This window comes from Streptomyces sp. NPDC002845, assembly GCF_053591955.1.
In genome coordinates this window covers 1-54,244 of sequence record NZ_JBSFUU010000069.1, presented here as the reverse complement: position 1 = coordinate 54,244, position 54,244 = coordinate 1, and the positions used below count along the sequence as shown (strand labels likewise).

The 54,244-nt window shown below is 69.4% G+C and carries 47 protein-coding genes, 1 pseudogene and 1 riboswitch; of the genes and pseudogenes, 34 read left to right on the top strand and 14 right to left on the bottom strand.

Annotated features, from left to right (window positions below; genetic code table 11):
* The first annotated feature begins 305 nt into the window (after nucleotides 1–305).
* Both ACWD3C_RS36000 and ACWD3C_RS35995 read left to right on the top strand, forming a co-directional pair.
* Entirely contained in the window at nucleotides 306–908 is a 603-nt protein-coding gene (locus ACWD3C_RS36000; RefSeq protein ID WP_451150693.1) for a DUF6461 domain-containing protein, read from the top strand.
* 127 nt (nucleotides 909–1,035) lie between these two features.
* On the top strand, nucleotides 1,036–1,494 hold the full coding sequence (locus ACWD3C_RS35995) for a hypothetical protein (RefSeq protein WP_451150697.1): 459 nt from the start codon (nucleotides 1,036–1,038) through the stop codon (nucleotides 1,492–1,494).
* A 194-nt stretch (nucleotides 1,495–1,688) separates the two neighbouring features.
* Here the strand turns inward: ACWD3C_RS35995 and ACWD3C_RS35990 are convergent, their stop codons facing one another.
* Together ACWD3C_RS35990 and ACWD3C_RS35985 are read right to left on the bottom strand one after the other, a co-directional pair.
* The gene (locus tag ACWD3C_RS35990; RefSeq protein ID WP_451150691.1) at nucleotides 1,689–1,895 is read right to left on the bottom strand and encodes a DUF397 domain-containing protein; all 207 of its coding nucleotides are present in this window, start codon (nucleotides 1,893–1,895) and stop codon (nucleotides 1,689–1,691) included.
* Between the two features lie 4 nt (nucleotides 1,896–1,899).
* Entirely contained in the window at nucleotides 1,900–2,754 is an 855-nt protein-coding gene (locus ACWD3C_RS35985) for a helix-turn-helix domain-containing protein (RefSeq protein ID WP_451150689.1), read from the bottom strand.
* Between the two features lie 236 nt (nucleotides 2,755–2,990).
* Between ACWD3C_RS35985 and ACWD3C_RS35980 the strand changes: the two genes are divergently transcribed.
* The 3 genes and pseudogenes from ACWD3C_RS35980 to ACWD3C_RS35970 all read left to right on the top strand — a co-directional run bounded on the left by ACWD3C_RS35980 (nucleotide 2,991) and on the right by ACWD3C_RS35970 (nucleotide 7,635).
* Nucleotides 2,991–3,425 carry an ATP-binding protein gene (locus tag ACWD3C_RS35980; protein ID WP_451150687.1) on the top strand — a complete coding sequence of 145 codons (435 nt, stop codon included), beginning with the start codon at nucleotides 2,991–2,993 and terminating at the stop codon, nucleotides 3,423–3,425.
* Between the two features lie 86 nt (nucleotides 3,426–3,511).
* Nucleotides 3,512–6,013, top strand: a pseudogene (locus tag ACWD3C_RS35975) (golvesin C-terminal-like domain-containing protein); the annotation flags it as partial.
* Between the two features lie 551 nt (nucleotides 6,014–6,564).
* Complete coding sequence (locus ACWD3C_RS35970) at nucleotides 6,565–7,635, top strand: DUF4190 domain-containing protein (protein WP_451150685.1); 1,071 nt, start codon at nucleotides 6,565–6,567, stop codon at nucleotides 7,633–7,635.
* A 71-nt stretch (nucleotides 7,636–7,706) separates the two neighbouring features.
* Here ACWD3C_RS35970 and ACWD3C_RS35965 read toward each other — a convergent pair whose 3' ends face one another.
* Entirely contained in the window at nucleotides 7,707–9,197 is a 1,491-nt protein-coding gene (locus ACWD3C_RS35965) for an AAA family ATPase (protein WP_451150683.1), read from the bottom strand.
* A 149-nt stretch (nucleotides 9,198–9,346) separates the two neighbouring features.
* Nucleotides 9,347–10,531, bottom strand: coding sequence for a quinolinate synthase NadA (gene nadA / locus ACWD3C_RS35960; protein ID WP_451150681.1), 1,185 nt, complete (start codon nucleotides 10,529–10,531; stop codon nucleotides 9,347–9,349).
* A gap of 314 nt (nucleotides 10,532–10,845) precedes the next feature.
* On the opposite strand from nadA, the gene ACWD3C_RS35955 reads away from it, so the two are divergent.
* Nucleotides 10,846–11,202 carry a HesB/IscA family protein gene (locus ACWD3C_RS35955; protein ID WP_451150679.1) on the top strand — a complete coding sequence of 119 codons (357 nt, stop codon included), beginning with the start codon at nucleotides 10,846–10,848 and terminating at the stop codon, nucleotides 11,200–11,202.
* A 95-nt stretch (nucleotides 11,203–11,297) separates the two neighbouring features.
* Here the strand turns inward: ACWD3C_RS35955 and ACWD3C_RS35950 are convergent, their stop codons facing one another.
* Both ACWD3C_RS35950 and ACWD3C_RS35945 read right to left on the bottom strand, forming a co-directional pair.
* Nucleotides 11,298–13,073 carry a hypothetical protein gene (locus ACWD3C_RS35950; protein ID WP_451150677.1) on the bottom strand — a complete coding sequence of 592 codons (1,776 nt, stop codon included), beginning with the start codon at nucleotides 13,071–13,073 and terminating at the stop codon, nucleotides 11,298–11,300.
* A 192-nt stretch (nucleotides 13,074–13,265) separates the two neighbouring features.
* Nucleotides 13,266–13,484 carry a hypothetical protein gene (locus ACWD3C_RS35945; RefSeq protein WP_451150675.1) on the bottom strand — a complete coding sequence of 73 codons (219 nt, stop codon included), beginning with the start codon at nucleotides 13,482–13,484 and terminating at the stop codon, nucleotides 13,266–13,268.
* A 133-nt stretch (nucleotides 13,485–13,617) separates the two neighbouring features.
* Between ACWD3C_RS35945 and ACWD3C_RS35940 the strand changes: the two genes are divergently transcribed.
* Complete coding sequence (locus ACWD3C_RS35940; RefSeq protein ID WP_451150673.1) at nucleotides 13,618–14,592, top strand: carbohydrate kinase family protein; 975 nt, start codon at nucleotides 13,618–13,620, stop codon at nucleotides 14,590–14,592.
* A gap of 45 nt (nucleotides 14,593–14,637) precedes the next feature.
* On the opposite strand, the gene ACWD3C_RS35935 is transcribed toward ACWD3C_RS35940, so the two are convergent.
* Complete coding sequence (locus tag ACWD3C_RS35935; RefSeq protein WP_451150671.1) at nucleotides 14,638–16,020, bottom strand: aminotransferase class V-fold PLP-dependent enzyme; 1,383 nt, start codon at nucleotides 16,018–16,020, stop codon at nucleotides 14,638–14,640.
* A gap of 318 nt (nucleotides 16,021–16,338) precedes the next feature.
* Here ACWD3C_RS35935 and ctaC point away from each other — a divergent pair, with 318 nt between their 5' ends.
* The 4 genes from ctaC to ACWD3C_RS35915 all read left to right on the top strand — a co-directional run bounded on the left by ctaC (nucleotide 16,339) and on the right by ACWD3C_RS35915 (nucleotide 20,787).
* Entirely contained in the window at nucleotides 16,339–17,304 is a 966-nt protein-coding gene (ctaC, locus tag ACWD3C_RS35930) for an aa3-type cytochrome oxidase subunit II (RefSeq protein WP_451150669.1), read from the top strand.
* Entirely contained in the window at nucleotides 17,301–19,037 is a 1,737-nt protein-coding gene (gene ctaD / locus ACWD3C_RS35925) for an aa3-type cytochrome oxidase subunit I (RefSeq protein ID WP_451150667.1), read from the top strand. The genes ctaC and ctaD overlap by 4 nt, the downstream gene beginning before the upstream one ends.
* The gene (locus tag ACWD3C_RS35920) at nucleotides 19,034–19,432 is read left to right on the top strand and encodes a cytochrome c oxidase subunit 4 (protein WP_451150665.1); all 399 of its coding nucleotides are present in this window, start codon (nucleotides 19,034–19,036) and stop codon (nucleotides 19,430–19,432) included. The genes ctaD and ACWD3C_RS35920 overlap by 4 nt, the downstream gene beginning before the upstream one ends.
* Before the next feature lie 128 nt (nucleotides 19,433–19,560).
* Complete coding sequence (locus tag ACWD3C_RS35915) at nucleotides 19,561–20,787, top strand: Ig-like domain-containing protein (protein WP_451150663.1); 1,227 nt, start codon at nucleotides 19,561–19,563, stop codon at nucleotides 20,785–20,787.
* A gap of 99 nt (nucleotides 20,788–20,886) precedes the next feature.
* Here the strand turns inward: ACWD3C_RS35915 and ACWD3C_RS35910 are convergent, their stop codons facing one another.
* A complete protein-coding gene (locus tag ACWD3C_RS35910) occupies nucleotides 20,887–21,288 on the bottom strand; it encodes a hypothetical protein (protein ID WP_451150661.1) in 402 nt (133 codons plus the stop codon).
* A gap of 166 nt (nucleotides 21,289–21,454) precedes the next feature.
* Here ACWD3C_RS35910 and ctaE point away from each other — a divergent pair, with 166 nt between their 5' ends.
* From ctaE to ACWD3C_RS35880, 6 genes are all read left to right on the top strand, one after another.
* Nucleotides 21,455–22,075, top strand: a complete 621-nt coding sequence (gene ctaE / locus ACWD3C_RS35905) for an aa3-type cytochrome oxidase subunit III (protein WP_451150659.1) — start codon at nucleotides 21,455–21,457, stop codon at nucleotides 22,073–22,075.
* Nucleotides 22,076–22,167: 92 nt separating this feature from the next.
* Nucleotides 22,168–22,974, top strand: coding sequence for a cytochrome bc1 complex diheme cytochrome c subunit (gene qcrC / locus ACWD3C_RS35900; protein ID WP_451150657.1), 807 nt, complete (start codon nucleotides 22,168–22,170; stop codon nucleotides 22,972–22,974).
* On the top strand, nucleotides 22,971–24,029 hold the full coding sequence (qcrA, locus tag ACWD3C_RS35895) for a cytochrome bc1 complex Rieske iron-sulfur subunit (RefSeq protein ID WP_451150655.1): 1,059 nt from the start codon (nucleotides 22,971–22,973) through the stop codon (nucleotides 24,027–24,029). The genes qcrC and qcrA overlap by 4 nt, the downstream gene beginning before the upstream one ends.
* Entirely contained in the window at nucleotides 24,026–25,687 is a 1,662-nt protein-coding gene (gene qcrB / locus ACWD3C_RS35890; RefSeq protein ID WP_451150653.1) for a cytochrome bc1 complex cytochrome b subunit, read from the top strand. The genes qcrA and qcrB overlap by 4 nt, the downstream gene beginning before the upstream one ends.
* A 140-nt stretch (nucleotides 25,688–25,827) precedes the next feature.
* Nucleotides 25,828–26,892, top strand: coding sequence for an anthranilate phosphoribosyltransferase (gene trpD, locus ACWD3C_RS35885; RefSeq protein WP_451150651.1), 1,065 nt, complete (start codon nucleotides 25,828–25,830; stop codon nucleotides 26,890–26,892).
* A 111-nt stretch (nucleotides 26,893–27,003) separates the two neighbouring features.
* A riboswitch (SAM riboswitch) is annotated at nucleotides 27,004–27,120 on the top strand.
* A 198-nt stretch (nucleotides 27,121–27,318) separates the two neighbouring features.
* Entirely contained in the window at nucleotides 27,319–28,686 is a 1,368-nt protein-coding gene (locus tag ACWD3C_RS35880; RefSeq protein WP_451150649.1) for an aminotransferase class V-fold PLP-dependent enzyme, read from the top strand.
* A 174-nt stretch (nucleotides 28,687–28,860) separates the two neighbouring features.
* Here ACWD3C_RS35880 and ACWD3C_RS35875 read toward each other — a convergent pair whose 3' ends face one another.
* Complete coding sequence (locus ACWD3C_RS35875) at nucleotides 28,861–29,142, bottom strand: Lrp/AsnC family transcriptional regulator (protein WP_451150647.1); 282 nt, start codon at nucleotides 29,140–29,142, stop codon at nucleotides 28,861–28,863.
* Nucleotides 29,139–29,876, bottom strand: coding sequence for a rhomboid family intramembrane serine protease (locus ACWD3C_RS35870; RefSeq protein WP_451150645.1), 738 nt, complete (start codon nucleotides 29,874–29,876; stop codon nucleotides 29,139–29,141). The genes ACWD3C_RS35875 and ACWD3C_RS35870 overlap by 4 nt, the downstream gene beginning before the upstream one ends.
* 164 nt (nucleotides 29,877–30,040) lie before the next feature.
* Here ACWD3C_RS35870 and ACWD3C_RS35865 point away from each other — a divergent pair, with 164 nt between their 5' ends.
* From ACWD3C_RS35865 to ACWD3C_RS35845, 5 genes are all read left to right on the top strand, one after another.
* A complete protein-coding gene (locus tag ACWD3C_RS35865; RefSeq protein WP_451150643.1) occupies nucleotides 30,041–30,280 on the top strand; it encodes a hypothetical protein in 240 nt (79 codons plus the stop codon).
* Between the two features lie 63 nt (nucleotides 30,281–30,343).
* Complete coding sequence (locus ACWD3C_RS35860) at nucleotides 30,344–31,693, top strand: NYN domain-containing protein (protein ID WP_451150641.1); 1,350 nt, start codon at nucleotides 30,344–30,346, stop codon at nucleotides 31,691–31,693.
* A 352-nt stretch (nucleotides 31,694–32,045) separates the two neighbouring features.
* Entirely contained in the window at nucleotides 32,046–33,077 is a 1,032-nt protein-coding gene (locus ACWD3C_RS35855) for an NlpC/P60 family protein (RefSeq protein WP_451150639.1), read from the top strand.
* 299 nt (nucleotides 33,078–33,376) lie between these two features.
* Nucleotides 33,377–34,390 (top strand): C40 family peptidase, encoded by a 1,014-nt coding sequence (locus ACWD3C_RS35850; RefSeq protein WP_451150637.1) that lies wholly within the window; start codon nucleotides 33,377–33,379, stop codon nucleotides 34,388–34,390.
* A gap of 52 nt (nucleotides 34,391–34,442) precedes the next feature.
* Entirely contained in the window at nucleotides 34,443–35,672 is a 1,230-nt protein-coding gene (locus ACWD3C_RS35845; protein ID WP_451150635.1) for a hypothetical protein, read from the top strand.
* Nucleotides 35,673–35,956: 284 nt separating this feature from the next.
* On the opposite strand, the gene ACWD3C_RS35840 is transcribed toward ACWD3C_RS35845, so the two are convergent.
* Nucleotides 35,957–37,189, bottom strand: coding sequence for a glycosyltransferase 87 family protein (locus ACWD3C_RS35840; RefSeq protein ID WP_451150633.1), 1,233 nt, complete (start codon nucleotides 37,187–37,189; stop codon nucleotides 35,957–35,959).
* Between the two features lie 163 nt (nucleotides 37,190–37,352).
* Between ACWD3C_RS35840 and ACWD3C_RS35835 the strand changes: the two genes are divergently transcribed.
* Together ACWD3C_RS35835 and ACWD3C_RS35830 are read left to right on the top strand one after the other, a co-directional pair.
* A complete protein-coding gene (locus ACWD3C_RS35835; protein WP_451150631.1) occupies nucleotides 37,353–38,495 on the top strand; it encodes a glycosyltransferase family 4 protein in 1,143 nt (380 codons plus the stop codon).
* A 422-nt stretch (nucleotides 38,496–38,917) separates the two neighbouring features.
* A complete protein-coding gene (locus tag ACWD3C_RS35830) occupies nucleotides 38,918–40,570 on the top strand; it encodes a GMC oxidoreductase (protein WP_451150629.1) in 1,653 nt (550 codons plus the stop codon).
* 16 nt (nucleotides 40,571–40,586) lie between these two features.
* On the opposite strand, the gene ACWD3C_RS35825 is transcribed toward ACWD3C_RS35830, so the two are convergent.
* Nucleotides 40,587–42,383, bottom strand: coding sequence for an AMP-dependent synthetase/ligase (locus ACWD3C_RS35825; RefSeq protein WP_451150627.1), 1,797 nt, complete (start codon nucleotides 42,381–42,383; stop codon nucleotides 40,587–40,589).
* A gap of 295 nt (nucleotides 42,384–42,678) precedes the next feature.
* Between ACWD3C_RS35825 and ACWD3C_RS35820 the strand changes: the two genes are divergently transcribed.
* The 6 genes from ACWD3C_RS35820 to ACWD3C_RS35795 all read left to right on the top strand — a co-directional run bounded on the left by ACWD3C_RS35820 (nucleotide 42,679) and on the right by ACWD3C_RS35795 (nucleotide 47,970).
* Nucleotides 42,679–43,476 (top strand): metallophosphoesterase family protein, encoded by a 798-nt coding sequence (locus ACWD3C_RS35820; RefSeq protein WP_451150625.1) that lies wholly within the window; start codon nucleotides 42,679–42,681, stop codon nucleotides 43,474–43,476.
* A 107-nt stretch (nucleotides 43,477–43,583) separates the two neighbouring features.
* Nucleotides 43,584–44,042 (top strand): SRPBCC family protein, encoded by a 459-nt coding sequence (locus ACWD3C_RS35815; protein ID WP_451150623.1) that lies wholly within the window; start codon nucleotides 43,584–43,586, stop codon nucleotides 44,040–44,042.
* Nucleotides 44,043–44,198: 156 nt separating this feature from the next.
* The gene (locus tag ACWD3C_RS35810) at nucleotides 44,199–45,365 is read left to right on the top strand and encodes an ArsA family ATPase (protein ID WP_451150621.1); all 1,167 of its coding nucleotides are present in this window, start codon (nucleotides 44,199–44,201) and stop codon (nucleotides 45,363–45,365) included.
* A gap of 57 nt (nucleotides 45,366–45,422) precedes the next feature.
* Nucleotides 45,423–45,905, top strand: coding sequence for a DUF5304 domain-containing protein (locus ACWD3C_RS35805; protein ID WP_451150619.1), 483 nt, complete (start codon nucleotides 45,423–45,425; stop codon nucleotides 45,903–45,905).
* Nucleotides 45,906–46,030: 125 nt separating this feature from the next.
* A complete protein-coding gene (locus ACWD3C_RS35800) occupies nucleotides 46,031–46,984 on the top strand; it encodes an ROK family glucokinase (RefSeq protein ID WP_451150617.1) in 954 nt (317 codons plus the stop codon).
* 173 nt (nucleotides 46,985–47,157) lie between these two features.
* On the top strand, nucleotides 47,158–47,970 hold the full coding sequence (locus tag ACWD3C_RS35795) for an endonuclease/exonuclease/phosphatase family protein (protein ID WP_451150615.1): 813 nt from the start codon (nucleotides 47,158–47,160) through the stop codon (nucleotides 47,968–47,970).
* 207 nt (nucleotides 47,971–48,177) lie between these two features.
* On the opposite strand, the gene ACWD3C_RS35790 is transcribed toward ACWD3C_RS35795, so the two are convergent.
* Both ACWD3C_RS35790 and ACWD3C_RS35785 read right to left on the bottom strand, forming a co-directional pair.
* Nucleotides 48,178–48,978, bottom strand: a complete 801-nt coding sequence (locus ACWD3C_RS35790) for a hypothetical protein (protein ID WP_451150613.1) — start codon at nucleotides 48,976–48,978, stop codon at nucleotides 48,178–48,180.
* Nucleotides 48,971–49,783, bottom strand: a complete 813-nt coding sequence (locus ACWD3C_RS35785; protein ID WP_451150611.1) for an alpha/beta hydrolase — start codon at nucleotides 49,781–49,783, stop codon at nucleotides 48,971–48,973. Before ACWD3C_RS35785 ends, ACWD3C_RS35790 begins: the two co-directional genes overlap by 8 nt.
* Before the next feature lie 279 nt (nucleotides 49,784–50,062).
* Here ACWD3C_RS35785 and ACWD3C_RS35780 point away from each other — a divergent pair, with 279 nt between their 5' ends.
* The 4 genes from ACWD3C_RS35780 to ACWD3C_RS35765 all read left to right on the top strand — a co-directional run bounded on the left by ACWD3C_RS35780 (nucleotide 50,063) and on the right by ACWD3C_RS35765 (nucleotide 54,101).
* The gene (locus tag ACWD3C_RS35780; protein ID WP_451150609.1) at nucleotides 50,063–50,821 is read left to right on the top strand and encodes a lysophospholipid acyltransferase family protein; all 759 of its coding nucleotides are present in this window, start codon (nucleotides 50,063–50,065) and stop codon (nucleotides 50,819–50,821) included.
* Between the two features lie 112 nt (nucleotides 50,822–50,933).
* Nucleotides 50,934–52,181 (top strand): MacS family sensor histidine kinase, encoded by a 1,248-nt coding sequence (gene macS, locus ACWD3C_RS35775; RefSeq protein WP_451150607.1) that lies wholly within the window; start codon nucleotides 50,934–50,936, stop codon nucleotides 52,179–52,181.
* Nucleotides 52,182–52,270: 89 nt separating this feature from the next.
* A complete protein-coding gene (locus ACWD3C_RS35770) occupies nucleotides 52,271–52,918 on the top strand; it encodes a response regulator (RefSeq protein ID WP_451150695.1) in 648 nt (215 codons plus the stop codon).
* Nucleotides 52,919–53,072: 154 nt separating this feature from the next.
* Entirely contained in the window at nucleotides 53,073–54,101 is a 1,029-nt protein-coding gene (locus ACWD3C_RS35765) for a 6-phosphofructokinase (protein ID WP_451150605.1), read from the top strand.
* Nucleotides 54,102–54,244 lie beyond the last annotated feature (143 nt).

The window sequence follows — 54,244 nt, the reverse complement described above, 5'->3', positions numbered from 1 at the left end:
GAATCAGCGGCCAGCCGCCGCTTCAACTCCGCGATCTCGGCGTCCTGCTCGACGATCCGCGCTTCAAGTCGCTCAATCGTCGCGGCCTGCGCGGCCACCACCAGCCTCAGCTCCACGACCAGACCGGCCAGCTCGTCGTACGAGGGCGGCGGCTGCTCGGAGGTCACAAGATCAATCTACTCGACCATCGCGACTGCCCCGCACCACATCACCACAGGTCACGGACGGCCGTAAACAGTCACCCTTGAACGGGTCCGTAGAGTCACCTCCTGCGGACCCGTTCTCATATTCATCGCGAGGTTGCAATGACAGGTCAGGGTGGAGATTTCTCCTGGGTCGCGGAACTCGAGGAGGATTACGTCGTCCCCACGATTTGCCTGGTCGAAGGCATCGACCCGGACGAGGTGATCAGGCGTCTGGGCGCGGATCCCGCGACGGCGAGAAGCATGATGGTCCGCGAGACCGTCGATTTGGCGGCGTCCGGCGAGCGCGAATTCGTCGGCGTGGGGCGAACGGCGGGAATTTCCTGCACGGTCGAGAGTATCGGATATGTCACGGCGGTGCCCGGTGTGCTGCGCGACCTGTCCCGGGGCGGTCGCGCTTTCAGTGTGCGTTTCGACGTGAACGGTGCCGACAGCGTCCACTACGCCGTCGACGGCGACCTGGTCGTGTACGCGGAGCCGTACGGGGCGGTCGAGTCCCTGCGTCCCGAGGACCCTCGCTGGGACGTGGCCTGGAGCGAGGGACTGTTCACCGAGGAGGGCCGGTGGGGGCCGAACGTCCTCGCCCTTGCAGAGAGTGTCATGGGAGCGCCGGTTCCCCCTTCTCTCTTCACCGAGCCGCTGGCGACGGTGGAGCTTCCCTCGGCCGCCCGGTACGCGGGAACGTCCCACTGGGACATCCCCTGAGCCGGAACCCCTGACCCACCCGGTCCGTGCGACCCCCGTGCTCCGGTTTCTCCGGACGCGCGGGGGTCGCCGTCGTCGGGGGACTCCTAACGAGTTCGTGCACGGTAGGCGGTGAGGCGTCGAGCTCTTGATCGTCGATTATGGTCGTGTGGCGGGGAACGAGGCTCGTGCAGCGATCATCAACGACCGGAGGATCACCGGCCTGTCAGCCGATGTGATCGCTGAACTCGTAGCCGAACTCAGCCCGTTGTGGCACGAACGGCACCAGGCCAAGCTCGCCTCCAGGCCGCGGAAGCGGGCGATGGGTGCCGGCGCGAAGCACCGGCTGGTCTTCGTCGACCGGCACCTGGACGAAGGGCGACTGGCGCAAGGTCGGCCGGTTCGGCGAGCTTCGCGTCTTCGTCTGCGGCAAGGACGTCCGACACCGACCCGTCCTCGACATCCAGTGAAGACTGGCAACGCCAAGCGCTGGGACGCTCAGTCCGGCATGCACGATATGGGCTTCCGCGACTACAACCCGGGCCTGAACCACTTCACCACCCGGGACATGTATAACGGCGCCCTCGCCGACATGAACCAGGGCTGAATACGGCGGTCACAATTGGTGAGACACCGTCAAGAGTTAGGTCTCAGGCGGCGCGCGGGTAGAGAGTTGGCGGCTCGTGGTTGGCAGGGTCGCCAGGTGGTGTGTCTGGGCTTCGCTGACGATGCACGATCCGTCGGGATGGCTGCGTGGCTCGCTGTGCGACTGGTTGGGCTTCCGGGTCCATGTGAAGGGCGTTACGAATGCTCCAGTTCCACACCCGGCAGCTTCAGTGCCGTGGTGAACGCGTCGAATGCCGTGGCGGGGAAGGTGAGGGTGGCTCGGGTGGGGGTCTTGGAGTCGCGGATGGCTATGTGGGGATGGCGGACCGAGATTTCGACGCAGGCGTCGCCCTGGCCACCGCCCGAGTATGAGGACTTGTGCCAGGTGTCGGGCGTGGTCATGTCCTTAAAGCTCCTTGGTCAGCTTGTGGATGAAGTCACGTGAGCGCTCGGGTTCGAGTGACGCAGCCTCTACCCTACGGAAGAGTGTTCGATAGCGCCTGAGTTGGGCCTCGGCGTCGATGAACACCGGCCCGTTCGGCCCGTCGCGGACCACGGTGTCCAACTGGGGGACAGGGCCGCCCGCGTAGACCATGGCGCTGCCGGCTCCGCCGAAGCCGTTCGTGTCGAAGGGGATGACCCGCACGGTGACGTTGTCGGCCTCGGAGAGCTCCAGGACGCGGTTGAGTTGCGTCCGTGCCTCGGACTGGTCGCCGACCCTGATGCGCAGCGCCGCTTCGTGGATCACGGTCTCGTACGGGATCGGGGCGGTGCCTTCGACGATGGCCTTGCGCTTCATGCGGTGTTCCACCCACCGCTCCACGTCGTCCTCGGGGAACTCCGGGTTGACGTAGGAGAAGAGCGCCCGGGCGTAGTCCTCGGTCTGCAGCAGGCCCGGGATGTGCAGGAATTCCACGTCCCACCGGTAGTGGGCGTGATGCTCCAGCTCGGGCAGATCCAGGAACGGCGTCGGCAGCGTGCCTCGGTACGCCTCCCACCAGCCTCTGGCCCGGTTGGTCGCCATGGTTACCAGGGCGTCGATCAACTTGTCGTCTGAACAGGCGTAATTGGCGGCAAGGCGGCGCAGGCGCTTTTCGCTCACGCCGGAGAGGCCGGACTCGATCTGGTTGATCTGTGTGGAGCTGACCCCGAGCGCTGCCGCTGCCTCGCGGCCCGTGAGGCCTGCCGCGTCACGCAGCTTGCGCAGTTCGATACCAAGGCGCACCTGGCGTGCCGTTGGTTCACGCCTCAATCCGGCCATGCGCTGCTCCTGGGCTCAATGTCCTTGTGGGTGCGGCTCGTTCGATGTCAGATTACGCGATCGACTTGCTTGACCTGTAAATCCAGGTCTACCGTCGGTGATGCGCCGCGCACACTACGGAATCGCCGGGATCCCGGCAGCGCACCGCTCCGTCCTGCCATGACGGCTGCGGCAATGACACCGCCCGGCCTCCCGCAGCAGTTCTCCGAAACCCACCATCGAACCGGAGTTGACGCATGCCCGAAAACGAGAGCACCGAGACCTCCGACTCCTGGGAGTACTCGCTTTACATCCCGAACGACGTCCGCGCCGTCACCGTCAGCCGCCGTACTCTCCGCCTGATCCTCACCCTGCACGGCCTGGTCCACCTGGCCGATGTCGCCGAGCTCCTCGCCGCCGAGCTGGTCTCCAACGCCGTACGGCACACGGACGGGCCCGCCGCGCTGCGTGTCCGGTGGGTGGATGACGTACTGCGGATCGGGGCCTGGGACGCCGATCCCGAACCGCCCGAGTTTCCGGGAGAGTGCGCCGACCTGACACTTGAGGAGGACGGGCGGGGGCTGGGGATCGTGCGGTCCTGTTCTGCTGTATGGGGATGGCAGCCGCTCTCCAGGTTTGGGAATCGGGGGAAGTATGTGTGGTGTGAGCTTCCGGCCGCAGTCGGTCTGTGACTGGTGGCATATGCGTAACCCGTGATGTCTTCGCGTGTCCATCCGCTGGGGCAGGCGGGGGAGCTGGCTCGGTGTTCCCCGCCTGCTCCGGTCAGCAGGGCTACGACCACGCCACCCACGCGGCGGGCACGGGCACGGACGCCTTCACGTGGACGCTCAACATCCCGAAGGACGGCACGTACACCGCGTACGTGAAGTACCCGGAGGTGACGGGTGCGGCCACCACGGCGAAGTACACCCTGACCCACGGCACTGCCACCGAGCCGTCGGTGACCCGGGACCAGACCGCGAACACCGGCACCTGGGTGAGTCTGGGCAGCTACAGCCTCACGCAGGCCGATGGCGCCGAGCTGAAGTTGGAGCAGAACAGTGGCGGCATCGTGGTCGCGGACGCGGTCAAGCTGGTCCGTGACACGACTGGTGAGACCGACAGCGAGAAGAAGACCTTCGCTTACGCCTATGACGTCAACGGCAACCTGACGTCGATCGACGACACCTCGTCCGGCGCGAAGAGCGACGCGTACACGGTCGCCTACACGGGCCTCAACCAGGTCCGGAAGGTCACCGAGGCGCTGGGCGGCCAGGAGCAGAAGGCCACGTCGTACACCTACGACGCCAACGGCCGGCCGGAGACGGTCACCCACCCCGACCAGTTCTCCGAGTACACCTACGACCTGCGTGAACTGGTCAAGACGGTCTCGGTCGGCAAGTCCGCGACGGACGCCGATCCGGAGGTCACGTCGTACACGTACACCGACCGCGGCCAGAAGTTGCAGCAGACGAAGGCCAACGGCAACACCGTCGACTACACCTACCACCTCGACGGCGCGGTCAAGATCCAGAGGGAGAAGAAGGCGAACGGCACCCTGGTCTCCGAACACACGGTGACCTACGACGCCAACGGCAACAAGGCGCAGGACATCAGCAAGAAGATGAACGCCGACTCCCCGTCGACGTACATCGATGTGACGGCGGACTACACCTACGACCCGGTGGACCGGATCACCGAGGTGGCGAAGACGGGCACCAGTCCCGCGACCGAGACCTATGTCCACGACGACAACGCCAATGTCGTCTCGCAGACCGTCAAGGGGGTCTCCTCCACCTTCACCTACGACCGCAACCGGCTGCTCTCGGCAACCGTCGACGGTGCCGCGGCGAGCTACAACTACGATCCCTTCGGCCGCCTGGAAACCGTCACGGGCGGTGGCAAAGTCGTGGAGCGCAACACCTACGACGGCTTCGACCACGTGGTGGAGACGTCCAGGCTGACCGAGAGCGGCGGGCAGTCGGTGACGCAGTACACCTTCGACCCGTTCGACCGGACCACCAGCAAGACCGCGGACGGCACGACCACCGATTACAACTACCTCGGCCTGTCCGGCGAGGTGCTGAGCGAGGAGGTCGCCGGCTCGGTCACCGCGTCCTACCAGTACTCGCCGTGGGGTGAGCGGCTCTCCCAGATCAAGACCTCCGGGGGCGTCGACGAGCTGGGCGTGTACGGCTACAACACCCGCGGCGATGTCGAGTCCGTCACCACGACGGCCGGAGACACCACCGCGACCTACGGCTACACGGCCTACGGCAAGGACGATGCCGGTGAGTTCACCGGCATCGACAAGCCCGACCCGGCCGACCCGGCCAAGGACGCCTACAACCCCTACCGCTTCAACGCGAAGCGCTGGGACGTCTCCTCGGGGACGTACGACATGGGCTTCCGTGACTACAACCCGGCGCTCAACCGCTTCACCACCCGGGACATGTACACGGGAGCGCTCGCCGACATGGGCCTCGTCGCCGACCCGATGACCGGCAACCGGTACGCCTTCACCGCCGGGAACCCGGTCAACCGGATCGAGATCGACGGACACGAGCCGGACTGCATGGGCTACAACAGCTTCACCTGCCCCCGCATGCCCGAAGGAAGCAACGACTGGATGCTGGACTCCGGCTCCGACAGCACCGCCACTCCGGTGTCCGGCTCGGGAGAGTGGGGCAATGCCTCGCAGTACAACAACACGTTGCCGGGCGCCTCGAACTCCGGATCCGAGGCGAGCGCGCCGAAGGAGGTCCCCGCGTGGGAGAACCTCGTTGGCGGTGTCCTCGACTGGGGCACGAACACCTTGGCCGCCGGACTGGTGGGTGGTTATCTGCTCGACAAGACCGGCTACGGGAACACGAAGGGGACCTGTCTGAGCGGTTCCTACGGCGCGGTCGGGACCACAGGCTGTATCTCATGGATGAAAACCGAGAACGGCTATGACATGGCCGGTATCTGGGCTACGTCGGTCAGCAAGGGGTCCTCGCTCAGTGCGGATCGCACGGGGCTCGGTCCGCTTGACGGATTTGGCGGCTCGGCCGATCTCATGTTCAGCAATGCGGATGACTACGGCCAGCTCGAAGAGTTTGCTGAGCAGACCGATGTGAGCGTCGGCGTTAAGCGCATTAGCCTCCATGGGTCCTGGGCCACGGGGAACACCTACACCAATAGCGGCAACAACCTGGTTGGGGTTGCACAGTTGGGTGTTGGCACCAATGCCGTCTTCGAGTTCGCCCAGTCATTCGGTTGGGCCTTCATTTCGCACTAGTAGTTTAGATCAGTAGTATGCGCTGCGGCGGCCTCGCGCTCCGAGGGCGAGGCCGCCGCTCGCACTGCACAGCCTCTGGGAGGTTTCGCGTAAAATGTCCACTTCTTCTGAACTTGCCAGAGCGGCGTTCACTATCCCGATTGCTTCAGCGATCACCGCCATAGGTGTCCTGGCTGTTTCAAATTGGAGAGGACTAGCAATTCGGGAGGTGCACAGGTTCTGTGATCAAAAAGGGTATCCCCACATGCGGAATCCCATGATTCTGGCGAGGGCGGTCGGAGGGTTCTTCCTGTTCATGGGGGTTTCGGTCTTGATTGCCGCGTTTCGGTCGGTTCTTTCCTGATCGCTTGCGCGTCAGCTTCCTGGGCAGCTCCACTGCAAGGGTGTATCGGAATCGACTGCGACGCCATCGCGATTCCCGTTGTTGTCACGCTTGTCCGCCTCGTCGTTTTCGGCACTATTGAGCATTCCTGAAGAAAGGCTGAGATCGCATGTCAGTACCCCCGCCGTATCCATATCAGCCGCCTGGGCCCGGGCAGCCGTGGAGTCCGATGCCGCCGCCGGTTCCTCCGGCGCTGAACCCGTTCGCGGTCACCGCGCTGGTGACATCGCTGCTGTGCCTCGCTCCGCTGGGGCTGATATTCGGGATTGTCGCGCTGGTGCAGATTTCCAAGAAGGGGCAGCGGGGACAGGGTCTTGCGATTGCCGGGATCACTGTTTCCGGTGCGGTTCTTCTTCTTGTGGGTATTGCTGTCGCGGTGGTCGACTTCAGGGTCTGGACGCCGCCTGCCCGGAGTGACAGTGGGGAGGTCGCGAAGCCGGGCTGGACCACGGTCTCCTCGATCGAGGTTGGTGACTGCTTCACCCCGGGTGCGTGGCTGCCGGACGGGGACGTGCCGCCGCTGCTGGGTGATGCAAGCGTGGAAGTGGTCCCGTGCAGCGAGTCGCATCGGGGAGAGGCGTATGCCACCTTCACGCTCTCCGGGCAGGGAGAATTTCCGGGCCGGGACGAGATCACGACGATCGCGTGGTCGCGGTGCGCGAAGCTCTTCCTCGACTACTCGATGGATCCGGTGGCCTTTGGGCCTCTGCAGACCTACTACTTCCATCCGGACGAGCGGGGCTGGGATGCCGGGCGGCGCAGTGTGCTGTGCTGGGTGGCTCGTCCGGGCGAGGCCGAACTCGACTCTTCCGTACGGCAGGACGCATCTAACCTGGACGTCACGCAACTGGCCTTTCTCTCGGCACTGAAGCCGGTGAACACCGCAGGTGTACTCCGCCCGGCGAAAAGTCCCCGGCAGGACCTCGCCTCCGCCACGGCCTGGGCCGGCCGGATGGCCCAGGCGCAGGCCGAGACCGTCCGGCTGCTCAAGGACACCGAGCCGGCCGGGGCGGAGCGGCCGACCGGGCAGCTCGTGGCGGAGCTCGAAGCGGGAGTGCCGTTCTGGCGGCAGGCAGCCGAGGCGTCCGACGCGGACACCTTCTTCGAGCACCTGCGCTCCGTGGACCAGCACAACGGGGACAAGCAGGCTCGTGAGATCCGCGGCCTGCTGGGCCTTCCCCTGCCCCCCTCCGCGCCGGGCCAGGCGCTCCGGGGCACGGCTGCTCCGGCAGACATCTGAAGCGCTGCGCAAGCACGGGACCGACCGGGCACGTCCGCATACAGCGCTTGCCCGTTCCGCCGACCCGGTGGCTACGCCCCGCCGTACAGGCGCCCCAGATCCACGAGGACCACTTCACCGCGTTCGGCCGCCGCTTGCAGGTCAGGCGTGAAGCCCACGCCGCTGTAACAGGCGAGGCGGGTGTGGCTCGTGTCGATGCCTCGTGCCGCGAGGAGCCCGAGGATGTGGCGGAGCCGGTCGAGGTGGCGTACGTCCATGACCTTGTTCCACTTCGCTTCGCCGATCGACAGCAGGATGCCGTGGTCCTGCCCGACGGCTCCGCGTACGACGACGTCGACCTCGTGGGAGGTGCGCGCGGCGGGATCGGCGACGGTTCCCGAAGTGACCTCGATGGGCAGGCCGCCGAAGGTGTCGGGCTCGGCGTGCCAGGCGACCCATTCGCGGCACAGGTGCTCGAAGTGAGGGCCGACGACCTTGCTCAGGAAGGTGTCCCGGGACTCGGACCAGGCCGAGTTCAGATTGCGTTCCTCGACCATGAGGGTCTGGTTGCGGCGTACCACCGCGTGGTGGAACGTGATCAGGGGTTCGGCGATGCGGTACGCGCTGCGGTTGCCGCGGAAGGCGTCCGCTTCCACGGTCAGCAGTCCGCACCGCTTGAGCACCGTCAACGGCTGGGAGATGTCGGTGGCCTTGCGGCCCACCGCGCTCGCGATGCCCCCGCTGGTGTGGTTGCCGGCCGCGACCGCCGCGAGGACGGAGTGGTAGAGGGCGCGGTCGCGTACGTCCGGTTCGGCGGCCAGCAGGAACTCGGCCTCGGAGTGGATCGGGCGCATGGGGTTGAGGACCGTACGGCACACCCAGTCGTCGAAGTCGTCCAGCCCCTCCGGTACGTCGTTGGCCACGAGCTCCTTCCGGTAGGCAGGGGTTCCGCCGACCACGGCGTGGGTGAGGACGGCGAGGCGTGGGTCGTCGATGTTCCAGAACTTTGCCGCGTCCCGGTAGCCCAGGGAGTGCACGACGAGGTTGAGTCGCGCGCGGCCGTACAGAGGTGACGTGCCGGAGAGCAGACCGCCCATGAACGACATCGCGCTGCCGCAGAGGAGGATGCGGGGGTGGCGGCGCAGGTCGTCGCCGAATCCGGCTCCGATGATCCTCTGGAGGCGGGAGGGGAGGGAGGTGTCGCCTCGGACGAGATAGGGGAACTCGTCGATGACGATCGTGACAGGGCGCTGCGTGGCCAGGTCGAAGAGCAGTTCAAGGGCTTCGGTCCAGTCCTGTGGTCTGGGCGGTACGGGAGCGTCGGTGAAACGGGCGATCTCCCTGCCCAGCAGACTGAGTGACTCCGCCCGCGTGGCCTCGACGGCGGCGAAGTAGAAGCCGTTGGTCGCTGCGGTGAGGGCCTTGAGCAGGAAGCTCTTCCCCTGTCTGCGACGTCCGGACACGACTGCGAGGTGCGGCCCCGGATCCTCATCGGAGGCGAACGCGGTCAGTTCGCTCCATTCCAGGTCACGGTCGAAGACGTGGGGTGGCTTCGGGATGTTCCGGTGCGGGCGTCGCGGCATGGGATCCTCGTTTTTGGTGGCGTAGTTCTAAGAAGTACATCCCTAAGAACGAGAATGCGCCTGCGGGGACACGGGCGGACAGTGCGGACCGACGTGGGCAGGGCCGACCAGTGGTCGGCCCCGCCCCGCCCATATGAGCTCGGTGCCGCTTACGGCAGCGCCAGCATCCGCTCCAGCGCCAGCTTGGCGAACGCCTCCGTCTCCTTGTCGACCTCGATGCGGTTGATCAGGTTGCCCTCGGCCAGCGACTCCAGGGCCCAGACCAGGTGAGGGAGGTCGATGCGGTTCATCGTCGAGCAGAAGCAGACCGTGCGGTCGAGGAACACGACCTCCTTGCCCTCGGGCGCGAAACGATTCGCCAGGCGGCGGACCAGGTTCAGCTCCGTACCGATGGCCCACTTGGAGCCCGCCGGAGCCGCCTCCAGGGCCTTGATGATGTACTCCGTGGAGCCCACGTAGTCCGCCGCGGCCACGACCTCGTGCTTGCACTCGGGGTGGACCAGGACGTTCACGCCCGGGACGCGCTCGCGCACGTCGTTGACCGAGTCGAGGCTGAAGCGGCCGTGCACCGAGCAGTGGCCCCGCCACAGGATCATCCTGGCGGCGCGGAGTTCGTCCACCGTCACGCCCCCGCCCGGCTTGTGCGGGTTGTAGACCACGCAGTCGTCGAGCGACATGCCCATGTCCCGGACCGCCGTGTTGCGGCCCAGGTGCTGGTCCGGGAGGAAGAGGACCTTGGAGCCCTGCTGGAAGGCCCACTCAAGGGCCCGCCTGGCATTCGAGGAGGTGCAGATCGTGCCCCCGTGCTTGCCGGTGAACGCCTTGATGTCCGCGGAGGAGTTCATGTACGAGACGGGTACGACCTCCCCGGCGACGCCGGCCTCGGTCAGCACGTCCCAGCACTCGGCGACCTGCTCGGCCGTGGCCATGTCGGCCATGGAGCACCCGGCGGCGAGGTCCGGCAGGACCACCTTCTGGTCGTCGCCGGTCAGGATGTCCGCCGACTCCGCCATGAAGTGCACACCGCAGAACACGATGTACTCCGCCTCCGGCCGCGCCGCCGCGTCCCGGGCCAGCTTGAACGAGTCACCCGTGACGTCCGCGAACTGGATGACCTCGTCGCGCTGGTAGTGGTGGCCGAGCACGAAGACCTTGTCCCCGAGCTTCTCCTTGGCCGCGCGGGCGCGCTCCACCAGGTCCGGGTCGGACGGAGAGGGCAGATCGCCGGGACACTCGACGCCGCGCTCGCTCCTCGGGTCGGCCTCACGGCCGAGCAGTAGCAGGGCGAGGGGCGTCGGCTGTACGTCGAGCTCCTGGGTCTGGGCGGTGGTCACGGCACGCACCCTTTCTGTTCTGCGGCTCGCCGGCCCGGAAAGCCGGACCGGCGGGTCATGCGGGAGACCTTTTCGTCGAATTGACGCTATCTATCATAACCGCTTCACGTCACTTTGACGATGGCCATAGCGTCGATGTGACATGAATCCCGGCCACCCCTACGCACGGCCGTCCACAGGCCAGCGCCCGTCGCACGGCGCGTGTGCGAGCATGAAGGGAGAGCGAAGGAACGCGCTCGGCCCGGAATGAATCCGCGGCCCTGCCGGTTGCACAGGTCGGCAAGCAGTCTCCGTACAACCCGGGAGAGATGTAGATGTCCGTATCGGACGAGACCACCACCGTCACCGACGGCATCATCCTGACCGAAGCCGCCGCGGCCAAGGTCAAGGCCCTGCTCGACCAGGAAGGCCGTGACGACCTCGCGCTGCGCGTGGCCGTCCAGCCCGGTGGCTGCTCCGGCCTGCGGTACCAGCTCTTCTTCGACGAGCGTTCCCTCGACGGCGACGTGGAGAAGGACTTCGGCGGGGTGAAGGTCGTCACCGACCGCATGAGCGCTCCGTACCTGGGCGGCGCCACGATCGACTTCGTGGACACCATCGAGAAGCAGGGCTTCACGATCGACAACCCGAACGCGTCGGGCTCCTGCGCCTGCGGCGACTCCTTCAGCTGATCCCGCGCCACACACCTGGCGGCAGTACGCGTACGAAGGCGGCGTCCCCCTCCGACGGGGACGCCGCCTTCGTATGTACGGCCCGCGTACGGCTGTTACCTCGCACTCGGCAACTGTTCGGCGAGGTCCCCCTCCGGGATCTCCTCGCCGTCCGACCCCACGACCGTCCGGTCACCGAGCGGCTCGTCCAGCTGGACCGTCCTGTGGAGGACCTTGGCGATCAGGATGCAGACCCTGTCCTTCCACGGTGTCTCGGTGACGGTGACCGTCACGGTGTCCTCGCCCTCGGTCACCGACGCCGAGTAGTCGCTGCACACCCCGCCCCAGAAGCTGACGGTCAGCTCGCGCCCCTCGGCCTCGTAGCCCTCGACCTGGACCTCACGCATCGACGGCGCCGCGGGCGGCTCGTCCCCCGGGCCGCTCGGCCGCGGGCTCGGCTGCCGGGTCGGCTCGTCCGTGGGCTCGGGGGAGGCCAGGATCGCCGGGTCGACCGCCGGATGCGTCACCGTGTGGCTGTCGCCCGCCCCCTGCGGCCGTACCTCGAACAGCCAGGACGGCACCAGTGCCTGCTCACCGTCCACGAAGCGCGTGGCGAGCCCAAAGGTGGCGTCCTCGACGGTCATCGCCTCCCGCTTCGGCGTCGACCTGCACGGCATGTCGGGCTCGTCGTCCAGGGGTGCGGGGCTGGCGCACCCGCCGATGCCCTGCCCGAACCCGGCGCCCGACCTGTTCAGCAGGTCGAGCGTCTCCTGCGCGCCGATGACGGGGTACGTGTCCCCCTTCACCGGTGCCTTCAGATTGCCGCTGCCGCCGACGACCTCGCCGGTCCCGCCGACCTGGACGCCGGTCGTCCAGCCGTACGTGGGCAGCCCGCCGACCTGGGGCTCCGCGTTGACCGTCCGCAGCGATCCGGCCACCTGGCTCGCGTCCAGCTTCGCGTCGTCCTGGCCGACCGCCTTCAGCACGGGCGCGGCGATCTCCTTGGCCTCGGCCTCGCTCACCGGATCGGCGTCGGCCGAACCGTTCGACGGCGCGGCCGCGCACACGTCGACCTTCTGGCAGTTGTCCGTCCTGGGGACGTAGCGGCTGAACGTCCAGGTCCCCGGTGCCTTCCGGTTCACCTGGAGGCCTGGCGACGAACCGTCCGCCAAGGCCCCGACCTTCCAGAACTCGCCCTCCAGCACCGGCGTGCCCTCAACCCCGAGCACCTTCGCGAGCCGGGCCACCTCCTCCTTGGTGACCTTGCCCTCCGCCCGGTACACCGGTGCCGAGTCCGGGCCGTCGGGCAGGTCGCCCTCCGCCCGGTAGATCACGCCGTTGGGGTCGGGCTCGCCGGGCGCGATGCCGCTGGTACCCGTACCGCCCTCGGAGTAGCCGTCGAGGCTGAGCGGCGGGGGAGTACTGCCGTCACCGGCCGGGGCGCTGGAGCCGTTGCCACCGCTGGAACCGCCGGTCGCGGTCGCGGCGACGTACGCCCCACCGCTCCCGACGAGCAGCACCGCAGCCGCGACGGAGGCGACCGTCACCGGGAACCGCCGCCGCCGAGGCTTCGCCGCCCCGGCGTTCGCCAGGACCTCGGCGCCTTCAGGGGCCTCGGCGGCCTCGTCGGCACCCTTGCCCTTCGGGGTATCCGAACCCTCGGCCCCCTCAGAGGCACCGGCCGCCGCCACGCCCTCGGCACTCTCCACACTCTCGGCAGCCTCAACAGCCTCGGCACCCTCGCTGGACGCGCCGGAATCGCCACCCTCGCCGGACTCGCCGGATTCGCCGGACTCAACGCTCTCGGCGGCACCGCGCGTCGCCTCGTCGTCGTGGTCCTCGCGGCTGTCGTCGAGGTGGTCGTCGGGGTTGTCGGGTCGCTCGGTGTTCACCGCATCGCTCCTTCGGCTCCACAGCTGTCCCAGGTGACCCGGCCCGGTCGTGATGGGACACGGAGGGTCGTACACCGGGTCCCCTTCAAGGGGGACGGCGATGGGACGCGGCGGGGGAGCGCACGGTTCCCTGTTCAGGCGCCCTCTTGGCCAACGAAGGCGCCGTCCGGCCTCAGCCGCCGGAACCGGACCTCAGTCGCCGTAGTCGGACATCGCGTCCAGCAGCCGCGCCGAGGTCACCGGAACGCTCACGCCATGGATGAGTGACGGGGACACCGGCAGGGAACTGATCTTGTCCGGGGCCGCCCAGTGCGGGACCATCCGGGCGCAGTCACCGCGCAGCTCCGCGAGGCCGCCCTCCAGGTCGACCGGAGCGGAACCATGGACCTCAAGATCTCGGACGTTCGTCATAGCGGAACCGTATGCACCGCAAGTGCCGCGGAAAAAGCCCTACTATCGGGTAGTTTTGCACGCTTCTGGGCTGGGCGGGAACCGGGTAGCGTGAACTGTCAATCCCCTCCCCTCGCAGGAGTGTGTCGCCGTCGTGCGTATTGCAGTCACCGGCTCCATCGCCACCGACCATCTCATGACCTTCCCCGGCCGCTTCGCCGACCAGCTGGTCGCGGATCAGCTGCATACGGTCTCCCTCTCCTTCCTCGTCGACAACCTCGACGTACGCCGGGGCGGTGTCGGCGCGAACATCGCTTTCGGAATGGGACAGCTCGGTACGAAGCCGCTCCTGGTCGGCGCGGCCGGCTCGGACTTCGAGGAGTACCGGGCATGGCTGGACCGGCACGGGGTCGACACGGCCTCGGTGCGCATCTCCGAGACGCTGCACACGGCCCGGTTCGTGTGCACCACGGACTCCGACCACAACCAGATCGGCTCCTTCTACACCGGCGCCATGAGCGAGGCCCGCCTCATCGAGCTGAAGACGGTCGCCGACCGCGTCGGCGGCCTCGACCTCGTCCTCATCGGCGCGGACGACCCGGAGGGGATGCTGCGCCACACCGAGGAGTGCCGCACCCGGGGCATCCCCTTCGCCGCGGACTTCTCCCAGCAGATCGCCCGCATGGACGGCGACGAGATCCGGCTACTGCTGGACGGGGCGGCCTACCTCTTCTCCAACGAGTACGAGAGGGGGCTCATCGAGTCCAAGACCGGCTGGACCGACGCCGAGATCCTCTCCCGGGTCGGCCACCGTGTGACCACCCTGGGCGCGCAGGGCGTACGCATCGAGCAGGCCGGTGAGAAGACGATCGAGGTCGGCTGCCCCGAGGAGGAGCGCAAGGCCGACCCCACGGGTGTCGGCGACGCCTTCCGCGCGGGCTTCCTCTCCGGCCTCGCCTGGGGCGTGCCCCTGGAACGCGCCGCCCAGGTCGGCTGCATGCTCGCCACCTTCGTCATCGAGACCGTCGGCACCCAGGAGTACCAGCTGCACCGCGTCCACTTCATGGAGCGCTTCACCAAGGCGTACGGCGACGACGCGGCCGCCGAGGTCCAGGAACACCTGGCCTGAGCGGTCCCGCCAGTCCCGCCAGTCCTGCTAGTCCTGCCAGTCCTGCTAGGACACCCGGCGGACCACGTAGACGGAGCCGTGGTCCGCCGGCTCCTCGCCCACGTACTCCTGGCCCCGCATCCCGCACCAGGCCGGAATGTCGAGCCGCGCCGCCTCGTCGTCCGCGAGTACCCGCACCGTGCCGCCCACCGGCACGTCCCCGATCACCTTGGCCAGTTCGATGACCGGGATCGGGCACAGCTTGCCGAGCGCGTCGACGACCAGGGTGCCGGAGGCTAGCGGCTCACGCACGGGCTCCACCGGCGCCCCCAGCTTCTCGCGCACCGCCGCGACCGCACCCGGCAGCACATCGAGGAACCGCTCGACGTCCTCCTCCGCCGTACCGGGCGGCAGCGACACCCGCACGTTGCCCTCGCTCAGCACCCCCATCGCCCTCAGCACATGGCTCGGCGTCAGCGTGCTGCTCGTACAGGACGAACCGGACGAGACGGAGAAACCCGAGCGGTCCAGCTCGTGCAGCAGTGTCTCCCCGTCGACATAGAGACACGAGAAGGTGACCACCCCCGGCAGTCGGCGCTCCGCATCCCCGACCACCTCCACGTCGGGCACCATCGCGGGCACCCGCGCCCGGATCCGCTCCGTCAACTCCCGCAGCCGTACCGCCTCTTCCGCCGCCTCGGCCCGTACGGCCCGCAGCGAAGCCGCCGCCGCGACGATCGCCGGGATGTTCTCGAACCCGGCCGCCCGCCCCGACTCCCGCTCGTCCACGGGTCCTTGGGGTGCGAACCGCACCCCCTTCCGTACGACGAGAAGTCCGACACCGGACGGTCCGCCCCATTTATGGGCACTCGCCGTCAACAGCGACCACTCCCCGTCCACCCGCCCCCATCCCAGCGACTGCGCCGCGTCCACCAGCAACGGCACCCCGGCCGTCCGGCACACGTCGGCCGCTTCCGCGACGGGCTGCTCGGTCCCCACCTCGTGGTTGGCCGACTGCAGACAGGCGAGCGCGGTGTCGGGGCGGAGGGCATCCGTGTACGCCCGCCCGGTCACCGCTCCCACGCGGTCCACCGCGACCTGCGTGACCGTCCCGCCGTCGGCCTCGTGCGCGTCAGCCGCATGGAGCACAGAGGAGTGTTCGACAGCTGACACGATCAGGTGACGCCCAACGCGACGCCGCCCCGCCAACGCCCCCGCGACCCCCGAATGCACCGCGCGCGTACCGGAAGAGGTGAACACCAACTCGTCCGCCCGACACCCCACGGCCTCGGCAGCGGCTTCCCGAGCCGCGTCCAGCAGCAACCGGGCCCGCCGCCCCTCCCGATAGAGCCGCGCAGGATCGGCCCACCCCTCATCGAGGGAAGCCTGAAGAGCCTGCCGCGCAACAGGATGAAGAGGAGCACTGGAAGCAGCGTCAAAGTAGGCCACACGGCAACGCTAAAGCCTCCGGCCAGGGGCAGTGGACCTTGAGGGGCGCGGGGCTGTGTCGATATGCGGCTCCGCCGCGTGGGCGCGACAAGCCACAACAAACCCGCCGCCGCCAAACAAGCGAACTCCCGAGCTATTAGGCGCCCGGCGTGACCCACGGAGTGTTGGGCACCCCCTCCCCGCGAACCCTCGGAGAGCGTCGGTTAGGGTTTGGTCCGCATAAACATCAAACCCCTGCCCGACGCAGGGCGGCGACCGACCACCGAGAAGGCAGGCCGCAGCCAATCCGCGCGGGCGAGACTCTCGGGAAGGCGCTACGTGAGTCCCAACGGCTCCGACCGCTCGCCGCGGCGCCCGATGCGGCGGAAGCTGCTGCAGGCAATGACTGCGGGCCTGATCCTGGCGACAGCCACCGGTTGCTCGTACAACTGGGAAGACTTCCCCCGCCTTGGTATGCCCACCCCGACCACGGAAGAGGCTCCGCGGATCCTCTCCCTGTGGCAGGGGTCCTGGGCGGCCGCGCTCGCCGTCGGCGTGCTGGTGTGGGGCCTGATCCTGTGGAGTGCTTTCTTCCACCGGCGCAGCCGCACCAAGGTGGAGGTTCCCCCACAGACCCGGTACAACATGCCCATCGAGGCGCTGTACACGGTCGTTCCCCTCGTCATCGTCTCGGTGCTCTTCTACTTCACCGCTCGTGACGAGTCGGAACTCCTCAGCATGGAGAAGAAGCCCGACGTCACGGTGAACGTGGTCGGCTTCCAGTGGAGCTGGTGCTTCAACTACATCGAGAACGTCGAAGGCGCGACCGGTGACGCGAAGACCGACGAGAACCTGGACGCGATTCCGAGCCGGTTCAAGGATGACTTCCCGGAGAACGCCGGCGGTGTCTACACCTGCGGCACGCCCGGTGAGCGGAACCCGCAGACCGACAACCCCGGTCCGACCCTCTGGCTCCCCGAGGGCAAGACCGTCCGCTTCGTCCTCACCTCGCGTGACGTCATCCACTCCTTCTGGGTGGTGCCGTTCCTGATGAAGCAGGACGTCATCCCGGGCCACACCAACGCCTTCCAGGTGACCCCCAACAAGCAGGGCACCTTCCTGGGCAAGTGCGCCGAACTGTGCGGCGTCGACCACTCCCGGATGCTCTTCAACGTGAAGGTCGTCTCTCCCGAGCGCTACGAGCAGCACCTCGACGAGCTCGCGGAGAAGGGCCAGACCGGGTACGTGCCGGCCGGCATCGAGCAGACGGACGCCGAGAAGAACCGGGAGACGAACCAACTGTGAGCATCCTCAACGAACCTCAGGGTGCCGCGGCAGCGGAAGGCTCATACGAGGACGAGCTGCCGGTACGGCGCAAGCAGCCCGGCAACGTCGTGATCAAGTGGCTCACCACCACCGACCACAAGACGATCGGCACGCTGTATCTGGTCACGTCGTTCGCGTTCTTCGTCATCGGCGGCGCGATGGCGCTGCTGATGCGCGCCGAGCTGGCCCGTCCGGGCACGCAGATCATGTCGAACGAGCAGTTCAACCAGGCGTTCACCATGCATGGCACGATCATGCTGCTGATGTTCGCCACTCCGCTGTTCGCCGGCTTCGCCAACTGGATCATGCCGCTGCAGATCGGCGCTCCCGACGTGGCGTTCCCGCGGCTGAACATGTTCGCCTACTGGCTGTACCTGTTCGGCTCGCTGATCGCGGTGGCCGGCTTCCTCACCCCGCAGGGCGCGGCCGACTTCGGCTGGTTCGCGTACTCGCCGCTGTCGGACGCGGTCCGGTCGCCGGGTGTCGGCGCCGACATGTGGATCATGGGTCTGGCGTTCTCCGGCTTCGGCACCATCCTCGGCTCGGTCAACTTCATCACCACGATCATCTGCATGCGCGCGCCGGGCATGACCATGTTCCGCATGCCGATCTTCACCTGGAACGTGCTGCTGACCGGTGTGCTCGTCCTGATCGCCTTCCCCGTGCTGGCGGCGGCGCTGTTCGCGCTGGAGGCGGACCGGAAGTTCGGCTCCCACATCTTCGACGCCTCCAACGGCGGGGCGTTGCTGTGGCAGCACCTGTTCTGGTTCTTCGGGCATCCCGAGGTGTACATCATCGCGCTGCCGTTCTTCGGCATCATCAGTGAGGTCATCCCGGTCTTCTCCCGCAAGCCGATGTTCGGCTACATGGGCCTGATCGGCGCGACCATCGCGATCGCGGGTCTGTCGGTGACGGTGTGGGCACACCATATGTATGTCACCGGCGGGGTGCTGCTGCCGTTCTTCGCCTTCATGACGTTCTTGATCGCGGTGCCGACGGGTGTGAAGTTCTTCAACTGGATCGGCACGATGTGGAAGGGGTCCCTGTCCTTCGAGACGCCGATGCTGTGGGCGACGGGCTTCCTGATCACGTTCACTTTCGGTGGTCTGACGGGCGTGATCCTGGCGTCGCCGCCGATGGACTTCCACGTCTCCGACAGCTACTTCGTGGTGGCGCACTTCCACTACGTGGTCTTCGGCACGGTCGTGTTCGCGATGTTCTCCGGCTTCCACTTCTGGTGGCCGAAGTTCACGGGCAAGATGCTCGACGAGCGTCTGGGCAAGATGACGTTCTGGACGCTGTTCACCGGCTTCCACGGAACGTTCCTCGTCCAGCACTGGCTCGGTGCCGAGGGCATGCCGCGCCGGTACGCGGACTACCTCGACGCCGACGGCTTCACCGCGCTGAACACGGTCTCGACGATCAGCTCGTTCGTCCTCGGCCTGTCGATCCTGCCGTTCTTCTACAACATCTGGAAGACCGCGAAGTACGGCAAGAAGGTCGAGGTCGACGACCCGTGGGGCTACGGCCGTTCGCTGGAGTGGGCGACGTCCTGCCCGCCGCCGCGCCACAACTTCCTCACCCTGCCGCGGATCCGCAGCGAATCCCCGGCGTTCGACCTGCACCACCCTGAGATCGCCGCGCTCGACGAGCTGGAGTACGCCGGTCCCGGCGCCGGCGCCATCGCGGGCAGCAAGGAGGCCGGCAAGTGAAGATCCAGGGCAAGATGTTCATCTGGCTGAGCGTCTTCGTCCTCGCCATGGCGATCGTCTACGGCGTGTGGTCGAAGGAGCCTGCCGGTACCACGGCGCTCTTCCTGGCGTTCGGCCTGTGCATCATGATCGGCTACTACCTGGCCTTCACGGCCCGGCGGGTCGACGTGGGCGCGCAGGACAACAAGGAGGCCGATGTCGCGGACGACGCCGGCGAGCTGGGCTTCTTCAGCCCGCACAGCTGGCAGCCGCTGTCCCTGGCCATCGGTGGCGCGTTCGCCTTCATGGGCGTCATCTTCGGCTGGTGGCTGCTGTACTTCTCGGCCCCGATCATCCTGATCGGCCTGTGGGGCTGGGTCTTCGAGTACTACCGCGGAGAGAACCAGAACCAGTAACACGCGCCGAGCGCACGGGAGCCCGGACACTCCACCAGGAGGTCCGGGCTCCCTCTTTTGCGCGCTCGCTGTCCCTCACACGGGTCACCCACCGCGCCGCCGCCGACACCGGTTCCTACGTTGAGGCCATGAACAGCTCTTCACGTAACCGCACGGTTCTCACCTGCACCCTGCTGATGGTCGGCGTCACCGCCTGCGGCACCGACGGCCACCCGCTCTCGGCCAGGCCGTACGACGCGGCCGGCCAGATCTCGTTCAACACCCCCACCGGCGACGGCGTGAAGGCCGACCCGGACAAGGCCCTGGACATCACCGCCGAGGACCGCGAGGGGCGCATCACGGACGTCACGGCCGTGGACGCCACAGGACGCCATCTGGCGGGCGAACTCTCCGCCGACGGCAGCCGCTGGCACAGCACCTCACCGCTGGCCGCGGGCGCCCGGTACACGGTGCGGGTCAGCACGGAGAACGAGGACGGCGCCCCCGGCCGCAAGGTGCTCACCTTCGACACCGGGAAGCCCACCGTCAAGAAGCGGCTCGACGTCACCTTCGGCCCCAAGACGGGCAAGTACGGCGTCGGCCAGCCCGTCACCGCCGAACTCAGTACCCCCGTCAAGGACAAGGCGGCCCGAGCGATAGTCGAGCGGGCCCTCAAGGTCGAGTCGACGCCGGCCGTGGAGGGCGCCTGGCACTGGGTGGACGACAAGGAGCTCCACTACCGCCCCGAGGACTACTGGCCCACCCACGCCACCATCCAGGCCCGGAGCAACCTGGAGGGCATCAAGATCAGCGACCGGCTGTGGGGCGGTGAGGTCAAGCCCCTCAAGCTGACCACGGGCGACCAGGTCATCGCCCTCACGGATGCCTCCACGCACCGGATGACCGTCTACAAGAACGGCGAGGCGATCAAGGAGATCCCTGTCACCACCGGCATGCCCGGCTATGAGACCCGCAACGGCGTCAAGGCCGTGCTGGCCAAGGAGGGTACCGTCCGCATGACCAGTGCCAGCATCGGCGCCGCGGACTTCTACGACCTGATGGTCCACCATTCCGTCCGGATCACCCGGAGCGGCGAGTACGTGCACGCGGCACCCTGGTCGGTCGGCTCCCAGGGCTACGCCAACGTCAGCCACGGCTGCGTCGGCATGAGCACCAGCAACGCCGCGTGGTTCTTCGACACCATCCGCGAGGGAGACATAGTCGAGGTCGTCAACTCGAACGGCGACACGATGACCCCCTTCGACAACGGCCTCGGCGACTGGAACGTCAACTGGGAGAAATGGCAGGAGGGCAGCGCGTTGGTCGAGTCAGGGAGTACGGCAGAGAACGCGCGCTTGAGGCCCGAGTCGGTGTGACTCAGGGGCGCGCGGGGCTGTGACCCATGCGGCTCCGCCGCGTGGGCGCGACAGCCACAACCAACCCGCAGCCGCCGTACTACCAGTCCCCCCGACCTCTCAGGCGCTCAAAGCCGCCCGCCCCCGCAGAAGCGAAGCCAAGGCCGAGGCAAACTCCACCGGCTCCACCGGCAGGGTCACCGCCGCCTCCGCCCGGCTCCACGTCGCCAACCACGCATCCTGAGGCCGCGCGATCAGCAGAAGCACCGGCGGACACTCGAAGATCTCGTCCTTGATCTGGCGGCACACCCCCATGCCCCCCATGGGCACGGCCTCACCATCGAGCACACAGACATCGATGCCGCCCTTCTCCAGCTCCTTCACGACGGCATCCGGCGTCGCGCACTCCATGAACTCCACCAGGGGAACGTCAGGAGCCGGCCTGCGGCCGGTGGCCAGCCGCACCTGCTCGCGGGTGGTGGAGTCGTCGCTGTAGACCAGCACCGTGGCGGTCGGCTGCATTGTTCCTCCGTGACTTCGGCGTCGTACGGACGTCAGACGGACAGGGCCCGATGCGCGGATGCTACTCCCTTGAACACCACGTCAACACCGGTACAGACCGGTTCGGAAGGCAGAGACACTCCGAACGGGACCCCCCGGGGTGAGGGCGGGATAAGCGACCGACATAATGTCGGTCGTGGCGACAGCAACGACAGTAGATACCGGGCACGCGCACCCGTCGGTCAACCGGCCGAACCTCACCAGCGTCGGAACCATCATCTGGCTGAGTTCCGAGCTGATGTTCTTCGCGGCCCTCTTCGCGATGTACTTCACCCTGCGATCGGTGACGGGAACCGACTTCTGGACGGAGAAGGCCGACGCGCTGAACTTCCCGTTCGCGGCGGTCAACACCACGATCCTGGTGCTCTCCTCCCTCACCTGCCAGCTCGGCGTCTTCGCCGCCGAGCGCGGGGACGTGAAGAAGCTCCGCATGTGGTTCATCGTGACCTTCATCATGGGTGCGATCTTCATCGGCGGTCAGGTCTTCGAGTACACGGAGCTGGTCAAGCACGAGGGCCTGTCGCTCTCGTCGGACCCGTACGGCTCGGTGTTCTACCTGACCACCGGCTTCCACGGCCTGCACGTGACGGGCGGTCTGATCGCCTTCCTGCTGGTCCTCGGCCGTACGTACGCGGCCCGGAGGTTCACTCACGAGCAGGCGACCGCCGCCATCGTCGTGTCCTACTACTGGCACTTCGTCGATGTCGTCTGGATCGGCCTCTTCGCCACGATCTACATGATCAAGTAATCGGGCCGCCGTCGGTGGTGCGGAAAGCGCCGCGACGAGCCGATCCATCACCAGAAGCATCGACGCAGAAGATCCTGACACCGGGGTAATCCGTGAAAAAGCTCTCCGCACGACGACGCCATCCGCTGGCGGCGGTCGTCGTCCTACTCATCGCGCTGGCGGCCACCGGGGGGCTGTACACCGCCTTCGCGCCCGCGGGCGCGAAGGCCGATGAAACCGCCCAGTCCCTGACCATCGAGGAGGGCAAGAAGCTCTACGCCGTCGGCTGCGCCAGTTGCCACGGCACCGGCGGTCAGGGCACCTCCGACGGGCCGAGCCTGGTGGGTGTGGGCGCCGCGGCCGTCGACTTCCAGGTCGGCACCGGCCGTATGCCCGCCATGCAGCCGGGCGCGCAGGTCCCGAAGAAGAAGGTCATCTACTCGCAGGCGCAGATCGACCAGCTCGCGGCGTACATCGCCTCGCTGGGTGCCGGTCCGTCGGTCCCGACCGAGAACCAGTACGACCCCGAGGGCGCGGACATCGCCAAGGGCGGCGAGCTCTTCCGCAACAACTGCGCGCAGTGCCACAACTTCACCGGTCAGGGCGGTGCGCTGTCCGAGGGCAAGTACGCGCCGGACCTTGAGGGTGTCGACCCGAAGCACATCTACGAGGCCATGCTCACCGGCCCGCAGAACATGCCGTCCTTCCCCGACACCACGATGACGGAAGAGAACAAGAAGGACATCATCGCGTACCTCGAAGCGGTCAACAGCGAGGACACTCCAGAGCCCGGTGGCCTCAGCCTCGGCGGCATCGGCCCGGTCAGTGAGGGCCTGTTCGCCTGGATCTTCGGCCTCGGCGCCCTGATCGCCGTGGCCGTCTGGGTCGCCGCTCGGACCGCAAAGGCCAAGAAGTCATGAGTAGCCAAGACATTCCAGAAGAGAACCTGCCCGCAGAGCAGGGCACCGCGCACGGTGCCGTGGACGTCGCGGACGAGAAGCATCCGTTCGCCGACCCCGGCCTGCCGCCGCACGAGCACCGGGTCCAGGACATCGACGAGCGGGCCGCCAAGCGCTCCGAGCGCACGGTCGCCTTCCTGTTCACGCTGTCGATGCTGGCCACCATCGGCTTCATCGCCTCGTTCGTGACGATCCCGATCGACAAGATCGTCTACATCTGGCCGCTCGGGTACATCAGCGCGCTGAACTTCGCCCTGGGCATGACCCTCGGGGCGGCGCTGTTCTGCATCGGCGCGGGCGCGGTCCACTGGGCCCGCACGCTGATGTCCGACGTGGAGATCGCCGACGAGCGTCACCCGATCGAGGCCGCGCCCGAGGTCAAGGCCAAGGTCCTGGCCGACTTCAAGCAGGGCGCCAAGGAGTCCGCGCTCGGCCGCCGCAAGCTGATCCGCAGCACGATGTTCGGCGCGCTGGCCCTGTTCCCGCTCTCCGGCATCGTCCTGCTGCGCGACCTCGGCCCGCTGCCCGAGACCAAGCTGCGCCACACGCTGTGGGGCAAGGGCAAGCTGCTCGTCAACATGAACACCGACGAGCCGCTGCGCCCCTCCGACGTCGCGGTCGGTTCGCTCACCTTCGCCAAGCCCGAGGGCCTGTCGGAGCACGACCACGAGTTCCAGACCGAGATCGCCAAGGCCGCGCTGATGATCGTCCGGCTCCAGCCCGACGACATCAAGGACCAGCGTGAGCTGGAGTGGTCCCACGAGGGCATCGTGGCGTACTCGAAGATCTGCACCCACGTCGGTTGCCCGGTCTCCCTGTACGAGCAGCAGACGCACCACGTGCTCTGCCCCTGCCACCAGTCCACCTTCGACCTCTCCGACGGTGCCCGAGTGATCTTCGGCCCGGCCGGTCACGCCCTGCCGCAGCTGCGCATCGGCGTGAACGACGAGGGCTACCTCGAAGCGCTCGGCGACTTCGAAGAGCCTGTCGGTCCGTCCTTCTGGGAGCGCGGATGAGCACCAACGAGAACAACGCGCGGACATCAGCCGCTGACGCGGCGGGCCGCTCACGCGGAAAGGCACCGGCCGGCGAGCGCGTCGCCGACTGGGCCGACGGCCGGCTGGGGATCTACTCCCTGGCCAAGGCCAACATGCGCAAGATCTTCCCGGACCACTGGTCCTTCATGCTGGGCGAGGTCGCGCTCTACAGCTTCATCATCATCATCCTCACGGGTGTGTACCTGACGCTGTTCTTCCACCCGTCGATGAACGAGGTGGAGTACCACGGCTCCTACATCCCGATGCAGGGCCAGCTCGTGTCGGAGGCGTTCGCCTCGACGATGGACATCAGCTTCGACGTCCGCGGCGGTCTGCTGATCCGGCAGATCCACCACTGGGCCGCGCTGATCTTCCTCGCGGCGATGTTCGTGCACATGATGCGCGTGTTCTTCACCGGCGCGTTCCGCAAGCCGCGTGAGATCAACTGGCTGTTCGGCTTCCTGCTGTTCGTCCTGGGCATGTTCACCGGCTTCACCGGCTACTCGCTCCCGGACGACCTGCTCTCCGGTACGGGTGTCCGCTTCACCCAGGGCGCGATCCTGGCCACGCCGGTCGTCGGCACGTACATCTCGATGTTCCTGTTCGGCGGGGAGTTCCCGGGCGGCGACTTCATCGCACGGTTCTACTCGATCCACATCCTGTTGCTGCCGGGCATCATGCTCGGCCTCGTGGTGGCGCACCTGATCCTGGTCTTCTACCACAAGCACACGCAGTACGCGGGCCCCGGAAAGACGAACAAGAACGTCGTCGGCATGCCGCTGCTGCCGGTCTACATGGCCAAGGCCGGAGGCTTCTTCTTCCTGGTCTTCGGTGTCATCGCGGCCATCGCGGCGGTCGCGCAGATCAACCCGATCTGGAACCTGGGCCCGTACCGCCCGGACCAGGTGTCCACCGGCGCCCAGCCCGACTGGTACATGGGCTTCGCCGAGGGCCTGATCCGCTTCATGCCGGGCTGGGAGGTCAACTTCTGGGGTCACACGCTCGCCCTGGGCGTGTTCATCCCGCTGGTGCTCTTCGGTCTCGTGCTCGGCGCGATGGCGGTCTACCCGTTCATCGAGTCCTGGGTCACCGGTGACAAGCGCGAGCACCACATCCTGGACCGTCCGCGCAACGCCCCCACCCGTACGGCACTGGGCGTCGCCTGGATCACGATGTACATGATCACGCTGGTCGGTGGTGGCAACGACCTGTGGGCCACCTACTTCCACCTGTCGATCAACTCCATCACCTGGTTCGTGCGGATCTTCTTCTTCGTCGGTCCGGTCATCGCGTTCCTCATCACCAAGCGGATCTGTCTCGGCCTCCAGCGCCGGGACCGGGACAAGGTGCTGCACGGTCGTGAGACCGGCATCATCAAGCGCCTGCCGCACGGTGAGTTCATCGAGGTCCACGAACCGCTCAGCCAGGAGCAGCTGCACACGATCACCGCGCACGAGCAGTACAAGCCGGCCGAGATCGGCCCAGCGGTCGACGAGCACGGCGTCCGGCGCAAGGTGAAGCGCTCCGAGAAGCTGCGCGCCAAGGTCAGCGAGGCGTACTTCGGGGAGGACAGCCAGATCCCGAAGCCGAGCGCCGAGGAGTACAAGGAGATCACGAGCGGCCACGGCCACCACTGATCCCTGAGTTCGCCACACCACACCGAGGGCCCCGTCCGTTGTACGGACGGGGCCCTTCGGCGTGGCCGGAGCTGGATAGGGTGGACCCCGTTGAGACTCGTGTCCCGCAGGCCGGGACAGTACTGACCCAGGAGCGGCATATGAGCGCTGTGACCCCCGCTGGAGGCAACACCGCGGCGGGCCGTTCCTGGCCCGCCCTGCTGAACGGACTGCTCGACGGACGCGACCTGACCGCCGACGACACCGCCTGGGCGATGGACCTGATCATGCGCGGCGAGGCGACGGACGCGCAGATCGCCGGGTTCGTGGTGGCGCTGCGCGCCAAGGGAGAGACGGTCGAGGAGATCAGCGGGCTCGTACGGACGATGTACGAGCACGCGAACGTGATCGACGTGCCGGGGCCGACGGTGGACATCGTCGGTACCGGTGGCGACGGTGCGAAGACGGTCAATATCTCCACGATGTCGGCGATCGTGATCGCCGGGACGGGCGCGAAGGTCGTGAAGCACGGCAACCGGGCGGCGTCCTCAGCGTCCGGGGCGTCCGATGTGCTGGAGATGCTGGGCGTGAATCTGCAGCTGACGCCGGAGCGGGTGGCCGAGGTGGCCGAGGAGGCCGGGATCACCTTCTGCTTCGCGGTGAAGTTCCACCCGGCGCTGCGTCATGTGGCGGCGGCGCGGGGGCAGTTGGGTATCCGGACGACGTTCAACGTCCTCGGTCCGCTGACGAATCCGGCGAAGGTGAGGGCGCAGGCGGTGGGTGTCGCCGATCCGCGGATGGCTCCGATCGTGGCGGGTGTTCTCGCCGAGCGGGGCAATTCGTCGCTCGTCTTCCGCGGCGACGACGGCCTCGACGAGCTGACGACCACCGCCACGTCCCGTGTGTGGGTCGCCCGCGACGGCAAGGTGACCGAGGATGCCTTCGACCCGCGTGACGTCGGCATCGAGCTGGTCCCGGTGGCGGCGCTGCGGGGTGCGGACGCCGCGTTCAACGCGGACGTGACGCGGCGCCTGCTGGACGGCGAGGCCGGGCCGGTGCGGGACGCGGTGCTGCTGAACTCGGCGGCGGCCCTGGTGGCCCTGGAGCCCGGTCCGGGCCCCTTGGCCGAGCAGCTCCGGGCCGGGATGGCGAAGGCCGCGGAGTCGATCGACTCGGGGGCGGCGAAGCGGACGCTCGACCGCTGGGTGGCGGTCAGCAACGTGTAGCGCTTCGGGGGTGGGGCGGCGGAATTCCTGCGAGTCGCCCCACTCCGCACACATTCCGTCATCCGGACAGAAGTTGCGGCGTGGCGATCACGTCGCATACGTTTCCCCTCAGGTCATGAGCGACAGCCATTCGGCCCCGGCCGGCTGTCCGGCAACCCTCCGTCCGTGGCGGGGTGCCCCGGGTGAGGACCAGGTCGTGGACAGCAGGGTCTGCGGCAAGCGCGGACCCCTCGCACTCTCTTGAGCAGACGCGTCCCAGGGGTCCTGGTCGTTCGAGGGAGCCTTCCGTGAGCAAGCGAATGCAATAGGGCCGCAGAGCCCCGCCTCCGCATCCCTTTTCACCTTCACCGCATCGCCGTCCAGTACATAGCCCTTGTCTCTACGGCTTCGTACGGCGATTCCGCCTGCCTTCACGGGAGTTCACCCATGTCCGTCGTCACCGCCGCCGCCGACCAGTCCGTTTGTGCCCCTCTGCCCGTTCTGGGCGCCGATGTCACCGTCCCGCTCGTCACCGGCGGCGAGGTCACCTACGCCGCGCTCGACTACGCCGCCAGCGCCCCGGCCCTGCGGCGCGTGTGGGACGACGTGGCCGCGTACGCCCCGTACTACGGGAGCGTCCACCGGGGCGCCGGGTATCTGTCCCAGCTCTCCACCGATCTGTTCGAGAACGCCCGGAACACCGTCGGTGAGTTCCTCGACTGCCGGGACGGCGACCAGGTCGTCTTCACCCGGTCCACCACCGACTCCCTCAACCTCCTCGCCGCCGCCCTCCCCGCCGGCTGCCAGGTCTTCGTCTTCGAGACCGAGCACCACGCCTCACTGCTGCCCTGGCGGGACGCGCGGGTCACCTACCTCGACGCGCCGCGCACCCCGCGGCAGGCCGTGGCCACGCTGGAGCGCGCCCTCGCCGACCGGGACCCGCACGGCCCGGCCCTGGTCTGCGTCACCGGTGCCTCCAATGTCACCGGGGAGCTGTGGCCCGTACGGGAGCTGGCCGCCGCCGCCCACGCGCACGGCGCCCGGATCGTCCTCGACGCGGCGCAGCTCGCGCCCCACCACCCGGTCTCCGTACGGGAGTCGGACGTCGACTGGGTCGCCTTCTCGGGGCACAAGCTGTACGCGCCCTTCGGGTCCGGTGTCCTCGCGGGCCGTGCCGACTGGCTGCGCGAGGCCGAGCCGTACCTCGCGGGCGGGGGCGCCTCGCGGAAGGTGTCGCGCCGGGCCGACGGAGGTGTGGACGTCGAGTGGCACGACACCGCCGCCCGGCACGAGGCCGGTTCGCCCAACGTCATCGGCGTCCACGCGATCGCCTCCGCCTGCAAGGCGCTCACCGAGGCCGGGTTCGACAGCCTCGTCGACCGGGAGCAGTACCTGATCCGGAAGGTGCGGGAAGGGCTCGCCGACGTGCCGGAGGTCCGTGTCCTCTCCCTCTTCGGGGACGACGCCCCTCGCGTCGGCGTCCTCTCCTTCGTCGTCGACGGCTGGAACAGCTCGCACTTCGCCGCCGCGCTCTCCGCCGAGTACGGCATCGGCGTACGGGACGGTCTCTTCTGCGCCCACCCGCTGGTGCGCACGCTGCTGGGCAGCGACCCGCAGACCCAGGGGGAGTGCGGGGCGCCGGAGGCCGCGCCCGGGGAGAGGTCCCTCAACGCGATCCGGGTGAGCTTCGGCGCGGGTACGCCCGACGAGCACGTGGAGCGGTTCGTGGCCGCCGTGAAGGAACTCGTGCGGGACGGGGCCCAGTGGAACTACCGGACCGTGGACGGGCGTTGCGTGCCCGACACCTCCGCCTGAGCCGGCAGCCGGGCGCTCCGTGCAGCTTGGCTACTGAGCGGCCCCGTGGCGAAGTCCGGTGCGGTACAGCTCTCTGTAAGGGGCGCGGGGCTGTATCGATATGCGGCTCCGCCGCGTGGGCGCGACCAGCTCCCACCGGCCCGCGGGTTCATCACCGCGCTTCCAGCGGAGCGCTCAGTTGTCGAGCCCGATCGCGAACGCCGCCTCCAGGTCGTGCTGTGAATACGTGCGGAACGCGACGTGCGTGTCGGTGGCCTCGACGCCGGGGATCTTGCTGATCCGCCCGGGAATGACGTCGGCCAGGTCCTCGTGGGCCTTGACGCGGACCATGGCGATCAAGTCGTACGTGCCGGTCACGGAGAAGACCTCGCTGACGGAATCCAGCGCCGCGATCGACTCGGCGATCTCGGGGATCCGGTCCACGCTGGTCTTGATGAGCACGATCGCGGTGATCACGGCTGGTTTTCTCCCTCGGGGGCGGGCGTCGCTGGGGTTTTCACTGTAGCCGGACGCACGTACCGCACCCACGCGTAGACGAAGCCCAGGGCGAACCCCACCAGGTGGGCCAGATACGCCACCCCCGGCCCCCGGCTGTCCCGGCCCGCCGCCACCCACTGGAGGGTGACCCAGAAAGGGAGGGTGATCCAGGCCGGGAAACGGAGCGGGAGAAAGAAGAGGAAGGGGAGAAGGCTCGTGACGCGCGCTTTGGGGAACAGGTAGAGAAACGCCCCGAGGACGGCGGAGATCGCCCCGGACGCGCCGACCAGCGTCTGCGTCGAGTCGGCGTGGGCGGTCGCGTAGCCGAGCAGGGCGAGATAGCCGCAGCCCACATAGAAGAGGGCGAACTCGATGTGGCCCATCCGCTCCTCGGTCATCGCCCCGAAGACGTGGAGGAAGAGCATGTTGCCCAGCAGGTGGAGCCAGCTGCCGTGCACGAACAGGGCCGTGACCGGGGTGAGAGCCGCACGCGGGTCGCCGGTGAGCAACTCGGCCGGTACGACACCCCAGCGGCGGAAGTAGACCCGCTGGGCGGCGAGCAGCTCGTCCCCGGTGCCGTACACCGGATTCAGGCCGGACGCCGGGCCGGTCAGGAAGACCAGGCAGCAGACCGCGATCAGTCCGTACGTCACCACCGGCGTCGACCGTTCCCGTACCGCGTGGCCGGTCGCCCTGCTCCACTCGCTGATCATGAGCAGAGCATGACGTAACGGGACCGAACCGCACAGACCGCCTCGCCGTCACGATCGGACGGGCGGTGGCTACCCGCCAGGCCGTAGGGTTACGAGCCACACGCTCCAGGGAAACTGGCGCATCACGGAAAATAGAAGACCTAGAAGGAAAGAGCACAGCCACGATGACGGTTCCCCTGCCGACCGAGACGACCCGGTGGCGCTGCACGCTCTGCGGCAACCTCACGCGTTTCGACGTGACCCGTTCGTCGAAGGTCGTCGAGTATGTGCACCTCGACCTTGCCGGGGAGCCGAAGGTCGAGGAACGCGACGTGGTCAGTGAGACCATCGAGTCGGTGCGCTGCCGCTGGTGCAACGCCGTGGATCAGGTGGAACTCGTGGACAGGCCGGGCGCCGGCTCCTGACGGGAGCGGGCCCCGCACGGGAGATCCCCTTCCGGGGGTCCCGCACAGGTATTGGGGTGACGGATGGTGGAGACCGCAGGCGGGGGGCCGGGCGACGGCGCCGCTGAGGTGCTCGACCGTCCGCTGCCCGAGGGCGTGCGCCGACGTGTCGTACAGATCTGCTCCGACGGCTTCGGCGGGCTGACGGTCGCCGAACTGCCCACGCAGCTCAGGCAGTACGCCCGGTTCACGCCGAATCGCCGGGTCAAGTTCGCGGGCAACGCCATGGCGGCGGCCCTGGAGAACGACACCGTTTTCAGACAGCGCATCGGGGAGAAGTTCAGAGAGGCCCAGCCGGAGCTCGCCGGTGCCCTCGACTCCGGCTCACCGCCCCCGGCCGCCGACCCGCTGGACGTGGCGGCCGCGGCCTATGTGCTGCGCCCCACGGGCTGGGTGAAGCTGGTCACCGCGGCCGGCGAGGAGGCCCAGCGGGCGGACGCCGAGCGTGCCGACGAGGAGAACCGCGCCGAGCTGGAACGGCTGCGCGAGGAGCTGGCGGCCGCCCGCGACCACACCCGCACCGAGACCGAACGGCTGCGTACGGAGCTGGAATCGGCCAAGAAGGAAGCGGAATCGCTGCACCGCAAACTGCGCGCCGCCCTCAGCGACGTCAAGCGCGGCGAGGCCGCCCTGCGCAAGGCCCACGGCGAGACCGAGGCCGTACGCGCCGAGGGCCAGGCCCAGGTGTCCGCCGCCGAGAGCGAGACCCGGCGGCTCAAGGCGCGGCTCGGCGAGGCGGAGGCCACCCTGGAGGCCACGCGGCGGGCGGCCCGCGAGGGGCGCAGCGTCGAGGACATGCGCGTACGGCTGCTGCTGGACACCGTGCTCGACGCGGCGCAGGGGCTCAGGCGTGAGCTCGCGCTGCCGCCCGTCTCCGTGCGCCCCGCCGAGACCGTGGACGCCGTCGAGCCCGGCCGGATGACCCCGAAGGACATCGCCGCCCGCGCGCTGTCCGAGAACGACCCCGCGATCCTCGACCAGCTGCTCGCGCTGCCGCAGGCGCACCTCGTCGTCGACGGCTACAACGTCACCAAGACCGGCTATCCCCAGATGCCGCTGGAGAAGCAGCGGCTGCGGCTCCTCGGTCAGCTCTCGCAGCTCGCCGCGCAGACCGGCGCCGAGGTGACCTGCGTCTTCGACGGGGCCGAACTGGCCGCGCCCGTGCTGCTCGCGCCGCCGCGCGGGGTCCGGGTGCTGTTCTCCAAGCCCGGCGTCACCGCCGACGAGCTCATCCGCCAGCTGGTGCGCGCCGAGCCGCCCGGGCGCCCGGTCATCGTCGCCTCCACCGACCGCGAGGTGGCCGACGGTGTGGCCAAGGCGGGCGCGCGGCCGGTGGCTTCCGCGGTGCTGCTGAAGCGCTTCTCGCGCGGCTGAAACCTGCTCTGGACCCCGCTCTGAACCCGCTCTGAAACCCCTCTCCGCGACTTGCGGCGTACGCCCCATGTCTCCCTTAAGTCCCTACCGCAACATCCGTCGGTTGTGCCCGTATTGGCGAGACCTTCACGCAACGTAGCGTCAAGCGAGCGTTACCGCTGGTGAGTTGAGAGCAAAGAATGGGGCCTGTGGGGGAGTTTTTTCATGCGAGGATTTGAACTGATCACAGGAACATCACTAAGGTCTGGCCTCGAACCCCCGCTCGGGCGATCACTCATTGGGAGTGACGGTGGGGGGACACCGCCCACCGGATGTGTCGGTAGGCGGCTGAAGGAAGAAGGAGCTCGCCTCCGTGGCGTCCCACCGTCGACCGAAGCAGCCGAGCCGCGCCCGTGTGACCGTGCTCACCACCGCCGCCGCCGCTGCCGTGGCCATGAGCTCGCAGGCCGCCAACGCCGCGCCGAGCGAGAAGCCCACCAAGGACGAAGTCAAGGCCAAGGTCGACAAGCTCTACGAAGAGGCCGAGGCGGCCACTGAGAAGCTCAACGGGGCCGAGGAGAAGCAGGAGAAGCTCCAGAAGGAGATCTCCACCCTCCAGGACAACGTCGCCCGCGGCCAGGAGGACCTCAACGGGCTCCGCGAGGGCATCGGCCTCGCCGCCAGCGCCCAGTACCGCACCGGCGGCATCGACTCCTCCCTCCAGCTGTTCCTCTCCTCCGACCCGGACGACTATCTGGACAAGGCGTCCACGATGGACCAGCTGAGCGCTCAGCAGGTCGAGTCGCTCAAGAAGATCCAGGAGAAGCAGCGCTCGCTCGCCCAGCAGCGCCAGGAGGCCTCCGACAAGCTGGAGGACCTCGCCGACACCCGCGAGACCCTGGCCGAGAACAAGACCGAGGTCCAGAACAAGCTCGCCGAGGCGCAGAAGCTCCTCAACTCCCTGACGGAGGCGGAGAAGGCCGCCCTCGCCGCCGAGGAGGAGCGGGCCAGCCGTGACAGCGGGCGCAGCGTCCTCGGCTCCGACAGCGCCGCCACCGGCCGGGCCGCCTCGGCCTACTCCGCCGCCCAGAGCGTGCTCGGCACGCCGTACGTCTACGGTGCCTCCGGCCCCAGCTCCTTCGACTGCTCCGGCCTCACCTCGTGGGCCTACGCCCAGGCCGGCGTCTCCATCCCGCGCACCTCGCAGGCGCAGGCCAGTGCCGGCCCCCGCATCTACTCGCAGGCCGAGCTCCAGGTCGGCGACCTGGTCTTCTTCTACGGCGACCTGCACCACGTCGGCTTCTACGCGGGCAACGGCCAGGTGCTGCACGCCCCGCGCACCGGCACGGTCGTGCGCTACGAGGCGATGAGCAACATGCCGTTCCAGTTCGGCGTCCGGATCTGATCCTCGTAAAGTCCCCGTACTTGAGGATCTTCTTCACTCCTTGAGGATCTTCTTCAAGATCAGGACACCCCACCCCCCGAACGAGCGAATTACAAGAGCACCTGCTGCTGCACGCCCCGCTGATGACCTGCGTCTGAGGCGGGGCGTCACTGTGTGTGTCCGATGTGCACGCATCGAGGTCTTTGGTCGCCGCGTAGTCACGGGGTTACTGTCTGGCGCGTTTCCCCACCGGCTTCAGGGCTCGCCTCCGGCGCCGGGGAGACGGTTCCTGTCCGCCAGCGAAGGGAGTGCGGCTTCCTGTGGGGTCTCATCGTCGCTTTGTACCGTCCGGGTTCGACCGGGGCACCGGCACAGCCCTGTGCCTGCTCTCCGCCGCGACCGCCGTGCTCGGCGTCGTACCTGCCGCTGCCGCGCCGCACGACGACACCCGAGCCGAAGTGGACCGTCTCTACGAGGAGGCCGAGCGGGCCACCGAGGCCTACAACAAGGCCGACGAACGCGCCGACACCCTGCGCGACCAGGTCGACACCGCGCAGGACGAGATCGCGCGGCAGCAGGAGCGCGTCAACACCATGCGGGAGCAGCTCGGTTCGCTCGCCGGCGCCCAGTACCGCTCCGGCGGCGTCGACCCGTCCGTGGCCCTGCTGTTCTCCGACGACCCCGACCAGTACCTCGACAGGGCCGCCGCCCTCGACCGGATCAACGTCCACCAGGCCGACCGGCTCACCGGCCTCCGGAGGGTCATGCGCGAACTCGCCCAGCACCGCGAGGAGGCGACCGAGAAGCTCGCCGAGCTGGAGAAGAGCCGCAAGGCCGTCGCGAAGCACAAGCGCACCGTCGAGAAGAAGCTCGCCAAGGCCCGCCAACTCCTCAACTCCCTGCCGACCGCCGAGCGCGCCGACTACCAACGGGCCTCCCGTGACGGCCGCTCCGACCTGCCCGACCTCACGGGCGCCGCCGCGCCGGGCGGCCGCGCGGGCGCCGCCGTCGCCGCGGCCCGCTCCGCCGTCGGCAAGCCGTACGTGTGGGGCGCCAACGGGCCCAGCGGCTTCGACTGTTCGGGCCTGATCCAGTGGTCGTACGCGCAGGCGGGCGTCGGACTGCCGCGCACCTCGCAGGCCCAGCGGTACGCCGGCCGCCAGGTGCCCCTGTCCGAGGCACAGCCCGGCGACCTGGTCACCTACCGGTCCGACGCCAGCCATGTCGGCATGTACGTGGGCAACGGCCAGGTCATCCACGCGCCGTACCCGGGCGCCCCCGTCCGCTACGACCCCGTCGGCATGATGCCGATCGGCTCGGTCACCCGCCCCTGAGGTCCTGAACCGCCGTACACCAAGTGGCCCCACCCGCCGTACGATCGGGAACGTGGCTGGTCGAGGGCGTGGGGCGTGGTCGGGGGTCTGTCTGGCACTCGGCCTGTCGGTTCTGGTGGGCTGCGGCGGCAGCGCGGCGCGCGACTCCGCCGAGAGCGATGTGCGGCGGATGCTCGACCGGCGGGCGGCCGCGGTGCTGGCGAGGGACGAGGCCGCGTACCGGTCGACCGAGGCGCCCGCCTCCGACGCCTTCGCCGCCGAGGGCCAACTGGCCACGGGCATGACCGAGTTCGCCAACCTCAAGGACCTCCCGCTGGCGGCCTGGTCGTACCGCCTGACCTCCTTCCGGCGCACCGGCGACCGGGCCACGGCCGAGGCCCGGCTCCGCTACCGCGTACGCGGCTACGACGCGGGACCCCTCACCGCAGGGCGGACGCTGGTCCTGGTCCGGCAGAACGGCGCCTGGTACGTCGCCTCCGACGAGCCCGCCGAGGACTCCACCGAGCAGCTGTGGGAGCAGGGGACCGTCCGGGCCGTCCGCGGGGAGCGCAGTCTCGTCCTGGGCACCGGGCAGTCGGCCGAGACGCTGCGCGGGTACGCCGGTCTGGCCGACCGCGCCGTGCCCGCCGTGACCGAGGCATGGGGCGCCGACTGGCCGGGGCGGGTCGTCGTCCTCGTACCGGAGTCGCTGGAGGAGATGGCGGGCCTGCTCGGCGCGCCCGCGTCCGGGTACCGGGGGATCGCGGCGGTCACCACCGGCGCGGTGGGAGGCTCGGGGAAGGCGGCGGCCGACCGGATCGTCGTCAACCCCGACGCGTACGGCGTCCTCGGCTCCTTCGGCAAGCAGGTCGTCCTCACCCACGAGACCACCCACGTCGCCAGCCGCGCCCACACCACCGCGGCCACGCCTCTGTGGCTCTCCGAGGGGTACGCCGACTGGGTCGGCTACCGGTCGAGCGGCCGTACGCCGTCCCAGGTCGCCCCCGAGCTGCAGCGGTCGGTGCTGGAGGGCCACCTGCCGAGCGCGCTGCCGGAGGACTCCGAGTTCGGCTTCGGCGGCGACTCGGGGCAGCTGGCGCGGGCGTACGAGGGCGGCTGGATGGCCTGCCGGATGATCGCGGACCGCTGGGGCGAGGTACGCCTCAACGAGTTCTACCGGGCCGTGGGGGACCACGAGGAGCGGGCCGGGGCGGTGGAGGACGCGCTGGGGGAGGTGCTCGGGACGACGTTGGAGGAGTTCACCGCGCGGTGGCGGGAGTATCTGGGGGCGCAGCTGGGGTGACGGGCGCGGTGCCCGTTCCGCTGGTGCCGTGACCTGTTCGTGGGCCCGCGTAGGTGCCGGGATCACCGACACCGTCCGGACGCCGTCTGGGCCGCGCGGCTCGGGGGCACGGCCGTGGCGGTCGTCGCCGTAGCCACCCAAGTCCGCCGGAGGTCGCCGTGGGCGGGTGCCTGCCGCGCGAGCCGCTGGTGGGGTTCGTGGTCGGTCGGCGGAGGCGAGGCGTGCTCGCCCACCGGCACGGCGGGGTCCGGGGTGCCGCCGTGCGCGGTGCCGTGGTGGCACCCTCAGGGGGTGAGGGACTCCTCGGGGCGGGCGGTCCGAGTGGGGCGTGGGGGCGCGGCCGGGCGGGGGGCGGTGCTTCGCCACAGTTCCACGGCGGCGACCAGGGCGGCGAGGACGAGGAGGCCGTTGCGGATGAAGAGCAGGGTGACGCCCAGCCAGTCGCTCGCGACCACGCTCGCGAACCAGATCGGGAACTCCAGGACGGTCACGAAGGTCGCGGCCAGCACCAGCGCGGCGGGCGCGGCCATCCGGCTGCCCCGGAAGCACAGGCAGACGGCCGCGAGCCCGACCAGCCACACCATGTACTGCGGGCTGAGGACCCGGCTGGTGACCGTGAACATCAGCACCGCCACGAAGGCCGCGTCCGCGAGCGTGTGCGACGCGAACCGCCGGGCCCGCACCCGCCACAGCACCAGCCAGCCGAAGGCGAGCACGCTGAGCACCAGGGCTGCTCCGCTCACGACGTCGACGTAGTCGCCGAGGAACTCCACCGAGCCGTAGTTGAGCAGCACCTGGCCGTCCCAGCCGAACTGGCGGGCCACGTGGAGGACGAGTGCGCCGAGGGACTCGATCTCCGTGCCCCGGTCGCGCTGGAAGGTCAGGAAGGCGAAGGCGCCGGGCATCCAGAGGGCGAGGAGCAGGGACAGGCCCGCCGCGGTGACGGCCGCCGACGTCCAGGCCCGCAGCCTGGTCGCGCCCAGGAGCAGCAGCGCGGGCCACACCTTCAGCAGCGCGCCGAAGGCGACGAGCGCCCCCATCGCGCGCGGGTGGCGCATCCCGGCGAGCAGCGCGGCGACCGCCACCGCCGTCACCATCACGTCGTACCGGGCGTACACGGTCGGCCCCAGCAGCGGAACGCCCGCCACCCACACCCAGGCGCCGCGCAGCGACCTGCCGGGGCGCCGGCCCGCGTACAGGAGCATCGCGAGGACCGCCAGGTCGGCGAGGAAGGCGAGGACGAAGAACGCCTCCGCGTACTCCATGAAGGGCAGCAGCGCGGGGGAGAGGATCGCGAGCGCGGCGGCGGGCGGATACTGCCAGGTGACGTCGTCCAGGGGGTACGTGCCGGTGCGCAGGACGTCGTACCACTCCTGGTAGATCACCCAGACGTCGCTGGTGACGTCCGGGCCCGGGAAGACGTAGACCTTGAAGACGAACAGCAGCAGGAGCAGCCTGGTGGCGGCCCAGGTGCTCAGGAGCCCGACCGGGAGCCGCCGTGTACCCGCCTTGTCCACCTGTGCCCCTGTTCGTGTGCCGGTCGCGTTTTCGCGTGTGGGGGCCATCATCTCCTACGGTCCTGTGATCGTGGTTGTGATCCCGGTCGTGGTTCGGCCGTGCAGGGCGGCCGGGCTTGGCCGAGCGCTGGTGGGGGAGCGTTTCGGTAGGGTCGGCGGCGAGATGGACAAGACGCTGATCGTGACCAACGACTTCCCGCCCCGGCCCGGTGGCATCCAGGCCTTCCTGCACAACATGGCGCTGCGGCTGGACCCCGAGCGGGTCGTCGTCTACGCCTCCACCTGGAAGCGGAGCCGTGAGGGCGTCGAGGCGACGGCCGCCTTCGACGCCGAGCAGCCGTTCACCGTCGTACGGGACCGGACGACCATGCTGCTGCCCACGCCGGGTGCCACGCGGCGGGCGGTCTCGCTGCTGCGGGAACACGGCTGTACGTCGGTGTGGTTCGGGGCGGCGGCCCCGCTCGGCCTGATGGCGCCGGCGCTGCGGAGGGCGGGGGCGCGGCGGCTGGTGGCGACGACGCACGGGCACGAGGCGGGGTGGGCGCAGCTGCCCGCCGCGCGTCAGCTCCTTCGGCGGATCGGTGACTCCACGGACACGATCACGTATCTGGGCCAGTACACGCGCTCGCGGATCGCGCCGGCGCTGTCGGCGTCGGCGGCGGGGCGGATGGTCCAGCTGCCGCCGGGGGTGGACGAGAAGACGTTTCACCCGGGTTCGGGCGGTGACGAGGTCCGGGCCCGTCTCGGCCTCACGGACCGGCCGGTGGTGGTGTGCGTCTCCCGTCTCGTCCGGCGCAAGGGGCAGGACACGCTGATCCTCGCCATGCCGCGTGTGCTGGCCGAGCAGCCGGACGCGGTGCTGCTGATCGTCGGTGGTGGGCCGTACGAGAGGGAGCTGCGCAGTCTCGCCCACGAGACCGGGGTGGCCGGCTCGGTCCACTTCACGGGTGCCGTGCCGTGGTCCTCCCTCCCCGCCCACTACGGTGCCGGTGACGTGTTCGCCATGCCCTGCCGGACGCGGCGGGGTGGGCTGGACGTGGAGGGGCTCGGCATCGTGTACCTGGAGGCTTCCGCCACGGGGCTGCCGGTGGTCGCCGGTGACTCCGGCGGCGCTCCCGACGCCGTCCTCGACGGTGAGACCGGGTGGGTCGTCCGCGGCGGCTCCCCGGACGCGACCGCCGATCGCGTCCTCGCACTCCTGGACGACGCGGAGTTGCGCCGCCGGATGGGGGAGCGGGGGCGGGCGTGGGTCGAGGAGAGGTGGCGCTGGGATTTGCTGGCGGAGCGGCTGAGGGGGCTGCTTTGACATCCTCGCCTGCGTGAACGCAGGCGATTCCGGTCAGCACCTCCCCCAGTTCTCGGCTTCGCTCGAACCGGGGGGACCCCCATCGCGGTGCTCCCTTGGGTTCCTGCTTCATCGACCCCTGCCACCCGAGGGTGGTCTGACAAGGTCTCCACAGGCTTGACATCCCGCCAGTCCGGCGGTAGGTCCGCCAACTACGTTGTCGGACAAGGCGACTTTAGCAGTGCCGCTGCGGCCCTCCGGGCCGCTGGGCTCAGGATGCCCTACACCTCCACCCTGAAGGGTGGAGCCCTGGGCAAGTGTTCGGTAGCTGGGGCTCCGCCCCATACCCCGCTCCTCGAACGCCGGGGGCGGAAACCGCGTTGCCTCAATGAGTGCCGCGCGGACCCTAGGCGGAAGACGGGAGTCCGCAGATGCTGCGCAGCATGGCAGAGAAACTGACTCCTCGTCACATGACGGAGCATCACCTGACACGTCGTCAAATCATCGGCATGGTGGCACTGCAGACGGCAGCCACCCTCGGCTTCACTCGCGTAAACGCCGCCAGCGCCCACGCCACGGAGCCCGCCGCGGTCGAATCCGCCCCCGCGATCGTCATCGGCTCCGGCTACGGCGCAGCCGTGGCCGCACTCCGGCTCGGGCAGGCAGGAATCCGCACGCTCGTCCTGGAGATGGGCAGACTCTGGAATACCCCCGGCTCCGACGGAAAGGTGTTCTGTTCCACGAGCGCACCGGACCACAGGTCGATGTGGTTCCGGACGCGCACGGAGGCCCCACTGGCCACCTTCCTCTGGCTGGACGTCGTCAACAGGGACATCAGCCCCTACCCCGGCGTCCTCGACCGCGTCCGCCACGCCAACATGTCCGTCTACGTCGGCCGCGGCGTCGGCGGCGGCTCCCTCGTCAACGGCGGAATGGCGGTCACCCCGCTCCAGTCGTACTTCGCCGAACAGTTCCCCACCGTCAACGCCACCGAGATGTACGCCACCTACTTCCCCCGTGCCCGCGCCATGCTCGGCGTCAACACCGTCGACCCCGCCTGGTTCGAGTCCACGGAGTGGTACCGCTTCAGCCGCATCTCCCGCAAGCACGCCCAGAAGGCCGGCCTGAAGACCACCTTCGTGCCCGGTGTGTACGACTTCTCCTACATGCGGCGCGAGGCCGCCGGCACCGCCACCAGGTCCGCCCTCGCGAGCGAGGTCATCTACGGCAACAACCACGGCAAGCGCACCCTCGACAAGACGTACCTCGCCTCCGCGCTCGGCACGGGCAACGTCACGATCCACACCATGGAGCGGGCCAAGGGGATACGGCGGGCCGGTGACGGGACGTACGTCGTCGGCGTCGAGCGGATCGACGACACCGGTGCCGTGGTCGAGACCAAGGAGTACGGCTGCACGTACCTCTTCCTCGGCGCCGGCAGCCTCGGCACCACCGAACTCCTCGTCCGGGCACGGGCGAAGGGCACCCTGCCCGCCCTCGGCGCCGACATCGGCACCGGCTGGGGCACGAACGGCAACGTCATGCTCGGCCGCGCCAACCACCTGTGGGACACCGTCGGGGAGAACCAGTCGACCATGCCGGTCATGGGCATCGACGACTGGGCCAACACCGCCAACCCCGTCTTCGCCGAGATCGCCCCGCTGCCCACGGGCCTGGAGCACTGGATCAGCCTCTACCTGGCGATCACCAAGAACCCGGAGCGGGCGTCCTTCACGTACGACTCCGCGACCGACTCGGCGCGACTCGGCTGGAGCGCCGCCCAGAGCGCGGTGTCCGTCGCCATGGCCAAGAAACTCTTCGACCGGATCAACTCGGCCAACTCCACGATCTACCGCTACGACCTGTTCGGCTCGCCCAGCAAGGTCTTCGCGGACGACTTCACGTACCACCCGCTGGGCGGCTGCGTGCTGGGCAGGGCGACGGACAACTACGGGCGAGTGAAGGGGTATTCGAAGCTCTACGTCACTGATGGCTCGCTCGTGCCCGGCTCCATCGGGGTCAATCCGTTCCTCACCATCACCGCGCTCGCCGAACGCACCATGGCGCGGGTCCTCGCCGAGGACACCGCGCCATGAACCGGCGACCGGCCTGCTACTTCTGGTAGATCCCCTCGATCTCGTCCGCGAAGTCCTTCGCCACCACGCTGCGCTTGAGCTTCAGGGACGGGGTCAGGTGACCCGACTCCTCCGTGAACTGGGAGGACAGAATGCGGAACTTCCGCACCGATTCCGCCTTCGACACCGCGGCGTTGCCGTCGTCGACCGCCGACTGGATCGCGGCCAGCAGGTCCGCGTCCTCACGCAGCGACGCCGCGGTGGAACCCGCCGGCTTGCCGTGCTCGGCGGCCCAGCGGCCCAGGAACTCCTCGTCGACGGTGACCAGCGCGCCCACGAACGGGCGTCCGTCGCCGACGACCATGCACTCCGCGACCAGCGCGTGCGCGCGGATACGGTCCTCGATCACGGCCGGGGCGACGTTCTTGCCGCCCGCGGTGACGATGATCTCCTTCTTGCGGCCGGTGATGCTGAGGTAGCCGTCCTCGTCGAGGGTGCCGATGTCGCCGGTGTGGAACCAGCCGTCGGTCAAGGCCTCGGCGGTGGCCTCCGGGTTGTTCCAGTACTCCTTGAAGATGTGCTCGCCGTGCAGCAGCACCTCGCCGTCGTCGGCGATCCGGATCACCGAACCGGGCAGCGGCTGGCCGACCGTGCCGATCTTCTGGCGGTCCCACGGGTTGAACGCGGTGGGCGCGCAGGACTCCGTCAGGCCGTACCCCTCCAGGACCGTGAAGCCGATGCCGCGGAAGAAGTGGCCCAGGCGCTCGCCCAGCGGGGCGCCGCCCGAGATCGCGTACTCGCCCTTGCCGCCGAGCACCGCGCGCAGCTTGCTGTAGACGAGCCGGTCGAAGACCTTGTGCTTGACCTTCAGCCCGATCGACGGCCCGGACGGGGTGTCCAGCGCGCGGCTGTACGCGATCGCCGTGTCCGCCGCCTTGTCGAAGACGGCGCCCTTGCCGTCGGCCTGCGCCTTGGCGCGCGCCGAGTTGTAGACCTTCTCGAAGACGCGCGGCACACCGAGGATCAGCGTCGGCCGGAACGAGGCCAGCTCGTCGGTGAGGTTCTTGATGTCCGGCACGCAGCCCAGCTTGATCGGCGCGATCATCGGGGCGACCTGCACCAGCCGGCCGAAGACATGGGCGAGCGGGAGGAAGAGGAGGACACTGCACTCGCCCGTACGGAACAGCGGGCGCAGGCGCTCCACCACGTTCCCGCAGTCCGCGAAGAAGTTGCGGTGGGTGAGGACGCAGCCCTTGGGACGCCCGGTGGTCCCCGAGGTGTAGACGATGGTCGCCGGATCGTCGGCCTTCGCCTGCGAGCTGCGCTCCTCCACCGTCTCGTCGGTGACGTCCTGCCCGAGGCGGCCCAGCTCCTCGATGGCGCCGGCCTCGATCTGCCAGACGTGCTTGAGGGCGGGCAGCCGGTCGCGCACCGTGTCCACGGCGGCCGCGTGGTGGTCCGTCTCCACGACACAGGCCGTCGCGCCCGAGTCGCCGAGGATCCACTGCACCTGCTCCGGCGAGCTGGTCTCGTACACCGGCACGGTGACCGCGCCCGCCGACCAGATGGCGAAGTCGAGAAGGGTCCACTCGTAGCGCGTACGGGACATCAGGCCGACCCGGTCGCCCGGCTGCACACCCGAGGCGATCAGCCCCTTGGCCGCGGTCCGCACCTCGTCGAGGAAGGCGGTCGCGGTGACGTCCTGCCAGGCACCGCCCACCTTGCGGGCGATGACGGCGACATCGGGATGCTGCGCGGCGTTTCTGCGGACGATGTCGGTCAGGTTGCCGTCCGCAGGGACTTCGTACAAAGCCGGAAGGCTGAACTCGCGCAAGACTGCTGCTCCTCATAGGGCGCCGGCGCCACGACTCTGTGTGATGCGACGGTGCGGTCCATGGCTCGGGCGGGCACTCAGGGATAGCTGGTTGAAATCCTGAGCACGACTGGACTGCCCGGACGTTACCCGCCGGTATGGCTTCTTCGACAGGGGGGACCGGCGAGATGTTTTCTGCGTCACACGTGGGTTCTCTCCTTCGCGCACAGTAGTCCACAGGGTTACTGACTAGCCAGTAACCGCAGGTCCGCCCTGCTCTGTTCACGTATGCCGCACACCTTTACCCTTGATCGTCATGGCACTCTCACCGGGCGGCAACCGCCGGACGCGCATTCATGTGGTCAGCGACGTGCACGGCAACGCACGCGATCTGGCCAGGGCGGGCGACGGCGCGGACGCCCTGGTGTGCCTCGGTGACCTGGTGCTTTTCCTCGACTACGCCGACCACTCGCGCGGGATCTTCCCCGACCTGTTCGGCGTGGAGAACGCCGACCGCATCGTCGGGCTGCGCACCGCCCGCCGTTTCGAGGAGGCCCGCGAGTTCGGCGCCCGCCTCTGGGCCGGCATCGGCTCCGAGCGCGCCGCCGTGATCGAGAAGGCCGTGCGCAGGCAGTACGCCGAGCTGTTCGCCGCGTTCCCCACGCCGACGTACGCCACCTACGGCAATGTCGACATGCCGACCCTCTGGCCGGAGTACGCCGGCCCCGGCACGACCGTGCTCGACGGCGAACGCGTCGAGATCGGCGGCTGGGTCTTCGGCTTCGTCGGCGGCGGCCTGCGCACCCCCATGCGCACCCCCTACGAGATCAGCGACGAGGAGTACGCCGCGAAGATCGAGGCGGTGGGCGAGGTCGACGTCCTGTGCACCCACATCCCGCCGGAGGTCCCGGAACTGGTCTACGACACGGCCGCGCGCCGTTTCGAGCGCGGCAGCCGGGCCCTCCTGGACGCCATCCGCCGTACCCGCCCCCGCTACTCCCTCTTCGGCCACGTCCACCAGCCCCTCGTGCGGCGGATGCGCATCGGGCCGACCGAGTGCGTCAACGTCGGCCACTTCGCGGGGAACGGGAAGCCGTGGGCCCTTGAGTGGTGAAGCGCAGGCGGGGTGACAACGGCCCGCCGGGCGCGCGGTAGCCTTCACGCTGCACACACGTGCGCACCACCCTCCCTCACCGGACCGCACCTGGAGGAGCCACGGCGATGGCGGAACACACCAGTTCGAGCATCACGATCGAGGCGGCCCCGGCCGACGTCATGGGCGTGATCGCCGACTTCGCCCGCTACCCGGACTGGACGGGCGAGGTGAAGGAGGCGGAGGTCCTCCGGACGGATGAACAGGGGCGCGCCGAGCAGGTCCGCCTCGTCATGGACGCCGGTGCCATCAAGGACGACCAGGTCCTGGCCTACACCTGGACCGGCGAGCACGAGGTCTCCTGGACCCTGGTCAAGTCCCAGATGCTCAGGTCACTCGACGGCTCCTACATCCTGAAGCCGGCGGGGGACAAGGCCACCGAGGTGACCTACCAGCTCACAGTGGACGTCAAGATCCCCATGCTCGGCATGATCAAGCGCAAGGCGGAGAAGGTCATCATCGACCGGGCGCTGGCGGGCCTGAAGACGAGGGTGGAGTCGGGACCATCCAGCCCGTCCGGCGCTTGAGGACGAGGCCGAAGGCCGATCACCACAGCAACCCCCACCCACCCGCAGTCAACCCACCCACCCCGGGGGTCTGGGGGCGCAGCCCCCAGGGATGGGACGGGTAGGGGCGGCGGGGGCGACAAACCTGCGAGCCCGCCCCCGGTACCGTTCACCCCTATGCGCACCATCCTGATCACCGGCCAAGGCGGCACCGGCCGTACCACCGTCGCCGCGGCCACCGCGCTCCGTGCCGCCCGCGAGGGCACCCGCACCCTCGTCCTCACCACCGACCGCACCGACACCCTCGGCGCCGTACTCGGCGCACCCACGGGCCCGGAGCCCGCAGAGGCCGCCCCCGACCTCACCACCTGGCACCCCGACGCCGCGGAGGACTTCCGCGAGGACCTGGTCGCCTTCCAGGACAAGGCCACCTCCGCCCTGGACCTCCTCGGCGCCGCCCGCCTGGACGCCGAGGAACTCACCCCCCTCCCCGGCGCCGAGGAACTCGCCCTGCTCCGTGCCCTGCGCGACGCGGCACTCTCGGAGGCGTACGACCTGCTCGTCGTGGACCTTCCGCCCACCCCCCAGGCCCTCGCCCTCCTCGCCCTCCCCGAGGAACTCCGCCGCTACCTCCGCCGCCTCCTCCCGCCCGAACGCCAGGCGGCCCGCGCCCTGCGCCCCGTACTCGGGCGCCTCGCCGGCGTCCCCATGCCCGCGGAGTCGCTGTACGCGACGGCCGCCCGCTGGGACGTCGAGCTGGCCGCCGTCGCGGCGGCCGTCGAGGACCGCGGCACGACCGTACGGCTGGTCGCCGACCCCGGCCCGGCCGGCACCGACCACGTACGCACCGCCACCACCGGCCTCGCCCTGCGCGGCCTGCGCGTCGAGGCGCTCCTCGCGACCCGCGTCCTGCCCGAGGCCACCACCGACACCTGGCTCGCTGGCCTCGTCGCCCAGCAGCGCAAGGCCCTGGACGAGTGGCGGCAGTCGTACGACGTCCACCACGTCGCCCACTTCGGCCGCGACCCGCGCGGCACGGACGACCTCGCCGCACTCGCCGTACCCGGCGCGGGCACCGCGCCCGCCCCCGTCGAGTGGCCCGTCACCGACGACCGCGAGGGCGGCGTCTTCGTCTGGCACATCCCGCTCCCCGGCGCGATACGCGATGACCTGGACCTCATCCGGCGCGGCGACGAACTCGTCGTCACCGCCGGACAGTTCCGCCGTATCCTGCCGCTGCCGTCCGCACTGCGCCGCTGCACGGTGGACGGCGCGTCACTGCGCGACGGCGAGTTGGGCATCCGGTTCACGCCCGACCCGGAGCTGTGGCCGCGTACACGGTGAACCGCATACCCCCGTTCGGGTAACGTCGAAGGTACGAAACGTAGGCAGGAGTCCGCCATGAGCGAAGAGCGCCCCACGTCCGACGCCGCTCAGGGGAAGGCGGCCGACGAGGCGCGCCCGCGCGCGACCGACGACGACGCCTGGGCCACGGCGTGCGAGGAGGACCTCGCGGCGGAGAAGGCCCGCCGCCGGGCCCAGTACGGCCCGCCGCCGGGCTCGGCCGCCGAGGAGCTGCGCAGGCTCGTCGACACCGTCACCGACAAGCTGTCCGGGCTGCAGTCGCCGCTGTTCGGCGCGGCCGCCTCGGGCGCCGCCCAGCAGATGCTGGGTCAGGTGGTGCGGCAGGCCAAGGCCGCCGTGGAACCCGTCATCGAGCGCAACCCCGATGTCTTCGACCACCTGGCCGCCGCAGGCAACGAGCTGCTCGCCGCCTACCGCTCCGCGGTCGAGGCCCAGGAACGGCACTGGACGAACCGTGACACCGACCACCGGGACCAGGGCGACGACCCCGGCCCCCCGGAGCGCATCGACCTGGACTGACACCTCCCCGAGGCCCTGCCGCCGGATCCCTTGCCTGCCCGCTCACAGGGCGGATGACGGGCGTCCGGCGGCAGGGCCTCGGGTACGGTTGGCCGTAGCGGGGCTCGACCGAAACTGAGGGATTCATGGGACTCACCATCGGCGTCGACATCGGCGGCACGAAGATCGCGGCCGGCGTGGTCGATGAGGAAGGCAACATCCTCTCGACCCACAAGGTGCCGACCCCGGGCACGCCCGAGGGCATCGTGGACGCCATCGCCTCCGCCGTCGAGGGCGCCCGGGCCGGGCACGAGATCGTCGGCGTGGGCATCGGCGCCGCCGGCTACGTCAACCGTCAGCGCTCCACGGTCTACTTCGCACCCAATATCGACTGGCGCCAGGAACCGCTGAAGGAAAAGGTCGAGGCGCGCGTGGGCCTCCCGGTCGTCGTGGAGAACGACGCGAACGCGGCCGCGTGGGGCGAGTACAAGTTCGGCGCGGGCAAGGGCCACCGCAACGTCATCTGCATCACGCTCGGCACCGGTCTCGGCGGCGGCATCGTCATCGGCAACAAGCTGCGCCGCGGGCACTTCGGCGTGGCCGCCGAGTTCGGTCACATCCGCATGGTCCCCGACGGCCTGCTGTGCGGCTGCGGCTCACAGGGCTGCTGGGAGCAGTACGCCTCCGGGCGCGCGCTCGTGAGATACGCCAAGCAGCGCGCCAACGCGACCCCCGAGCGCGCCGAGATCCTGCTCGCGCTCGGCGACGGCAGCCCCGAGGGCATCGAGGGTAAGCACATCTCCATGGCCGCCCGCCAGGGTGACCCGGTCGCCGTCGACTCCTACCGCGAGCTCGCCCGCTGGGCCGGCGCCGGCCTCGCCGACCTCGCCTCCCTGTTCGACCCCTCCGCCTTCATCGTCGGCGGCGGTCTCTCCGACGAGGGCGAGCTGGTCCTCGACCCGATCCGCAAGTCGTACAAGCGCTGGCTGGTCGGCGGCAACTGGCGCCCGGTGGCCGAGGTGATCGCGGCCCAGCTCGGCAACAAGGCGGGCTTGGTGGGCGCGGCAGACTTGGCCCGGGAGCCGGACCCGATCATGTAACGCCCACTTCTTGGGCCACGGCGGCTGCCGCGCCCTCAGGGGCGCGGGGCTGTATAAACATGCGGCTCCGCCGCGTGGGCGCGACAAGCCACGTACAACCGGCAGTCGCACACAAACCTCGCGCCCCGAGCTATTAGGCGCCCAAACCCCATTCCCGGCGTAAATTGACCCGCATGCCGACGCCCCCACCACTCCCCAACTCTCACACGGAACCCGACGGTTCAGCCACCATCCGCGTCCTCAGCTACAACATCCGCTCGATGCGCGACGACACCACCGCCCTCGCCCGCGTCATCAGCGCCTGCACTCCCGACCTGGTTCTCCTGCAGGAAGCACCCCGCTTCTTCCGCTGGCGCAAGAAACTCGCCCACCTGGCCCGCGCAGCGAACCTCGTGATCCTCTCCGGTGGCGCCACGGCCGCGGGGCCCGCGATCCTCTGCTCGCTGCGGGCGACCGTCGAGCGCACCGAGGACGTACTCCTGCCCCTCACCCCGGGCCTGCACCGCCGTGGTTTCGCCACGGCCGTCGTCCGCTTCGGCCGCGCCCGGCTCGGCGTGCTGTCCTGCCACCTCTCGCTCCAGAAGGACGAGCGGTACGAGCAGGGCGGCATGCTCCTCGACCGTCTGGCCGGCATGGGTGTGGACCACGCGATCGCGGGCGGCGACCTCAACGAGCGCCCGGGCGGCCGTACGTTCAAGCGACTCGCCGCCGAACTCCAGGACTGCTGGGCCACCGCGCCCTGGGGTGCGGAGTACACGTCGACACCGGCCCACCCGCACCAGCGCATCGACGCGATCCTCGCCACGCCGGGCATCGAGGTCCTGGGGTGCGGGGTGCCGCTCGGGCACCCGGGTGTCTCCGAGAGCGATCTGCGGGCGGCCACGGACCATCTCCCGGTCCTGGCCGCCCTCAGAGCCTGTGTCACATCCCCGGCCGGGCGCGCGACGCCTGGCACGCACGCTCGCCGCGTTGCCGAAACGCCCTAGTAGCTCCTCCCCCCGCGCGAACCGGCTTCGCTCGGCTCGCGCGGGGGCACCCCCATCGAGGGCGCTCCGGCGCCTTGCGATCGCACGCTCCCCCATGCTCGCACCGAGCTCGCGCGGGAGGTACCCCCATCGCCGCCGCGCGCTGATCCGGCCGGGGATGTGGCACAGGCTCTCAGAGCGCCCGCGTCGTAGGAGGCGTGGGGCGCGTCAGACCACCGCGCCCCGCCCCGGATCGTCGTCGTCCTCGTCGTCCCCCTTCATGCGGATCACCAGGGCGGCGAAGCCGCCGAGGAAGCCGCCGATGCTGAGGGTGGTGAGCCACCAGGTCATCTCCCAGCCGAGGAGGACGGCGAGCAGCAGCAGGAGCGGGCCGCCGAGCACCGCCAGCCAGGCGAACTTCGTCGTCACGTCGGCCTCGGGCAGCGGGGGCGGCTCCGGCGGGACGAAGTGGCCCTCGTCGTCCGCGCCGAGGTCCTCCTCGGCGGGCTCGGCCACCGTGTAGTCACGCGGGCCGCCGCCCACGCCGGGCGCGAAGGCGATGGAGCTGCCCAGCGGCTTCGGGGCCGAGGGGCCGTCCTTGCCTTTGCCCTTGTCGGAGGGCTTGTCGGCTGTGCCGGAGTCGGAGGACGTGTCCGAGGGTGTGTCGGAGGGCTTGTCCGGCGACTTGTCGGGGGCGGACCGCTCCGGAGAGTCGTTCGCGTCCGCCTCCAGCAGTGCCAGGTCCTCGACCGACTTGAACGGCTTCGCGCCCGGCGGGTCCGGCGGCTCCTCGCCGTACCCGGCGACGATCGCCTGCCACGCGGCGTCCTCGTCGAACGGCACGTGCTGCTCCTCGCCGGACGAGCCGGACGAGCCAGCGGAGCCGGAGGCACCGGACGAGCCGGTGGTGCCGGATGAGCCGCTGGAGCCGGACGCACCGGTCGGGGCCCCGTCCGCGGAGTCGCCGCGCGCCTCGCCGAGGGGTGCGCTCTTCTCCTCCGGCTCGCGTTCGGAGTCGTGCTCAGCCACCAGTGGTCGTCCCTTCCTGCTGTTTCACGGCCCCCGTGTCGGACCCCTGCTTGCCGACGGCGGGCGCGAGCCGGGCGATGAAGGCGTGACTCTCCTCGAAGATCCGGTCCGCGTCGTTGTCCAACGTCGCCACGTGGTAGCTCTGTTCCAGCAGGACCTCCGTCACGTCCGTGGACGACACCCGGCTCAGGACGCGCGCCGAGTCGGCGGGCGGTACCAGGTGGTCCTCCGGGCTGCGCAGGAGCAGCAGCGGCTGGGTGACCTGCGGCAGCTCACCGTCGAGCAGCTGGAAGAACCTGCGCAGGGAGTGGGCCGCGTGCAGCGGCACCCGGTCGTACCCGACCTCGGTGACGCCCTCCTTCTTGATGTCGCCGGCGACCCCCCGCGTCGTACGGACGAAGTGCCGGACCACCGGAAGGGCGTACGCCGCCGGCCCGTGCACCTTGTTGCCCGGGTTGACGACCACGGCACCGCTCACCGCGTCCCCGTGCTTCGCGGCCAGCCTCAGCGCCAGCGCGCCGCCCAGGGAGAGGCCGCAGACGAACACCCGGGCGCAGCGCTCGCGCAGGGAGCGCAGCTCGCGGTCCACCTCCGCGTACCAGTCCTGCCAGCCGGTGAGCTGCATGTCCTCCCAGCGCGTGCCGTGCCCGGGCAGCAGCGGCACCGAGACGGTCAGACCGCGCTCGGCGAGATACTCCGCCCACGGGCGCATCGACTGGGGGGAACCGGTGAAGCCGTGGCAGAGGAGGACTCCGACCTCCCCGCCCTGATGGCGGTACGGCTCGGCTCCAGGAAGGACCGGCACGTTTCGGTCTCCTGTTCGGTGAGATGAGGTGAGCTGACGTGAGGACCAGGAACACGGCCCCGAGACTCGGCGACTCGATTCGACTCGACCCGACCTGACTCGACTCGATTCGGCAAGGCTTCGAGGCGTACTTCACCGTACGCGACGGCACTGACACCGACCAGGGCCGACCGCGACTCCACACCGGCGCCGACCGGGGCTGTCGGGCTCGTCGGCACGCGTCCGGGTTAAGGTCTGATCTACAGAACACAGAGAGGCACTCGGTTGTTGTACGGAGCGATGAAGGTTTCCGTCGGGGGGCCGCTGAAGCTCGCCTTCAGGCCCTGGGTGGAAGGCATGGAGAACGTCCCCGCCGAGGGCTCCGCGATCCTGGCGAGCAACCACCTGTCCTTCTCGGACTCCTTCTTCCTCCCCGCGGTCCTCGACCGCAAGGTGACCTTCATCGCGAAGGCCGAGTACTTCACCACGCCCGGCGTCAAGGGCCGGCTGACGGCCGCCTTCTTCAAGGGCGTCGGCCAGCTCCCCGTCGACCGCTCCGGGGCGCGCGGCGCGGGTGAGGCCGCAGTCAAGAGCGGCATCGAGGTCCTCGAACGCGGCGAGCTGTTCGGTATCTACCCGGAGGGCACGCGCTCGCCCGACGGCCGTCTGTACCGGGGCAAGCCCGGCGGCCTCGCGCGCGTGGCGCTCGCCACCGGTGCGCCCGTCGTCCCGGTCGCCATGATCGACACCGAGAAGATCCAGCCGCCGGGGAAGGTCGTGCCGAAGCTGATGCGCCCCGGCATCCGCATCGGCAAGCCGCTGGACTTCAGCCGCTACCAGGGTATGGAGCACGACCGTTTCGTCCTGCGCGCGGTGACCGACGAGGTCATGTACGAGATCATGAAGCTCTCCGGCCAGGAGTACGTCGACATCTACGCGACGGCCGCCAAGCGCCGGATCGCGGAGGCGGCGAAGGCCGAGAAGCAGGCTCAGAAGGAAGCGCAGAAGCAGGACGACAAGGCGCAGAAGGAACTCGGCCAGGAACGGCCCGTTTCCTAGAGGTCACCAGAGAGCCCTGGAGGACCCGGAGCCCCAGGGGGCCTGGATTCCTGGGGGTCCTAGGGGTCCTGGAGGTTCCCGGACGCGTCCGTTCCGGGGTGGGGTGGGGGACATGCCGAAGCGCGAGAGAGTCATGACGATGTCGGTCGAGCAGCCGCTGTGGCGCGCGCTCATGGGGTACCGGGTCCTGACACTGGTGTACGCGATCGGCCTCTTCGCCAGCGCGTACGACGGGTTCACGCGCCCCTGGGTGGCCATCGCCTACTTCGCCGTCCTCGCCGTCTGGACGCTGGCGACCCTGCCCAAGGTCGCGGGCGCGGCCAGTTGCACCAAGCGGTTCCTCACCGCCGACCTGACCGTCGCGCTCGTCGGCATCCTGCTCACCCGGTTCGCCGACTCGACCGAGCGGATCGAGGCGGGCGGCCCGACGCTGCCGACGATATGGACCGCCGGTGCCGTGCTGGCGTTCGCCATCAAGGGCGGCTGGCGCTGGGCGGCCTTCGCCTCCACGCTCGTCGGCGTCGCCAACCTCGTCCACCGCGGCGCCCCGACCCGCGACACCGTCCACGCCGTACTGCTGGTCTGGGTCGCCTCCATCGCCATCGGATACGTCGTCGAGGTCGCCCGTGCCTCCGAGCGCACCCTCGCCCGCGCCCTGGAGATCGAGGCCGCGACCCGCGAACGCGAGCGGCTCGCCCGGGACATCCACGACAGCGTGCTCCAGGTCCTCGCCATGGTGCAGCGGCGCGGTACCGCGATCGGCGGCGAGGCGGCCGAGCTCGGCAGACTGGCCGGGGAGCAGGAGGTGGCCCTGCGCACGCTGGTCTCCGGGGGGCTCGTCCCCGTCTCCCGGGTCTCGGAGGACACGGCCGAGGGCGCCGTCGTACGAGCGGTGGAGGAACCCGACGAGCCGGACGGCACGGCGGCGGGCCCCGTGGACGTGCGCGCCCTTCTCGCGCCGTACGCCCGCGCCAGGGTCACCCTTTCCGAGCCCGGCGCCCCGGTGCCGCTCGCCCCGGCCGTGGCGCGCGAACTGGCCGCCGCTGTCGGTGCCGCCCTGGACAATGTCGGCAAGCACGCCGGTGAGGACGCGCGCGCCTGGATCCTGGTCGAGGACGAGCCGGACGAGGTCGTCGTGACCGTACGGGACGACGGCCCGGGCATCCCCGAGGGGCGCCTCGCCCAGGCCGAGGGCGAGGGGCGGCTCGGGGTGGCCCTGTCCATCCGGGGGCGGCTGCGCGACATCGGCGGCACGGCCGAGCTGATCTCGGTCCCGGGGCAGGGCACGGAAGTGGAGCTGAAGGTACCCAAGGCCCCGACGGGGCCGGAGGAATCACGGGGGAAGGCGGAGCAGCGATGACAGAGTCCACGGGGTCCACGGGGTCCACCAGGGCCATGGATTCCACGGGGTCCACGGACGGGCGGCAGGGGCAGGGCCCGATCAAGGTCATGGTGGTCGACGACCACCCCATGTGGCGCGACGCCGTCGCCCGTGACCTGTCCGAGTCCGGCTTCGACGTGGTGGCCACGGCGGGCGACGGCGAACAGGCCGTACGCCGCGCCCGCGCCGCCGAACCCGACGTACTCGTCCTGGACCTGAACCTCCCCGCGAAGCCGGGCGTCCAGGTCTGCAAGGAACTGGTCGGAGCCAACCCGGCCCTGCGCGTCCTGGTGCTGTCGGCGAGCGGTGAGCACGCGGACGTACTGGAGGCGGTGAAGTCGGGCGCGACGGGCTACTTGCTGAAGTCGGCCTCGACGGAGGAACTGATCGACGCGGTGCGCCGCACGGCGGTCGGCGACCCCGTCTTCACGCCCGGCCTCGCGGGCCTGGTCCTCGGCGAGTACCGCCGTCTCGCCTCCGAGCCCGCCCCCGCCACGGGCGCCGACGAGCCCAAGGCGCCGCAGCTCACCGAGCGCGAGACCGAGGTGCTCCGCCTGGTCGCCAAGGGCCTCAGCTACAAGCAGATCGCCGAACGCCTGGTCATCTCGCACCGCACGGTCCAGAACCACGTCCAGAACACCCTGGGCAAGCTTCAGTTGCACAACAGGGTGGAACTGGTCCGCTATGCCATAGAGCGGGGTCTCGACGACGAGTGAACCGTCCGTTTCACCCCATGGAGTGAAGGCGGTTTGATCAACTCTCCGCCAATTCAACGGAATCACCGGAATTGCCCTTCCCACCCATGCCGAAGTGACCTGGATCACTATTAGCGTGACCCTCACCAGGCAACCGTGGCGAAGGGACATTTCCATGCGGGTCGGAGTACTGACCGGGGGCGGCGACTGCCCCGGGCTCAACGCCGTCATCCGGGGCATCGTCCGCAAGGGCGTACAGGAGTACGGCTACGACTTCGTCGGCTTCCGGGACGGCTGGCGAGGTCCGCTCGAAGGCGACGCCGTACGCCTCGACATCCCGGCGGTGCGCGGCATTTTGCCGCGCGGCGGCACCATCCTCGGCTCCTCGCGGACCAACCCCCTCAAGCTTGAGAACGGGATCCGCCGTATCAAGGAGAACCTCGCCAAGCAGGAGGTCGAGGCCCTCATCGCCATCGGCGGCGAGGACACGCTCGGTGTGGCGGCGCGTCTGACGGACGAGTACGGCGTCCCGGTCGTGGGCGTGCCGAAGACGATCGACAACGATCTGTCGGCCACGGACTACACCTTCGGCTTCGACACGGCGGTCGGTATCGCGACGGAGGCGATCGACCGGCTCCACACCACGGCCGAGTCGCATATGCGTGTGCTGGTCGTCGAGGTGATGGGCCGTCACGCCGGGTGGATCGCCCTCCACTCGGGCCTGGCCGGCGGCGCCAACGTCATCCTCATCCCCGAGCAGCGGTTCGACGTGGAGCAGGTCTGCGCGTGGGTGACGTCCCGCTTCAGGGCGTCCTACGCGCCGATCGTGGTCGTCGCGGAGGGGGCCGTGCCCAAGGACGGCGACATGGTGCTGAAGGACGAGTCCCTGGACTCCTTCGGGCATGTCCGGCTGTCCGGTGTCGGTGAGTGGCTGGCGAAGGAGATCGAGAAGCGAACCGGCAAGGAGGCCCGTACGACGGTCCTCGGGCACGTCCAACGTGGGGGCACCCCCAGCGCGTTCGACCGCTGGCTCGCCACGCGGTTCGGCCTCCATGCCATCGAGGCCGTGCGCGACGGTGACTTCGGCAAGATGGTCGCCCTGCGCGGCACGGACATCGTCCGCGTGCCCATCGCCGAGGCCACGGCCAGGTTGAAGACCGTGGATCCCAAGCTGTACGAGGAAGTCGGGGTGTTCTTCGGCTGAGCCCCGCGCAGCGGCTGGGGCGAGTTTGTTTCGCCCCCGCCGCCCCTACGCGTCCCATCCCCAGGGGCTCCGCCCCTTCGACCCCGCCGGGGGCTGCGCCCCCTGGACCCCCGGGCAGTGAGCGGGTGGGGGGAGTTGGGGTG

Bases quoted from the DNA above. Each gene is read 5' to 3' on its own strand.
- ACWD3C_RS35985 (WP_451150689.1), bottom strand. From the start codon at position 2,754: ATGGCCGGATTGAGGCGTGAACCAACGGCACGCCAGGTGCGCCTTGGT.
- qcrA (WP_451150655.1), top strand. From the start codon at position 22,971: ATGAGTAGCCAAGACATTCCAGAAGAGAACCTGCCCGCAGAGCAGGGC.
- ACWD3C_RS35810 (WP_451150621.1), top strand. From the start codon at position 44,199: ATGCGCACCATCCTGATCACCGGCCAAGGCGGCACCGGCCGTACCACC.
- ACWD3C_RS35865 (WP_451150643.1), top strand. From the start codon at position 30,041: ATGACGGTTCCCCTGCCGACCGAGACGACCCGGTGGCGCTGCACGCTC.
- ACWD3C_RS35870 (WP_451150645.1), bottom strand. From the start codon at position 29,876: ATGATCAGCGAGTGGAGCAGGGCGACCGGCCACGCGGTACGGGAACGG.
- ACWD3C_RS35860 (WP_451150641.1), top strand. From the start codon at position 30,344: ATGGTGGAGACCGCAGGCGGGGGGCCGGGCGACGGCGCCGCTGAGGTG.
- ACWD3C_RS35830 (WP_451150629.1), top strand. From the start codon at position 38,918: ATGGCAGAGAAACTGACTCCTCGTCACATGACGGAGCATCACCTGACA.
- ACWD3C_RS35805 (WP_451150619.1), top strand. From the start codon at position 45,423: ATGAGCGAAGAGCGCCCCACGTCCGACGCCGCTCAGGGGAAGGCGGCC.
- ACWD3C_RS35955 (WP_451150679.1), top strand. From the start codon at position 10,846: ATGTCCGTATCGGACGAGACCACCACCGTCACCGACGGCATCATCCTG.
- ACWD3C_RS35795 (WP_451150615.1), top strand. From the start codon at position 47,158: ATGCCGACGCCCCCACCACTCCCCAACTCTCACACGGAACCCGACGGT.
- ACWD3C_RS35915 (WP_451150663.1), top strand. From the start codon at position 19,561: ATGAACAGCTCTTCACGTAACCGCACGGTTCTCACCTGCACCCTGCTG.
- ACWD3C_RS35965 (WP_451150683.1), bottom strand. From the start codon at position 9,197: ATGCCGCGACGCCCGCACCGGAACATCCCGAAGCCACCCCACGTCTTC.
- ctaE (WP_451150659.1), top strand. From the start codon at position 21,455: ATGTCGGTCGTGGCGACAGCAACGACAGTAGATACCGGGCACGCGCAC.
- ACWD3C_RS35990 (WP_451150691.1), bottom strand. From the start codon at position 1,895: ATGACCACGCCCGACACCTGGCACAAGTCCTCATACTCGGGCGGTGGC.
- ACWD3C_RS36000 (WP_451150693.1), top strand. From the start codon at position 306: ATGACAGGTCAGGGTGGAGATTTCTCCTGGGTCGCGGAACTCGAGGAG.
- ACWD3C_RS35880 (WP_451150649.1), top strand. From the start codon at position 27,319: ATGTCCGTCGTCACCGCCGCCGCCGACCAGTCCGTTTGTGCCCCTCTG.
- ACWD3C_RS35945 (WP_451150675.1), bottom strand. From the start codon at position 13,484: ATGACGAACGTCCGAGATCTTGAGGTCCATGGTTCCGCTCCGGTCGAC.
- ACWD3C_RS35835 (WP_451150631.1), top strand. From the start codon at position 37,353: ATGGACAAGACGCTGATCGTGACCAACGACTTCCCGCCCCGGCCCGGT.
- ACWD3C_RS35770 (WP_451150695.1), top strand. From the start codon at position 52,271: ATGGTGGTCGACGACCACCCCATGTGGCGCGACGCCGTCGCCCGTGAC.
- ACWD3C_RS35780 (WP_451150609.1), top strand. From the start codon at position 50,063: ATGAAGGTTTCCGTCGGGGGGCCGCTGAAGCTCGCCTTCAGGCCCTGG.
- ACWD3C_RS35910 (WP_451150661.1), bottom strand. From the start codon at position 21,288: ATGCAGCCGACCGCCACGGTGCTGGTCTACAGCGACGACTCCACCACC.
- ACWD3C_RS35765 (WP_451150605.1), top strand. From the start codon at position 53,073: ATGCGGGTCGGAGTACTGACCGGGGGCGGCGACTGCCCCGGGCTCAAC.
- ACWD3C_RS35980 (WP_451150687.1), top strand. From the start codon at position 2,991: ATGCCCGAAAACGAGAGCACCGAGACCTCCGACTCCTGGGAGTACTCG.
- ACWD3C_RS35970 (WP_451150685.1), top strand. From the start codon at position 6,565: ATGCCGCCGCCGGTTCCTCCGGCGCTGAACCCGTTCGCGGTCACCGCG.
- qcrB (WP_451150653.1), top strand. From the start codon at position 24,026: ATGAGCACCAACGAGAACAACGCGCGGACATCAGCCGCTGACGCGGCG.
- ACWD3C_RS35800 (WP_451150617.1), top strand. From the start codon at position 46,031: ATGGGACTCACCATCGGCGTCGACATCGGCGGCACGAAGATCGCGGCC.
- ACWD3C_RS35820 (WP_451150625.1), top strand. From the start codon at position 42,679: ATGGCACTCTCACCGGGCGGCAACCGCCGGACGCGCATTCATGTGGTC.
- ACWD3C_RS35815 (WP_451150623.1), top strand. From the start codon at position 43,584: ATGGCGGAACACACCAGTTCGAGCATCACGATCGAGGCGGCCCCGGCC.
- macS (WP_451150607.1), top strand. From the start codon at position 50,934: ATGCCGAAGCGCGAGAGAGTCATGACGATGTCGGTCGAGCAGCCGCTG.
- trpD (WP_451150651.1), top strand. From the start codon at position 25,828: ATGAGCGCTGTGACCCCCGCTGGAGGCAACACCGCGGCGGGCCGTTCC.